Annotated in this window: 46 protein-coding genes and 6 pseudogenes (1 of these 52 cut by a window edge); 21 read left to right on the top strand and 31 right to left on the bottom strand. The window is 71.0% G+C overall.

Features of this window, described 5'->3' with window-relative positions; translation table 11 throughout:
- On the bottom strand, window positions 1–1,085 hold the 5' portion of the coding sequence (locus ADL12_RS41065; protein WP_062713033.1) for an MFS transporter. 214 nt of this gene lie to the left of the window's left edge; the window shows 1,085 of its 1,299 coding nt (coding positions 1–1,085); it begins with the start codon at window positions 1,083–1,085; its stop codon lies off the left edge, out of view.
- Between the two features lie 161 nt (window positions 1,086–1,246).
- Between ADL12_RS41065 and ADL12_RS41060 the strand changes: the two genes are divergently transcribed.
- On the top strand, window positions 1,247–3,298 hold the full coding sequence (locus ADL12_RS41060) for a phosphocholine-specific phospholipase C (protein ID WP_062713031.1): 2,052 nt from the start codon (window positions 1,247–1,249) through the stop codon (window positions 3,296–3,298).
- Window positions 3,299–3,356: 58 nt separating this feature from the next.
- On the opposite strand, the gene ADL12_RS41055 is transcribed toward ADL12_RS41060, so the two are convergent.
- Together ADL12_RS41055 and ADL12_RS41050 are read right to left on the bottom strand one after the other, a co-directional pair.
- Entirely contained in the window at window positions 3,357–4,325 is a 969-nt protein-coding gene (locus tag ADL12_RS41055; RefSeq protein ID WP_062713029.1) for a DMT family transporter, read from the bottom strand.
- On the bottom strand, window positions 4,322–5,167 hold the full coding sequence (locus tag ADL12_RS41050) for a phosphatase PAP2 family protein (RefSeq protein ID WP_062713027.1): 846 nt from the start codon (window positions 5,165–5,167) through the stop codon (window positions 4,322–4,324). The genes ADL12_RS41055 and ADL12_RS41050 overlap by 4 nt, the downstream gene beginning before the upstream one ends.
- A gap of 246 nt (window positions 5,168–5,413) precedes the next feature.
- On the opposite strand from ADL12_RS41050, the gene ADL12_RS41045 reads away from it, so the two are divergent.
- Window positions 5,414–6,028, top strand: coding sequence for a TetR/AcrR family transcriptional regulator (locus ADL12_RS41045; protein WP_062713026.1), 615 nt, complete (start codon window positions 5,414–5,416; stop codon window positions 6,026–6,028).
- Between the two features lie 166 nt (window positions 6,029–6,194).
- Here the strand turns inward: ADL12_RS41045 and ADL12_RS41040 are convergent, their stop codons facing one another.
- The 4 genes and pseudogenes from ADL12_RS41040 to ADL12_RS51835 form a co-directional block, all read right to left on the bottom strand.
- Window positions 6,195–7,178 carry a DUF2510 domain-containing protein gene (locus tag ADL12_RS41040; RefSeq protein WP_062713024.1) on the bottom strand — a complete coding sequence of 328 codons (984 nt, stop codon included), beginning with the start codon at window positions 7,176–7,178 and terminating at the stop codon, window positions 6,195–6,197.
- Window positions 7,179–7,231: 53 nt separating this feature from the next.
- Window positions 7,232–7,638 (bottom strand): annotated as a pseudogene (locus tag ADL12_RS58740) (anhydro-N-acetylmuramic acid kinase); the annotation flags it as partial.
- A 166-nt stretch (window positions 7,639–7,804) separates the two neighbouring features.
- Window positions 7,805–8,439 (bottom strand): annotated as a pseudogene (locus ADL12_RS58735) (anhydro-N-acetylmuramic acid kinase); the annotation flags it as partial.
- 36 nt (window positions 8,440–8,475) lie between these two features.
- Window positions 8,476–8,927, bottom strand: a pseudogene (locus tag ADL12_RS51835) (MFS transporter); the annotation flags it as partial.
- Window positions 8,928–9,222: 295 nt separating this feature from the next.
- Between ADL12_RS51835 and ADL12_RS41030 the strand changes: the two are divergent.
- On the top strand, window positions 9,223–11,898 hold the full coding sequence (locus ADL12_RS41030) for an ATP-binding protein (RefSeq protein ID WP_062713022.1): 2,676 nt from the start codon (window positions 9,223–9,225) through the stop codon (window positions 11,896–11,898).
- A gap of 6 nt (window positions 11,899–11,904) precedes the next feature.
- Here the strand turns inward: ADL12_RS41030 and ADL12_RS41025 are convergent, their stop codons facing one another.
- From ADL12_RS41025 to ADL12_RS40990, 8 genes are all read right to left on the bottom strand, one after another.
- Window positions 11,905–12,696: an SDR family NAD(P)-dependent oxidoreductase gene (locus ADL12_RS41025; protein WP_062713020.1), complete on the bottom strand. Its 792-nt coding sequence runs from the start codon at window positions 12,694–12,696 to the stop codon at window positions 11,905–11,907.
- A gap of 63 nt (window positions 12,697–12,759) precedes the next feature.
- Window positions 12,760–13,878: a bifunctional 3-oxoadipate enol-lactonase/4-carboxymuconolactone decarboxylase PcaDC gene (gene pcaDC / locus ADL12_RS41020; RefSeq protein WP_062713018.1), complete on the bottom strand. Its 1,119-nt coding sequence runs from the start codon at window positions 13,876–13,878 to the stop codon at window positions 12,760–12,762.
- Window positions 13,875–15,173, bottom strand: coding sequence for a 3-carboxy-cis,cis-muconate cycloisomerase (pcaB, locus tag ADL12_RS41015; RefSeq protein ID WP_062713016.1), 1,299 nt, complete (start codon window positions 15,171–15,173; stop codon window positions 13,875–13,877). Before pcaB ends, pcaDC begins: the two co-directional genes overlap by 4 nt.
- Window positions 15,170–15,775, bottom strand: a complete 606-nt coding sequence (pcaG, locus tag ADL12_RS41010; protein WP_062713014.1) for a protocatechuate 3,4-dioxygenase subunit alpha — start codon at window positions 15,773–15,775, stop codon at window positions 15,170–15,172. Before pcaG ends, pcaB begins: the two co-directional genes overlap by 4 nt.
- 6 nt (window positions 15,776–15,781) lie before the next feature.
- On the bottom strand, window positions 15,782–16,555 hold the full coding sequence (gene pcaH, locus ADL12_RS41005) for a protocatechuate 3,4-dioxygenase subunit beta (protein ID WP_062713011.1): 774 nt from the start codon (window positions 16,553–16,555) through the stop codon (window positions 15,782–15,784).
- Between the two features lie 28 nt (window positions 16,556–16,583).
- Window positions 16,584–17,786, bottom strand: coding sequence for a thiolase family protein (locus tag ADL12_RS41000; protein WP_062713009.1), 1,203 nt, complete (start codon window positions 17,784–17,786; stop codon window positions 16,584–16,586).
- Complete coding sequence (locus ADL12_RS40995; protein WP_062713007.1) at window positions 17,783–18,427, bottom strand: CoA transferase subunit B; 645 nt, start codon at window positions 18,425–18,427, stop codon at window positions 17,783–17,785. The genes ADL12_RS41000 and ADL12_RS40995 overlap by 4 nt, the downstream gene beginning before the upstream one ends.
- Before the next feature lie 2 nt (window positions 18,428–18,429).
- The gene (locus tag ADL12_RS40990; protein ID WP_062713005.1) at window positions 18,430–19,209 is read right to left on the bottom strand and encodes a CoA transferase subunit A; all 780 of its coding nucleotides are present in this window, start codon (window positions 19,207–19,209) and stop codon (window positions 18,430–18,432) included.
- Between the two features lie 192 nt (window positions 19,210–19,401).
- On the opposite strand from ADL12_RS40990, the gene ADL12_RS40985 reads away from it, so the two are divergent.
- Window positions 19,402–19,866 carry a MarR family winged helix-turn-helix transcriptional regulator gene (locus tag ADL12_RS40985; RefSeq protein WP_062713003.1) on the top strand — a complete coding sequence of 155 codons (465 nt, stop codon included), beginning with the start codon at window positions 19,402–19,404 and terminating at the stop codon, window positions 19,864–19,866.
- A 76-nt stretch (window positions 19,867–19,942) separates the two neighbouring features.
- Here ADL12_RS40985 and ADL12_RS40980 read toward each other — a convergent pair whose 3' ends face one another.
- The gene (locus ADL12_RS40980; RefSeq protein WP_062713002.1) at window positions 19,943–20,890 is read right to left on the bottom strand and encodes a DUF3048 domain-containing protein; all 948 of its coding nucleotides are present in this window, start codon (window positions 20,888–20,890) and stop codon (window positions 19,943–19,945) included.
- Between the two features lie 309 nt (window positions 20,891–21,199).
- Between ADL12_RS40980 and ADL12_RS40975 the strand changes: the two genes are divergently transcribed.
- A complete protein-coding gene (locus tag ADL12_RS40975; protein ID WP_062713000.1) occupies window positions 21,200–22,390 on the top strand; it encodes a zinc-dependent alcohol dehydrogenase in 1,191 nt (396 codons plus the stop codon).
- A 20-nt stretch (window positions 22,391–22,410) separates the two neighbouring features.
- Here the strand turns inward: ADL12_RS40975 and ADL12_RS40970 are convergent, their stop codons facing one another.
- Window positions 22,411–23,481, bottom strand: a complete 1,071-nt coding sequence (locus ADL12_RS40970) for an ATP-dependent DNA ligase (RefSeq protein WP_062712998.1) — start codon at window positions 23,479–23,481, stop codon at window positions 22,411–22,413.
- A gap of 74 nt (window positions 23,482–23,555) precedes the next feature.
- On the opposite strand from ADL12_RS40970, the gene ligD reads away from it, so the two are divergent.
- Entirely contained in the window at window positions 23,556–24,599 is a 1,044-nt protein-coding gene (gene ligD, locus ADL12_RS40965; protein WP_062712996.1) for a non-homologous end-joining DNA ligase, read from the top strand.
- Between the two features lie 145 nt (window positions 24,600–24,744).
- The gene (locus tag ADL12_RS40960) at window positions 24,745–25,140 is read left to right on the top strand and encodes a hypothetical protein (protein WP_062712994.1); all 396 of its coding nucleotides are present in this window, start codon (window positions 24,745–24,747) and stop codon (window positions 25,138–25,140) included.
- 58 nt (window positions 25,141–25,198) lie between these two features.
- On the opposite strand, the gene ADL12_RS40955 is transcribed toward ADL12_RS40960, so the two are convergent.
- Both ADL12_RS40955 and ADL12_RS40950 read right to left on the bottom strand, forming a co-directional pair.
- On the bottom strand, window positions 25,199–27,385 hold the full coding sequence (locus tag ADL12_RS40955) for an OmpL47-type beta-barrel domain-containing protein (RefSeq protein ID WP_062712992.1): 2,187 nt from the start codon (window positions 27,383–27,385) through the stop codon (window positions 25,199–25,201).
- A gap of 14 nt (window positions 27,386–27,399) precedes the next feature.
- Window positions 27,400–29,877: a ThuA domain-containing protein gene (locus tag ADL12_RS40950; protein WP_208614721.1), complete on the bottom strand. Its 2,478-nt coding sequence runs from the start codon at window positions 29,875–29,877 to the stop codon at window positions 27,400–27,402.
- Between the two features lie 178 nt (window positions 29,878–30,055).
- Here ADL12_RS40950 and ADL12_RS40945 point away from each other — a divergent pair, with 178 nt between their 5' ends.
- Together ADL12_RS40945 and ADL12_RS40940 are read left to right on the top strand one after the other, a co-directional pair.
- On the top strand, window positions 30,056–31,033 hold the full coding sequence (locus ADL12_RS40945) for a multicopper oxidase domain-containing protein (RefSeq protein ID WP_062712991.1): 978 nt from the start codon (window positions 30,056–30,058) through the stop codon (window positions 31,031–31,033).
- Between the two features lie 14 nt (window positions 31,034–31,047).
- On the top strand, window positions 31,048–31,983 hold the full coding sequence (locus tag ADL12_RS40940; protein WP_062712990.1) for an ornithine cyclodeaminase family protein: 936 nt from the start codon (window positions 31,048–31,050) through the stop codon (window positions 31,981–31,983).
- A gap of 227 nt (window positions 31,984–32,210) precedes the next feature.
- On the opposite strand, the gene ADL12_RS54580 is transcribed toward ADL12_RS40940, so the two are convergent.
- Complete coding sequence (locus ADL12_RS54580) at window positions 32,211–32,438, bottom strand: hypothetical protein (RefSeq protein WP_159053454.1); 228 nt, start codon at window positions 32,436–32,438, stop codon at window positions 32,211–32,213.
- 236 nt (window positions 32,439–32,674) lie between these two features.
- On the opposite strand from ADL12_RS54580, the gene ADL12_RS40935 reads away from it, so the two are divergent.
- Window positions 32,675–33,715 carry a LacI family DNA-binding transcriptional regulator gene (locus ADL12_RS40935; protein ID WP_062712988.1) on the top strand — a complete coding sequence of 347 codons (1,041 nt, stop codon included), beginning with the start codon at window positions 32,675–32,677 and terminating at the stop codon, window positions 33,713–33,715.
- Window positions 33,716–33,766: 51 nt separating this feature from the next.
- Here the strand turns inward: ADL12_RS40935 and ADL12_RS40930 are convergent, their stop codons facing one another.
- A complete protein-coding gene (locus ADL12_RS40930) occupies window positions 33,767–34,558 on the bottom strand; it encodes a VOC family protein (protein ID WP_062713058.1) in 792 nt (263 codons plus the stop codon).
- 313 nt (window positions 34,559–34,871) lie between these two features.
- Here ADL12_RS40930 and ADL12_RS40925 point away from each other — a divergent pair, with 313 nt between their 5' ends.
- Entirely contained in the window at window positions 34,872–35,126 is a 255-nt protein-coding gene (locus ADL12_RS40925) for a WhiB family transcriptional regulator (protein ID WP_208614720.1), read from the top strand.
- Here ADL12_RS40925 and ADL12_RS57910 read toward each other — a convergent pair.
- The 5 genes from ADL12_RS57910 to ssgD all read right to left on the bottom strand — a co-directional run bounded on the left by ADL12_RS57910 (window position 35,107) and on the right by ssgD (window position 40,798).
- A complete protein-coding gene (locus ADL12_RS57910) occupies window positions 35,107–35,241 on the bottom strand; it encodes a hypothetical protein (protein WP_279617195.1) in 135 nt (44 codons plus the stop codon). The genes ADL12_RS40925 and ADL12_RS57910 overlap by 20 nt on opposite strands.
- An 820-nt stretch (window positions 35,242–36,061) precedes the next feature.
- Entirely contained in the window at window positions 36,062–37,036 is a 975-nt protein-coding gene (locus tag ADL12_RS40920; protein WP_062712985.1) for an acyl-ACP desaturase, read from the bottom strand.
- Between the two features lie 220 nt (window positions 37,037–37,256).
- Complete coding sequence (gene ddaH / locus ADL12_RS40915; protein ID WP_062712983.1) at window positions 37,257–38,033, bottom strand: dimethylargininase; 777 nt, start codon at window positions 38,031–38,033, stop codon at window positions 37,257–37,259.
- 266 nt (window positions 38,034–38,299) lie between these two features.
- Window positions 38,300–39,925: an ABC-F family ATP-binding cassette domain-containing protein gene (locus tag ADL12_RS40910; RefSeq protein ID WP_062712981.1), complete on the bottom strand. Its 1,626-nt coding sequence runs from the start codon at window positions 39,923–39,925 to the stop codon at window positions 38,300–38,302.
- 456 nt (window positions 39,926–40,381) lie between these two features.
- Complete coding sequence (gene ssgD, locus ADL12_RS40905; protein WP_062713056.1) at window positions 40,382–40,798, bottom strand: spore wall synthesis regulator SsgD; 417 nt, start codon at window positions 40,796–40,798, stop codon at window positions 40,382–40,384.
- 271 nt (window positions 40,799–41,069) lie between these two features.
- Between ssgD and ADL12_RS40900 the strand changes: the two genes are divergently transcribed.
- A complete protein-coding gene (locus ADL12_RS40900; protein ID WP_062712979.1) occupies window positions 41,070–42,131 on the top strand; it encodes a WD40/YVTN/BNR-like repeat-containing protein in 1,062 nt (353 codons plus the stop codon).
- Between the two features lie 49 nt (window positions 42,132–42,180).
- A complete protein-coding gene (locus tag ADL12_RS40895) occupies window positions 42,181–42,534 on the top strand; it encodes a hypothetical protein (RefSeq protein ID WP_062712977.1) in 354 nt (117 codons plus the stop codon).
- 3 nt (window positions 42,535–42,537) lie between these two features.
- Here the strand turns inward: ADL12_RS40895 and ADL12_RS40890 are convergent, their stop codons facing one another.
- Window positions 42,538–42,834: a YciI family protein gene (locus ADL12_RS40890; RefSeq protein WP_062712975.1), complete on the bottom strand. Its 297-nt coding sequence runs from the start codon at window positions 42,832–42,834 to the stop codon at window positions 42,538–42,540.
- Between the two features lie 63 nt (window positions 42,835–42,897).
- Between ADL12_RS40890 and ADL12_RS40885 the strand changes: the two are divergent.
- Window positions 42,898–43,581: pseudogene (locus ADL12_RS40885) on the top strand (endonuclease V); the annotation flags it as partial.
- A 551-nt stretch (window positions 43,582–44,132) separates the two neighbouring features.
- Window positions 44,133–44,279, top strand: coding sequence for a morphogenic membrane protein MmpA (mmpA, locus tag ADL12_RS55255; RefSeq protein ID WP_167364468.1), 147 nt, complete (start codon window positions 44,133–44,135; stop codon window positions 44,277–44,279).
- A gap of 304 nt (window positions 44,280–44,583) precedes the next feature.
- Here the strand turns inward: mmpA and ADL12_RS40880 are convergent.
- Window positions 44,584–46,424 (bottom strand): annotated as a pseudogene (locus tag ADL12_RS40880) (glycoside hydrolase family 15 protein).
- 79 nt (window positions 46,425–46,503) lie between these two features.
- Window positions 46,504–46,957: pseudogene (locus ADL12_RS51830) on the bottom strand (DUF389 domain-containing protein); the annotation flags it as partial.
- Between the two features lie 583 nt (window positions 46,958–47,540).
- Here ADL12_RS51830 and ADL12_RS40870 point away from each other — a divergent pair.
- Window positions 47,541–48,338: a YhjD/YihY/BrkB family envelope integrity protein gene (locus tag ADL12_RS40870; protein ID WP_244188241.1), complete on the top strand. Its 798-nt coding sequence runs from the start codon at window positions 47,541–47,543 to the stop codon at window positions 48,336–48,338.
- A 14-nt stretch (window positions 48,339–48,352) separates the two neighbouring features.
- Here ADL12_RS40870 and ADL12_RS57905 read toward each other — a convergent pair whose 3' ends face one another.
- Together ADL12_RS57905 and ADL12_RS40865 are read right to left on the bottom strand one after the other, a co-directional pair.
- On the bottom strand, window positions 48,353–48,487 hold the full coding sequence (locus ADL12_RS57905) for a hypothetical protein (protein ID WP_279617194.1): 135 nt from the start codon (window positions 48,485–48,487) through the stop codon (window positions 48,353–48,355).
- 743 nt (window positions 48,488–49,230) lie between these two features.
- Window positions 49,231–50,409 carry a saccharopine dehydrogenase family protein gene (locus ADL12_RS40865; RefSeq protein WP_062712972.1) on the bottom strand — a complete coding sequence of 393 codons (1,179 nt, stop codon included), beginning with the start codon at window positions 50,407–50,409 and terminating at the stop codon, window positions 49,231–49,233.
- A 98-nt stretch (window positions 50,410–50,507) separates the two neighbouring features.
- Here ADL12_RS40865 and ADL12_RS55250 point away from each other — a divergent pair, with 98 nt between their 5' ends.
- The 5 genes from ADL12_RS55250 to ADL12_RS40840 all read left to right on the top strand — a co-directional run bounded on the left by ADL12_RS55250 (window position 50,508) and on the right by ADL12_RS40840 (window position 56,589).
- The gene (locus ADL12_RS55250) at window positions 50,508–50,657 is read left to right on the top strand and encodes a hypothetical protein (RefSeq protein WP_167364467.1); all 150 of its coding nucleotides are present in this window, start codon (window positions 50,508–50,510) and stop codon (window positions 50,655–50,657) included.
- Between the two features lie 169 nt (window positions 50,658–50,826).
- On the top strand, window positions 50,827–51,987 hold the full coding sequence (locus ADL12_RS40855; RefSeq protein ID WP_062712967.1) for a CaiB/BaiF CoA transferase family protein: 1,161 nt from the start codon (window positions 50,827–50,829) through the stop codon (window positions 51,985–51,987).
- Window positions 51,984–53,126: an acyl-CoA dehydrogenase family protein gene (locus ADL12_RS40850; protein WP_062712965.1), complete on the top strand. Its 1,143-nt coding sequence runs from the start codon at window positions 51,984–51,986 to the stop codon at window positions 53,124–53,126. The genes ADL12_RS40855 and ADL12_RS40850 overlap by 4 nt, the downstream gene beginning before the upstream one ends.
- Before the next feature lie 23 nt (window positions 53,127–53,149).
- Window positions 53,150–54,364 carry an acetyl-CoA C-acetyltransferase gene (locus ADL12_RS40845; protein WP_062712963.1) on the top strand — a complete coding sequence of 405 codons (1,215 nt, stop codon included), beginning with the start codon at window positions 53,150–53,152 and terminating at the stop codon, window positions 54,362–54,364.
- 50 nt (window positions 54,365–54,414) lie between these two features.
- The gene (locus tag ADL12_RS40840) at window positions 54,415–56,589 is read left to right on the top strand and encodes a 3-hydroxyacyl-CoA dehydrogenase NAD-binding domain-containing protein (protein ID WP_062712962.1); all 2,175 of its coding nucleotides are present in this window, start codon (window positions 54,415–54,417) and stop codon (window positions 56,587–56,589) included.
- The last annotated feature ends 121 nt before the right edge of the window (window positions 56,590–56,710 follow it).

Genomic DNA, 56,710 nt, shown 5'->3' with positions numbered 1-56,710 from the left:
TCGGCGTTCACGGCCGCGCTGATCGAGGTGAACCCGGTCAGCAGCACCATGCCGGCGCACTGCACGAGCAGCAGTACCGCGAACGAATCGCGCAGGGCATGCAGCAGGGGCACGGTGAGGAGGGTGAAGCCCAGGCCGAAGAAGAGGAGCAGGGGGCGGCGGCCGAAGCGGTCGGAGAGCAGGCCGCCGAGGGGCTGGAGCAGGGCGAAGAAGGCCAGCGAGATCGTTCCCGCCAGCAGCGCGTCCGACTTCTCTATGCCCGCGTTGAGTTCGGCGTACGTCGGCAGGTACGACGTCCATGTGTAGTACGCGATCGTGCCGCCCGCCGTGATCCCGCAGATCAGCAGGGACTGGCGCGGGTGGCGGCGCAGGGCCTCCAACAGGCCGGGGCGCGGCGCGTGTTGCTGCTCGGCGCTCCTCGTCTCCTGTGCGCCCTGCCGGATCCAGAAGCCGACCAGGCTGAGGACGGCACCGAGGACGAAGGGCAGCCGCCAGCCCCAGCCGTTCATCTGCCCGTCGCTCAACGTGTCCACCAGCAGTGTCGCGATGCCCGACGCCACCAGCTGACCGGCGGTCGTCGACACGTACTGGAAGCTGGAGAACAGCCCGCGCCGACCCGGTCCCGCCGACTCCACCAGGAAGGTCGTCGACGCGGCGAACTCGCCGCCCACCGACAGGCCTTGGAGCAGGCGGGCCAGGACCAGGACCACCGGAGCGAGGACGCCGACCGTCTCGTACGTCGGGGTCAGGCCGACCAGCAGGCTGCTGCCGCCCATCAGGAGGATGGTGACCGTGAGCGCGGCGCGCCGCCCCCGCCGGTCCGCGATCGCGCCCATGAGCAGTCCGCCCACCGGACGCATGAAGAAGCCCACCGCGAACACCGCGAACGTCGACAGCAGCGGCACCAGGGAGTTGTCCGCGCTCTTGGGGAAGACCTCGGCCGCGATGTAGGTGGCGAGGAACGTGTAGGCGTACCAGTCGTACCACTCCACGGCATTGCCGACCGAGGCGGCGAGGAGCTGGCGTACGGGCCGATTCGTCGGCGGGGAAACCGTGCGCGTCGTCTCTGTCATGATCGCGACCATCCCCGCACCCCGGCCCCGGCACACCTCCCGTACCGACGACTTTCACACGAGCGCCACCAGACCCTTCCCTGACGTTTGGTGCTCCTGGAACACTCCTTCCGCGCGCATTCCGTCATCACCGGCCGGTCAAATCCCCCTCCATGGGAAGAGGTCCCTCACTCATGCCCGAAGTCAACCGGCGCCGATTTCTTCAACTCGCGGGCGCGACAACGGCGTTCAGTGCTCTGTCGAGCAGCATCCAGCGGGCCGCCGCGCTCCCGGCGAACCACCGCACGGGGTCGATCGAAGACGTCGAGCACATCGTCGTCCTGATGCAGGAGAACCGTTCCTTCGACCACTACTTCGGCAAGCTGCGCGGCGTCCGCGGCTTCGGCGACCCGTGCCCGGTGAAGCTGGACAACGGCAAGTCGAACTGGCACCAGTCGGACGGCACCAAGGAGATCCTGCCGTTCCACCCGGACGCCGACGACCTCGGCATGCAGTTCCTGGAGGGTCTGCCGCACAGCTGGCCGGACGGTCAGCAGGCGTACAACGGGGGCAAGTACGACAAGTGGCTGCCCGCCAAGGGCACCACGACCATGGCGTACCTGACCCGCGAGGACATCCCCTTCCACTACGCCCTCGCCGACGCCTTCACCGTCTGCGACGCCTACCATTGCTCCTTCATAGGCGGCACCGACCCGAACCGCTACTACATGTGGACGGGTTACACCGGCAACGACGGCACGGGCGGCGGCCCGGTCCTCGGCAACGACGAGCTCGGCTACGGCTGGACGACCTACCCCGAGCGCCTGGAGCAGGCGGGCATCTCCTGGAAGATCTACCAGGACATCGGCGACGGCCTGGACGCGGCCGGCTCCTGGGGCTGGATCGAGGACGCCTACCGCGGCAACTACGGCGACAACTCGCTGCTGTACTTCAACAAGTACCGCGAGGCGGGGCCCGGCGACCCCTGGTACGACAAGGCCCGCACCGGCACCGACGTCAAGAACGGCGACGGCTACTTCGACCGGCTGAAGGCCGACGTCAAGGCCGGCAAGCTGCCGCAGATCTCCTGGATCACCGCCCCCGAGGCCTTCTCCGAGCACTCCAACTGGCCCTCCAACTACGGCGCCTGGTACATCGCCCAGGTCCTGGACGCCCTCACCGCCAACCCCGAGGTCTGGTCCAAGACCGCCCTGTTCATCACGTACGACGAGAACGACGGCTTCTTCGACCACATGGTGCCGCCGCTCCCGCCGAAGGACGCCTCCCAGGGCAAGTCCACGGTCGACGTCTCGCTCGACCTCTACCCCGGCGACAGCAAGCGCCCGGCCGGCCCCTACGGCCTCGGTCCGCGCGTGCCGATGCTGGTCGTCTCGCCGTGGAGCAAGGGCGGTTACGTCTGCTCCGAGACCCTCGACCACACCTCGATCCTCCAGTTCATGGAGCGCCGGTTCGGCGTCAAGGAGACGAACGTCTCCCCCTGGCGCCGTGCCATCTGCGGCGACCTGACCTCGGCCTTCGACTTCTCCCGCAAGGACAGCCGCCCGGCCGCGCTGCCGGAGACCGACGAGTACGAGCCGCAGGACCGCGAGCGTCACCCCGACTACAAGCCGACGCCGCCGGCCGACCCGGACATGCCGCGGCAGGAGCGCGGCCTGCGCCCCTCCCGGCCGCTCAAGTACGCCCCGTACGTGGACGGTTCGGTGGACGCGGCGGCCGGCAAGTTCACGCTGGCTTTCGCCTCCGGTGCCAAGGCCGGTGCCGCCTTCCACGTGACGTCCGGCAATCGCACCGACGGCCCCTGGACGTACACCACCGAGGCCGGCAAGAGCATCGCGGACACCTGGAACTCGGTGTACTCGAACGGCTCGTACGACCTGACCGTGCACGGCCCGGCCGGCTTCGTGCGCTGCTTCAAGGGCTCCAACAAGGCGGCCGGCCCCGAGGTCACCGCCCGGCACACCGGCGACGACATCGAGCTGACCTTCACCAACAAGGGCACCGCCACCGCTCGGTTGAAGATCGCCAACGGGTACGGCGGCCGCCCCACGACGGTGACCGTGCGGCCCGGCGCCACGGTGCGGCGCACCGTCGACCTCGCGGTGAGCCGGCGCTGGTACGACCTGACCGTCACCTCCGACGGCGACCCGGCGTTCCTGCGGCGGTTCGCCGGGCACGTCGAGAACGGGCGGCCGGGTGTGAGCGACCCGGCGATCATCACCGAGTAAGCGGCCGCGACGGACGGATCGCTCGGATCAGAACGGATCGCTCGGATCAGAGCGGAGCTCAGAGCGGTGTGAGGTGCCCCGGCCGCGGTTGCCGGGGCACCAACGCCGGTTCCGGCGCCGCCGACTCGGGCTCCAGAGCCAGTACGGCGGCCACGGGGTGCTCGTCGTCGGCCTCGTGGGAGTGCGCGACGTCCGGGTCGGGCGTGAGCGCGGGCGTCGCCCGGGTGAGCAGCACCACACCCCAGGACGCCAGCCCCGCCCCGGCCAGCGCCAGCAGGATGCCTGCCGCGCCGCCCTGCAGTTGCTCGCCGAGCAGGACGAGGCCGATCACCGCGGCCGCCATCGGGTTCGCCAGCGTCACCACCGCGAGGGGGGCACCCAGGCCGCCCCGGTAGGCGGTCTGCGACAGCAGCAGGCCGCTCGCCGCGAGCGCCGCGATCAGCAGCGCCACCCCGGCCACCTGGAGGCTGAGCAGCGGGGCCGAGTCGTCCGTCAGGGCCACCGTCACGGTCTGCGTGAGCGCCGAGGCGACCCCGGAGGCGAAGCCGGACGCGGCCGCGTGCCGCAGCCCCGGCCGGGCGCCAGGCCGGGACAGCATGCCGATGAGCGCCACCGTCACCGCCGCGACCGCCAGCGCCTCGGACGTGCTCAGCACCTCGTCGGGTGCGTGCCCGGACGCTGTGACGAGGATCGCGGCCAGGCCGGCGAGCGTCAGCGCCGTACCGCGCCACTCCACCGCGCTGACCCGCCGCCCCGCGATGCGCGCGCCCAGCGGCACCGCGGCCACGAGGGTGAGAGCACCGAGGGGCTGCACCACGGTCAGCGGACCGTACTTCAGGGCCACCACATGCAGCAGCGCGCCGGAGCCGTTGAGCAGGACCGACCCCCACCAGGCGCCGGAGCCCAGCAGCCGCAGCGTTCCCGACCCCTGGGCGCGGGAGGCCAGCCGCTCCTGGGCGACGGCCGCGGAGGCGTAGGCGACGGCGGAGAACAGGGACAGGGCGACGGCGAGAAGAGTGGCGTTCATCGGCCCGCTCCCACGACCACGGCGTCCTCGTCCCGGGCTGCCGGGACGAGCTTCTCGGCGCCGCGGCCAGCCGTGGTCACTGTGCGCTGCGGCGAGCGAAGCGAGATGGGGGTCCCCCCGGACGAAGTCTGGGGGCGGATCACTGCGAGCGCGAGGCCGAGCATGGCCGTCGCCACGATCGCGTCGAGCCAGTAGTGGTTGGCGGTGCCCACGATCACGAGCAGGGTCAGCAACGGGTGCAGCAGCCACAGCAGGCGCCACCGCGACCGGGTCGCCACGATCAGGCCGATCGCCACCATCAGCGCCCAGCCGAAGTGCAGCGACGGCATCGCCGCGAACTGGTTGGACAGGTGGTCGGTCTCGGGGGAGCCGTACACGGAGGGCCCGTAGACCTGCCCGGTGTCGATCAGACCGGTCGCGGCCGGCATGCGCGGCGGGGCGAGCGGGAACGTCAGATGCACCACCAGGGCGGCGGCGGTGACCGCGGCGAGGACGCGGCGGGCCCAGACGTAGTGTGCGGGGCGCCGCAGGTAGAGCCAGATCAGGAAGGCCGCGGTGGCCGGGAAGTGGACGGTCGCGTAGTAGGTGTTCGCGAGGTGGATGAGCGTGTCGCCGTGCAGGAGCAGGTTCTGCACCGAGCCCTCGCCGGGCAGGTGGACGGCTCGTTCCAGGTCCCACACCCGGTCCGCGTTGCGGAAGGCCTCGGCGGTGTGGCCCGTGGCGAGCTGCCGGCCGAACTTGTAGACGAGGAAGAGTCCTACGACGAGCAGGAGCTCCCGGACGAGCGGAGGCCGCGCTATCGCGTCGGTCTCCGCCTGAGCAGGCTCGGTGCGGCCATTCATCCCCCGGCCCTTTCGCTGACGGTGGGTGGTGCTGGGCGGTGCTGGGCGAGCTCGTCGAGCTGTGGACTGCCTGGACTCGACGAACTCATCGATACGTCGACGTACCGAAACGCCTCTGTACCGATACGTCACTGTACCGATACGGGAGCGTTCCGGTACAGTGGCGTTTCGATAGACGTACGACACACTGGAAGCGCGGCCCCCTTCACATGGCGGGCCGCCGCACACGAGCGAGGAGAAGAGTCGATGACGTCGCAGGCCGCGGACGGACCGGAGACGGTCGCCGCCTCGCGCCGCTCCAAGATCACGCCCGAGCGTGAGCAGGAGTTCTACGACGCTGTGCTCGAACAGATCCGCGCGTGCGGTTACGACTCCGTCACCATGGAGGGCGTCGCCGCCAGCGCGCGCTGCAGCAAGTCCACGCTCTACCGGCAGTGGAAGACGAAGCCGCAGTTCGTGGCCGCCGCCCTGCGCGCCAGCCGGCGGACCCGCTTCGAGGGCATCGACACCGGCACGCTCGCCGGCGACCTGTGCGAGGCCGCCCGGGCCGCCGGAGCGTGGTCGGGCAAGGACACGCGGCTCTTCCAGGCACTCGGCCATGCCGTCATGCAGGACCCGGAACTCCAGCGAGCCCTGCGCGAGGCGCTCATCGACCCCGAGCTCGACGCCCTGCGGGAGATCCTCCGGCGCGGGGTCGAGCGGGGGGAGGTCGCCGCCGACCATCCGGCGCTGGAGTACATCCCGGCGCAGATCTTCGGCGTGCTGCGGGCACGTCCCGTCCTGGAGGGCGAGGACGCCGACCCCGAGTACATCGTCCGGTTCGTGCGGGCCGCCGTGTTGCCGGCGCTCGGCCTGACCTGAGACTCAGGCCGCCGTCCACGGGATGACTGGATGGTGACCTGTTCCGCGCCGCACCGTGGGGACGGGGGCGGCGCGCACCCCCCGGCCGGGTGGGGTTCCTCTTGAGCGGAGGGGCGCCCCACCCGGCCGTTTCATGTCCGGGAACGTGTCCGAGAACAAGAGCGGCTCAGATGTCCTGACCGTTGCCGCCGCCGGTGGACACCTTGATGCCCTTGGTGATCTCGTCGATGACCGACTGCTCCCCGGCGTCGACGCCGATGCGGACCACGACGATCTGCTGCTCACTGACGGGCGAGGGGAAGGCGAGCGACTCGACATAGCCGTCGGCGCCCTTGCTCGTGACCGCCTTCCAGCGGACCAGATAGCCCTTCTGCCCGGCCACGGTCACCGCCTTGGAGGCCAGCACCTCGTGCGAGGTGATCTCCCCGTACCCCTTGCCGTACGACTCCTCGGTGTTCGCCGCGATGTCCGCCTTGGCGACCTCCTCGGCCGTGTCGCCCTTGGTGCCGAGCGCGAACGCGGGCGCCGAGTAGGCGCCGCCCTTCATGCAGGTCTGGGAGGTGTCGGAGGGGCACTTGTACGTCTCGTTCGACGCCACATGCGCGCCCCAGTTGATCTGCTGGCCGTACCAGCCGTCCGGGATGGCGATGCTGATCCCGCTGACGGGGTCGGTCACCGAACCGCTCTCCACCCTCGGCGCCTCGGACCCGTCGGGGGAGGGGGACTGCCCGCCGGAACCGCCGCCGCTGCCGCCGCCGGAGTCCCCGAAGGGCCCTCCCTGGCCTCCCTGTCCGCCGGGGCCCTGCTGCGGGGAGTTGGCGGTGCCGCCGCCCGAGCCGTCGTCCGCGGTCAGCGCGTACACGCCGACGCCTATGCTCGCGAGGACCACCGCGGCCACTCCCACGGCTATGCCGGTGCGCAGGCCGCGCCGCCCGCCCGACTGCGGTTGGCCGGGATAACCGGGATGTACCGGATAGGTCGGATGGTCCCCCGCGGCCGACAACTGCTCCGGAGGACCCCATACGTCGGCCGACCCCACGGGCCGGACCTGGTCCGTCCATGCCTTGCCGTCCCACCAGCGCTCGGTGGGCGGACCGTCACTTTTCTGGCCCGGATCGGGATACCAGCCGGGAGGAGTCACCTGCGTCATGGGTCCACCGTATGAGGCCTCGGTGAAAGTCGGATGAGAGGATCCGCCCCGAGTCACTCGAGGACGAGCCGAACGGGCCGTTCCCGAGCGGCCGGCGGCAGTCGAAGTCCGTTCCGGCTGGGGGTGATGGAACCGAGCACGCGAAGGCGTATGCCTCCTTCGCGGCCGACGGCAGCCCCAACTCGTCGGAGGTGCGCAGGGCCACCTCCGGCAGCCGCTGACCGAGCATGCGCATGAGTACGGGGTTGCGCGTTCCGCCGCCGGAGGCGATCACCTCCGTCGCGCCCGCCGCGCGCACGGCGTCGGCGACCGCACGGGCCGTGAGCATGGTCAGGGTGGCGACGACGTCTTCGGCGGGCAGCGTCCCGAACCCGGCCGGCGCGTCACGCAGATGGCCGAGGTGGAACAGCTCCTTGCCGGTCGTCTTGGGCGCGGGCAGCGCGTAGTACGGCTCCTCCAGCGGCCGCGAACTTTTTTCGGTGGCCCGCGCGGCCTGTTGTGGCCGGCGCCCGCGCGAGCGTTCCGGACTCCCGCGGGACACCAGGATCCGCGCTGGCCCCGAGCCGTGCTCGAGCTCGCCTGAGTCCTCGCACCCGCGCGCTGCAACCGGAAACGGGACGTGGTGGCAGCCGTCGCAGCAACGGCTCGTGGACGCTGCCGCGACCGGCCGGCGCCCCGTCCACGTCGTACGCAAGGCGTCCACCGCTGAACCCCGTCGCCGCCGCGTCGGTGTCGAAGGCGGTCCCGTCGGGCGCGGTGAGGTTGGCGATGCCGCCGAGGTCGAGTGCGACGGGCGTGCCCGGCCGGCCGCGCAGCCACAGCAGGTCGACCAGGCTGACCAGAGGCGCGCCTGGCCGCCGGCGGCGATGTCGCGCGGCCGGAAGTCGGCGACCACCGGCAGCCCGGTCGCCTCGGCGATCCACGCGGGCTGCCCGAGCTGCAGCGTGCCGTACACCTGCCCGTCCTCGGCCCAGTGGTACACCGTCTGTCCGTGCGAGGCGACCAACTCGGCCCGTCTGTCGCACAGTTCACGGTCCGCACGGACGGCGGCCGCCGCGAAGGCCTGCCCGATCCGTGTGTCGAGCCGGCACACCTCGGCCATCGAGGTCGTCGCGAGCACCTCCCGCAGTCCGCCGTCGTACGCCTGACTCACCAGCCCCAGTGGCTTGAGGACGAGGCTGTCGCCGACGAGACCCAGCTCGGCCGCCGCCGCGTCGATGGCGTCGTACGACGTGCCCGACATCAGGCCGATGACCCGCATCCGATCAACTCGCCTTTCTCCGCAGTGGCTTGGCTGACCTGGCCAGTGCGAGAACACCGCATTGGACAGGGCGTAGGCGAGTCCCAGCCCCGTGCAGCGCACGTTCGTCGGGAACAGCTCGGCGAGCATCGCGGGGCCGGGCCCTGCCATCAGCCCCACCACGGCACCCGCGCCGCACACCGCCGCACCCGACCAGTGCCTGCTGGAAGGTCGCGTCCAGCGTGGACTGCAGATACGAGGGCAGCACGAAGAGGAAGGTGTACCCGGCCGCCGCCCACCCGCCGGCGTCTCGTCGAGCCTGAGCCGCAGCCACAGGGCGCCCAGAGCCAGCGGCAGCGTCAGCAGGAACGGCAACCTCCAGCCCCAGTCACCCAGTTGCTGCTCGGTCAGCACGGTGGCCGGCAGCGCCGCCGCTCCCGCATCGCCGAGCAGCCCCCGTACAGCCCACGCCGCCCGGGTGGCGCGAACTCGGTCATCACCGACACCGCGGATCAACACTGGAAGCTGACGTTCCGTGACAGGTTGTCGACACTCCGTCAAAGAGTGTCGTGGCAGGGCCTGCCTGAGGGACGACACCGCGCCAGCGGTCGAGCGTCCGGTGACATTTATGGCCAGTTGACGGATCTGGCTGTCACAAGCGCAGGTCGCAAGCCCTTCGCGTCGCCCGCCCGCACCCGCTGTCACCCATCACGGCAAAGGTGCCCCGACCGGCCTCCAGTTAGGCAGCCGGACGGCTACGCTCGAGGTCTGTACGTCGTTCGGGCGACTTGGGGAGGTATCGGGATGACGGAGGTACGGCCCACACAGGCCGCCTCGGCTTCCCTGTGGGAGCGCGACGAGGAACTCGCCGCCGTCGAGCGAGCCCTCGACACTCTGTGCGCCGACAAGTCCTCCTCGGGCAGCCTTCTGGTGCTCCGGGGCGAGGCGGGACTCGGCAAGACCGCGCTGCTCGCGGAGACGCGCCGCATCGCCGAGGCCCGGGGCTGCACGGTGTGGTCCGCCCGCGGCAGCGAGACCCTGAGTTCCGTTCCCTTCAACGTGGTACGGCAGTTGCTGCAGCCCGCGCTGCTGTCGCTGATGCCGGAAGAGGCGCGCGAGTACCTCGGCGACTGGTACGACATCGCCGGCCCCGCCCTCGGCATAGCGGACCCGGGCGAGCGCCAGGCCGACCCGCAGGGCGTGTGCGACGGCCTGGTGGCCGCCGTACGCCGACTCGCCCGGCGCGACTGGCCGCTGGTGCTGCTGATCGACGACGCCCACTGGGCCGACCAGGAGACCCTGCGCTGGCTCGCCGCGTTCGCCGAGCGCCTCGGCGAACAGAACGTCCTGGTCATGGTGGCCCGCCGCCCCGGCGAGGTCGGCGGCGACAGCGCCCGCCACCTCGACGCGGTCGCCGCCGCGGGCTGCTCCGTCGCCAACCTGAGCGCCCTCACCCCGGACGCCACCGCCGGCCTCACCCGCGCCACCCTGGGCACGCACGCCGATGCCCCGTTCTGCCGAGAGGTCTGGGCCGTCACCGGCGGCAACCCGTACGAGACCGTCGAACTCCTCGCCAAGGTGCAGGACAGCGAGTTCGAGCCGACCGAGTCCGCGGCCGGCGAGCTGCGTGCCCTGAACCGCTCGGCGCGCGGCGGCGGCCTCGTCGCCCGCCTGGAGACGCTCGGCATCGAGGCCACCCGGTTCGCCTGGGCGGCCGCGATCCTCGGCACCGGCATCTCGGTCGACCTGGTGGCCGAGCTCGCCACCATGAGCCTCGACGACGCCGTGCACTGCGCCGACCTGCTGCGCACCGCCCGTATCCTCACCGAGCCCGACCCGGCCGGTGCCCAACCGGACGACGGCGAGCTGCAGTTCGTGCACCCGCTGATCGCCACCGCCGTCTACAACTCCATCCCCGACGCCCTGCGCACCGCCATGCACGGCATCGCCGCCCGCGTCGTCACCGACAACGGACGCGGCGCCGCGGTCGCCGCCCGCCACCTCCTCGAGGTCCACCCGGACAGCGACGAGGAACTCGTCGAGCAACTGCGCGAGGCCGCCCGTGAACACCTCGCCGTCGGCGCCCCCGACGCGGCCCGCCGCTGCCTGGAGCGCGCCCTGCTGGAGCCGCCCCTGCCCGAGGCCCACGCGCGCGTGCTGTACGAACTGGGCTGTGCCACCCTGCTCACCGCGCCCGCCACCACCGTCGACCACCTCCAGACCGCGCTCGCCATGCCCGGCCTGGACGGCGGCGCACGCGTCGACGCCGTCTGCCGCCTCTCCCAGGCCCTGCTCCACAACGACCAGCTGGAGGAGGCCGTCCGCACCGTCGAGGCGGAGGCCGCCCGGCACCCGGCCGGACCCGCCAAGCTGCGGCTCCAGGCGGTGCAGTTCATGTGGGAGGGCATCCACGCGGGCGAGGCGACCTCCCCGGGGCGCTCCGCGCGCCTCGCCGACCTCGCCAAGACCTGCACCGGCCGCGACAACTCCGAGCGCGCCCTGCTCATCCTGCGCGGCTTCGACGCCATGGCCCGCGGCGAGAACGCCGAGGAGGTCGTCGAGCTGTGCGACCGCGCCCTCGTCAACGGCCGCCTCGCACCCGGACTCGGCTGGACCGACCCCGAGTGGGGCCTCGAGCTGCCGATGATGCTCGCCAGCGCCTACGCCTTCACCGACCGGCTCGACCGCGCCGAGACCCTCTACAACGAGGCCCTGCGCGCCTACGAGTCCGCCGGCTGGAGCGGCGGCCACCTCTCCCTGGCCCACGCCTACGTCGGCCTCGGACACCGCAGGCGCGGCCGGCTCGACGAGGCCGAGACCTCCCTGCGCAAGTCGCTGGCGCTCGCCGAGCGCGTCGGCCGCCGACTGCCTCTGCACTGGTCCGCCACCTGCAACCTCGTCGACACGCTGCTCGCCCGCGGTCATGTCGACGAGGCCTGGGAGATCGCCGAGCAGTACGGCTTCGCACCGCCGTACCCGTCCACCATCGTCCTGCCGGACCCGCGCTCGGTCCGCGGCCGCCTGCTCCTCGCCGTCGGCCGCACCCAGGAGGGCATCAACGAACTGGAGGAGGCGGAGAAGGCGGCGGCCGTCCGCGGTCACCACAACCCGGTGCTGGTCCCCTGGGCCGTCGACCTGGCCCGCGCCCTCGCGAGCGTGGACCCGGCGCGCGCCGCCCGGCTCGCCACCGACGTCCGCCGCGACGCCGAGCGCCTCGGCACCGACACCGCCATCGGCGAGGCCCTGCGGTGCGCTGCCGCGTTGGAGACCGGGCAGCGGGCGGTGCGCCTGGCCGAGCAGGCGGTCACCTATCTGGAGGCTTCGCCCTGCCAGTACGAACATGCGGCCGCCCGCGTCGAGTACGGCATCGCGGCCCGCTCGTCCGCGGAGCTGCAGCGCGGACTGACCCTGGCGCGGTCGTGCGGTGCGGACGGGCTGGTGGCGCAGGCGGAGTCGGCGTTGCTGTCGGGCGTGGTGTGAGACGGGTCAGAGGGCCAGCAGCTGAGCGGTGACCGCGGCCAGTCGCTTGCGCACCTCCGGGTCGTACGTCCCCTCGTGCGCCCGGGACGGGCTCGTGCCGTCGAAGTAGGTGCCCGTGCCCAGGTCCTGGGTCGCCAGGGCCAGGACGCCCGCCGCCCCGTCGGCGACCGTGCTCCAGGGGGTGACCCCGCCCTCGCGCACCATCGCCGTGTCCATGAAGGTCGCCGGGTGGAGCACGTTCACGGCGACACCGGTGTCCGCCAACTCCTCGGCGAGGGCGAAGGTATGGGCCGCCAGGGCGAACTTGGCTCGTCGGTACGCCGCGAAACCGTCGTATCCGCGTCGGAACTCGACGTCGTCGAAGTCGAGGGGTTCCTGGCCGGCCGAGCCCACGTTGACGATCCGGGCGGGCGTGTTCGCGCGCAGCACCGGGAGCAGGGCGCGGGTCAGCGTCACCGGTGCCAAGTAGTTGACGGCGAGCCGTAGTTCGTGTCCGTCCATGCTCAGCTCGCGCCCGGCGCCGGGCGCGCCCGCTCCCACGCCCGCGTTGTTGATCAGCACGTCCAGGTCGGGATGCGCGTCGGCGACATGCGCGCCCAACTCACGCACCTGTGTCAGCGAGGCCAGATCGGCGACGAACCCCTCGGCGTCACCCTCGGTGCGCAGCTCCTCGACCAGCTGCTCCGTACGACCCGGGTCGCGCCCGTGCGCGAGGACGACGTGCCCCGAGCGGACCAGCTCGAAGGCTACGTACCGGCCGAGACCGGAGGTGGCGCCGGTGATGAGAATCGTGGACATGCCTCCACCGTAAACACGCGGTGGGGCATGTGCGAGGTGCTGCTGAAGCTACGACCGGCAGGGTCACCCTTCCTCTTCCGCGAGCACCCGCTGGGCCGCCGCGAACGCCGAGTTCGCCGCCGGAACCCCGCAGTACACGGCCGTCTGCAGCAGTACGGCCCCGATCTCCTCCGGCGTCAGCCCGTTGCGCCGGGCCGCCCGGACGTGCATGCCCAGCTCGTCGTAGTGGCCGTGCGCGACCAGCGCCGTCAGGGTGATCATGCTGCGTTCGCGGCGGGTGAGCGTCGGGTCGGTCCAGATCTCGCCCCAGGCGTAGCGCGAGATGAAGTCCTGGAAGCGCGCCGTGAACGCGGTCTGCCGGGCCTGCGCCCGATCGACGTGGGTGTCGCCGAGCACCTCGCGCCGCACCTCCATGCCCCGCTCGGCGCCTCCGTTCAGGTGGGCCCGCAAGGCCGTCAGCACGGCCTCCGGGCACTGCGCCGGCGCCAGGTGCGAGGCCCCCGGGATCTCGACGAGCGCGGCACCGGGCACGGCGTCCGCGATCTCCCGCAGGTGCGGAGGCGGGGTCGCCGGATCGTCACGCCCGGCGATCAGCAGGGTGGGCGCGGTGATGGACGGCAGCTCGTCCCGCAGGTCGAACGCGGCCAGCGCGTCACAGCACGCGGCGTACGCGCCCGGATCGGCGTTCCGATGGTCGGCGACCAGCTCCGGCACGGTGAAGCCGGGCGTGAACCAGCGGGCGTTCGCGTTCTCCGCGAGCTCCGCCAGCCCCTCGCGCCGCACCAGCGCGGCCCGCTCCTCCCACGGCTTCGCACCGTTGAAGTGCGCCGACGAACAGATCACGGCCAGCGAGGAGACCCGCTCCGGATGGTGCACGGTCAGGTGCAGCCCCACCGCGCCACCCAGCGACACGCCCGCGTACGCGAACCGCTCGATGCCGAGCGAGTCGGCGAGCGACAGCACCAGACGGGCGAGGTCGCCGACCGTCGCGCCCTCCTCGATGAGATCGGCCGCCGAGCCGCCGTGCCCCGGCAGATCCCAGCGGACCACGCGATGGGTGATCGACAGCTCGGGCGCGACCTTGTCCCACAGGGCGTACGAGGTGCCGAGCGAGGGTCCGAGCAGCAGCGGGGGCGCGGTAGCGGGCCCTTCGGCACGGTGGTTGAGGAGTCTGGTGGTCAACGTCGCTCCAGAGCACGGTCGGTGAGGGCTCCGGCGGAGCCGGTGTAGTGGGTGGGATCGAGGTCGACGTCCGCCAACTCCGGTGCCGAGTCGAGCGGGCGCCCCTCGGACGCCAGCCGGGTGAGCAGTTCCTTGGCGCGGGCACGGCCCAGCACGGAGGCGAGCTCGGCGGAGAGCCGCTCGGAGACGATCAACCCGTGGGTGAGATCGAGGTGTTCGCGCATGGCGTCCGCGTTCACCCGCAGTCCCTCTGCCAGTTCGGCGGCGTCCCGGGCGGCCCCGCCCACCAGTCGCAGCAGGTCCCGCAGTGGCTCCCACTCGGCGTGCCAGGCTCCGGCCGGCCGCTCGTCCTCCGCCGCCATCGAACCGTACAGCGTGGCCGCGAGCTGCGGCGCGCGCCGGGCGGCGGCCGCGATCAGCGTGGACCGTACGGGGTTCGCCTTGTGCGGCATGGCCGACGAACCGCCGCCGCTGCCCTCGGCGACCTCGGCGATCTCGGTACGGCCGAGCACGAGCACATCCGTCGCGATCTTGCCCAGCGCCCCGGCGGTAAAGGCCAGGCACGCGGCGAGATCGGCGATCGGCGTGCGCAGGGTGTGCCAGGGCAGGAGCGGCGCGTCGAGGCCGAGTTCACGGGCGAAGGCCGCTGTGAGCATCTCCGTGTTTTGGGCGCCGTACGCCGTGAAGGCCGCGAGTGTCCCGGCGGCACCGCCGAGTTGGGCGGGGAGATCGTCCCGCACTTCGGTGACTCGGTCCCGCGCGTCCAGGACCAGTGACCGCCACCCGGCCGCCTTCAGCCCGAACGTCGTCGGTACGGCGTGTTGGGTGAGCGTCCGGCCGGGCATCGCGGTGTCGCGGTGCTCGGCGGCGAGCCGGGCCAGGGCCCGCTGGGTGCGTTGGAGGTCGGCCAGCACCGGATCGAGCGTGCGGGTCGCGACCAGCATCGTCGCCGTGTCCAGGATGTCCTGGCTGGTGGCACCGCGGTGCACGTACGGGCCGTACTCCTTGCCGACCGCCTCGGTGAGGTCGGCGACCAGGGGGATGACGGGGTTGCCGCCGCCGCGTGTCCGCTCGGCGAGGGACCGCACGTCGAACCGGCGCGCGTCGGCAGCCTCGGTCACCGCGTCCGCCGCCCCCTCCGGGGCGAGCCCCAGGCGGGCCTGCACCCGGGTCAGCGCGGCCTCCGCGTCCAGCAGCGCCTGGAGGTAGGCGCCGTCAGAGGTCGTGGAGGCGGCGGGGGAGCCTGCCCATCCGGGGGCGAGCAGGCCGGTGTCCGCGTCGGGTGGGGGAGTCACTGGAACTCCAGGAAGACCGTCTCGCCTTCGCCCTGAAGGCGGATGTCGAAACGGTAGGTGTCCGCGCGCTCCTCCCGCGCGATCAGCGTGCCGCGCCGCTCCGGCGCCACCCGGGAGAGCAGCGGATCGGCCGCGAGCGCCGCCTCGTCGCCCGGCAGGTAGATCCGGGTGAACAGGTGCACGAGCAGCCCGCGCGCGAAGACGCACACGCTGATGTACGGCGCGCTCTGCCCGCGCGCCCCGGGCCGCAGCGTCCGCGCCGTCCAGTGGCCGCCTGCGTCCGTCTGGATCCGGCCCCAGCCGGTGAACTCCACGCCGTTGCGGCCCAGGAAGCCACCGCTCGCCGGGTCCCGCCGCATCGAGCCGTCGACCTGCGACAGGTTGCCGCCCGGGTCGGGACCCCACAGCTCCACGAACGCGTCCGGCAGCGGGTTGCCCTCGCCGTCGTGGACGTATCCCTGCAGCGCGATCGTGTCGGGGTGGCCGATCGGGGCGATGTCGCCGCCGCCGGGGAAGGGCAGGGCGTGGCCGTAGAAGGGGCCCACCGTGTGCGACGGGGTCGGGAGCACGGTCTCGGGACGGCTCGTGTCGATCTTCGTCATGGCAGGTCAGCGCCCTTCTTCGATCCAGGTGGCGTTCGGCCCGTCGAGCACGATGTCCCAGTGGTAGCCCATCGAGAACTCCGGCACGGACAGGCTGTGGTCGTAGGTGGCGACCAGCCGCTGGCGGGCCGCGTCGTCCGTCACCGACTGGATGATCGGGTCGTACGGGAACAGCGGGTCGCTGGGGAAGTACATCTGCGTCACGAGCCGCTGGGTGAACGCCGTGCCGAAGAGCGAGAAGTGGATGTGCGCCGGCCGCCAGGCGTTGACGTGCTGGCGCCACGGGTACGGGCCCGGCTGGATGGTGGTGAACTCGTAGAAGCCGCTGTCGTCCGTCAGCGTGCGGCCGACGCCCGTGAAGTTCGGGTCCAGCGGGGCGTCGTGCTGCTCGCGCTGGTGGGCGTAGCGGCCGGCCGAGTTCGCCTGCCAGATCTCGATGAGCTGGCCGCGGATCGGACGGCCGTCGCGGTCGAGGAGGCGGCCGGAGACGGTGATGCGCTCACCGATCGGCTCGCCGTTGTGCTGCTTGGTGAGGTCGTTGTCGATCTCGGTGATGTCGCGCTCACCGAAGGCGGGGGAGGAAAGCTCCACCAGCTCCGGGTCCTTGGTGACGTCGATCGCGATGGGCGGCTGCTTGGGGTGGCGCAGCACGGAGGAGCGGTACGGCGCGTAGTCGCGCCGCGGCTGGTGCTCGACGGGGGCTCCGTCGGCGACCCGCTTCTCGTAGGCGGCGTGCTCGGCCGCGATCTCCTGGTCGATGTCGTGCTGGGTGAGAGTCATGGGGGTCCCTGCGGGTTCCTGGGTGTTCTTAGCGTTCGAGGACGAGGGCGAGGCCCTGGCCCACGCCGATGCAGAGGGTGGCGACGCCGACTCCGTTGCCCCTGCGGGCCAGTTGGTGGGCGACGGTGCCGGCGAGGCGGGCGCCGGAGGCGCCGAGTGGGTGGCCGAGGGCGATGGCACCGCCCTGCGGGTTGAGGACGGCCGGGTCGAACTCGGGCCATTCGGCGACACAGCCCAGGACCTGGGCGGCGAAGGCCTCGTTGAGCTCCAGCACCGACAGATCGCCGAATTCCTTGCCCGCCTTGGCGAGGGCCCGGTTGACGGCCTCCACGGGGGCGAGGCCGAAGTAGTGCGGGTCGAGGGCGTTGACGCCGGTGGCGGAGATACGGGCGAGGGGTTCGCGGCCGGTGGCCTTCAGGCCCTCCTCGTCGACCAGCAGCAGCGCGGCGGCGCCGTCGTTGAGCGGCGACGCATTGCCCGCCGTGACGGTGCCGTCCTCTTTGCGGAACGACGGCTTGAGCTTGGCCATCGCCGGCAGGGAGGCGTCCGCGCGGACGCATTCGTCGGCGGCGAAGAGGACCGGGTCGCCCTTGCGCTGCGGGATCGGCACGGGTGCGAGTTCGGCGTCGAACAGGCCCGCCTGCTGGGCCTCGGCGGCCTTCCGATGCGAGGCCAGCGCGAACTCGTCCTGCTGCTCCCGGCTGATCTTGTGCTTGTCCGCGATGAGCTCGGCCGACTCACCGAGCGGGATGGTCCACTGCGGTTCCATCCTCGGGTTGACCATGCGCCAGCCCAGGGTGGTGGAGTACAGCTCGGTGTGCCCGGCGGGAAACGGCCTGTCCGACTTGGGCAGTACATACGGCGCCCTGGTCATCGACTCGACCCCGCCGGCCACGGCGATGGAGGCGTCCCCGACCGCGATGGCGCGGGCCGCCTGGATGACGGCCTCCAGGCCGGAGGCGCACAGCCGGTTGACGGTGACGCCCGGCACGGACGTGGGGAGCCCGGCGAGGAGGGCGGCCATGCGGCCGACGTTGCGGTTCTCCTCGCCCGCGCCGTTGGCGTTGCCGAAGTACACGTCCTCGATGCGGGACGGGTCCAACTCCGGGGTCCGGGCGAGGAGTTCGCGGATGGCGTGGGCGCCGAGGTCGTCCGGGCGGACGGAGGCGAGGGCGCCGTTGTAGCGGCCGATCGGGGTGCGGACCGCGTCGACGATGTACACCGGGTTCACAGCAGGTCCTCCGCGACGGTCAGCTTGGCGTCGGTCTTCGCGATGACGTCGTCGACGGCGACTGCGGGGGCGACCTCGGTCAACACCAGCCCCTCCGGTGTCACGTCGATCACGCCGAGGTCGGTGATGACCCGGTTCACGCACGCCTTGCCGGTGAGCGGCAGCGCGCACTCGGTGAGGATCTTCGGGCTGCCGTCCTTGGCGGTATGGGTCATCACCACGATGACCGTGCGGGCCCCGTGGACCAGGTCCATCGCCCCGCCGATCCCGGTGATCATCTTGCCGGGGATGGCCCAGTTCGCCAGGTCACCGGTGGCGGAGACCTGCATCGCGCCCAGCACGGCGACGTCGATGTGGCCGCCGCGGATCATGGAGAACGACAGCGCCGAGTCGAAGAAGGACGCCCCCGGCAGCACGGTGACAGTCTCCTTGCCCGCGTTGATCAGATCCGCATCCACCTGATCCTCGGTGGGGTAGGGGCCGGTGCCCAGGATGCCGTTCTCGGACTCGAGGATCACCTCGACGCCCTCGGGCAGGTAGTTCGGGATCAGGGTCGGCAGCCCGATGCCGAGGTTGACGTACTGCCCGTCCTCCAGCTCGCGTGCGGCCCGCGCGGCCATCTCTTCCCGCGTCCACGCCATGACTAGCCCACCGTCCCTTGTGCCGCAGGCGCGGAAACCGTGCGCCGTTCGATCTGCTTGTCCGCCGCCTGCTCCGGGGTCAGCGCGACGACCCGCTGCACGAAGATCCCCGGCAGATGCACCGCGTCCGGGTCGAGCTCGCCGGGCTCCACCAGCTCCTCCACCTCGGCGACGGTGATCCGGCCCGCCATGGCCGCCAGCGGGTTGAAGTTCCGGGTGGACCTGTTGAAGACCAGGTTGCCGTGCCGGTCGCCCTTCGCCGCCCGGACGAGCGCGAAGTCGGTACGGATGCCCCGCTCCAGCACATACTCGACGCCGTCGAACTCCCGCACCTCCTTCGGCGGCGAGGCCAGCGCGATGCCGCCCTGTCCGTCGTAGCGCCAGGGGAGCCCGCCGTCGGCGACCTGTGTACCCACGCCGGCCGGCGTGAAGAACGCGGGGATCCCTGCTCCGCCCGCCCGGAGCCGCTCGGCGAGCGTGCCCTGCGGGATCATCTCCACCTCCAGCTCACCGGCCAGGTACTGGCGGGCGAACTCCTTGTTGGCACCGATGTAGGAGCCGGTCACGCGGGAGATCCGCCCGGCAGCGAGCAGGATCGCGAGGCCGGAGTCCATCGCCCCGCAGTTGTTGGAGACCACCGACAGTCCGCCGGTGCCCTGGTCGTACAGGGCCTGGATGAGCACGTTCGGCACACCACTCAGCCCGAAACCGCCCACCGCGAGCGAAGCGCCCTCGGGCACATCGGCCACTGCCTCAGCGGCTGTGGCGACCACCTTGTCCATCCGTAAGCCCCATCTCTCCAATTACTCAGGGCACTGAGTATTTCAGCGAGGTTGCCATCACGCTGCCACTGGGGCGGTCGCGCGTCAAGACCTAGGAATCGATGCAGGCCAGGAGGGAGTGGGTGATGGAGACAGGAATGGGCGCCTGCGGCTATCGTCAGTACACCAACGAATTCGACCTCGGGAGCGCACATGGCCGCGGTGGACCTCACGACCCACCCCGGGCACCTCGCCCGGCGGCTCCAGCAGGCGCACTACCTGCTGTGGAACACGATGGTCTCCGAGGAGATCACCTCGCCGCAGTTCGCCGTCCTCAACACGCTCGTCGCCGAGCCGGGACTGGACCAGCGGACGGTGGGGGAGCGGGTGGGGCTCGACCGGTCCACCATCGCTGAGGTGATCAGCCGGCTCGGCCGCCGCGGGCTGCTCGACAAGGTCCGCGACCCCCAGGACGGCCGTCGCTCCCTGCTGCGCCTGACGGACGACGGGCTGCGCACGCACAAGAAGCTGACCGTCCGCACGGCTCGGATGAACCAGGTCTTCCTGGCCCCGCTCTCCGCCGAGGAGCAGACCCTGTTCTTCGACCTGATCCGGCGGGTCGCGGACGCGGCCGAAGGGCTCCGCAACCCGGCCGAACCCCTCGTCGCACAAGGCTGATGCGCGGCCCCGAAGACGGTTTCCCCACGAGCTCATCGCCTTCCCCGCAAGCTCGCCGTCCGGACGCTCGCCATGCTCAGGACGCCTTCGCAAACACCACCCACACCTGGCCGTGCTGGAAGTTCACCGGCTTGCCGTCGTCGGTCGTGAACCTGGTGCCGTCCGTGGCCTTCGGACGCTTCCAGTTGACGTCGTAGGCGCGCCCGTCGCGCAGTACCTTCGCCCGCCCGGAGCCCACGGTCTCGGTGTACGGCGTGTAGTTGCCGGCGGAGTCGTGGAAGTCGGACTTGCGTACCTTCACGTACTGCACGACGACCGTGCCGGCCGCCAACCGCCCCCCGTCCGTCGTCGTGGCGGACGTGCCGTCCATGGCGACCAGCCAGCGGCCCTGGCTCTCGGACCAGGTGAAGGTGAACCGGGCCGCCGGGAAGCGCACCGTCCGCGAGGTCTCGGGCTTGCCGCCCTCGGGGGCCGCGCCGAAGCGGAAGTCGGTCGTCAGGGCGGAGGTGCCCGGGGCGGAGGGCATCAGCCGGCCGGGTCGCAGATAGAGGTTGTGCGGCGAAGGCCTGACCTTGCCGCGGAAGTACGCGCCGGTCGCCTTTTCGGGCGGCTCGGCCCGCAGCGGTGCCCTGTCGATCAGCGGCAGGAGCTTGCCCTGTGCACCGGAGAAGGCGAGCGTCGGCCGGTCGAACTGGCCCAGGAGCTCCAGGTCGCTCTCGCGTGCGCTGCGCACCGGCCCGATGACCGGCGGCAGCTTCTGTGCGTACACCGCCATCAGGCGGCTCAGTCCGGCCTCGACCTGCTCGACGTACACGATGTCCGCGGCGTTCAGGCCCGTCTGGGGTCGGGCGGCGCGGACGTTGTCGATCTTCACGGCGAGCACCGAGGCGCCGTTCGCGCGGCTCTCGCTCTCACCCGGCGACGGCGGACGCCCCAGGCTGCGGCCGTCGTCGCGCAGGCCGTCGGACGTCGCGCAGCCGGCCGCCAGAGAAGCCGTCAGTGCGGCGGCCAGCAGCCCCGCCATGGTTGTGGCGCGTCTCGTGCGCGCCCCTCGTTGCCTGCCCACTATTGTCACCCGCAGTCACCCCGCCCTGTCTGTGTCGTTAATTGTGTGCTTATCAGTTCATAGGAGGCCATACCCGATCGGTACCGACTGTGTGCTCGCCATACGCCGATCGGCCCTGGCGCGGACAGCCGGTCGGCGGGCGGGTGCGGACGGCCGGCCTGCGGGGCCCGTCGTGGGCCCGTCCGAGCGGTTCGGCGGGAGAGCGCCGGGGTACCCGGCGGCCACCGCACGAGCGGACGCGTACACGTGACGGAGGGAGCGCGGGCGATGAGGGCAGTGACGTGGCAGGGCAAGCGGGACGTGCGCGTGGAGGACGTGCCGGACCCGACGATCCAGGAGCCGACCGACGCGGTCATCCGCATCACCTCCACCGGGCTGTGCGGCTCCGACCTGCATCTGTACGAGGTGCTCACCCCGTTCATGACGCCGGGCGACATCCTCGGCCACGAGCCGATCGGCATCGTCGAGGAGGTCGGCGCCGGGGTGCCTGACCTGCAGGCGGGGGACCGGGTCGTGGTGCCTTTCCAGATCGCCTGCGGCAACTGCTGGATGTGCCTGACCGGGCTGCCTACCCAGTGCGAGACCACCCAGGTCACCGGCGAGCACATGGGCGCCGCCCTGTTCGGCTACACCCGTTTGTACGGCGCGGTGCCGGGCGCCCAGGCCGAGTATCTGCGGGTCCCGCAGGCGCAGTTCGGCCCGATCAAGATCCCGGAAGGCCCGCCCGACGACCGGTTCATCTACCTCTCCGACGTCCTGCCCACCGCTTGGCAGGCGGTCCGCTACGCCGAGATCCCGGAGGGCGGCAGCATCGCCGTGCTCGGCCTCGGCCCCATCGGCGACATGGCCTGCCGGGTCGCCCAGGTACGCGGTGCGGGGCGGGTGTTCGGCGTGGATCTGGTCCCCGAGCGGCTGCAGCGGGCACGCGAGCGGGGCGTGGAGACGTACGACCTGAGGAGTTTCCACACCGAGAAGGAACTCGTGGCGGCCATCCGCGACGAGACCGACGGCCGCGGCCCCGACGCCGTGATCGACGCGGTCGGTACCGAGGCCCACGGCAGCGCGGCCGCCCGGCTGGCCCAGCAGGCCTCGGCGATGCTGCCCCGCAAGCTGAGCGGCCCGCTCGCCGAACGTTTCAGCATCGACCGGCTCGCCGCCCTCCACACCGCCATCGACCTGGTGCGGCGCGGCGGCACGATCTCCCTGTCCGGCGTGTACGGCGGCACCGCTGACCCGATACCTCTGCTCACCCTGTTCGACAAGCAGATCCAGCTCCGCATGGGGCAGGCCAACGTACGCCGCTGGAGCGACGACATCCTGCCGTACCTGACGGACGAGGACCCCCTGGGCGTCGACGACTTCGCCACGCACCGCGTGCCGCTGAGCGACGCCCCGCACGCGTACGAGATGTTCCAGCGCAAGCAGGAGGGCGCGGTGAAGGTGCTGATGCAGCCCTGACTCCTGTTCCAGCCCGCCCATCAGGCCTGCGGAGCGAAGATCTCCGCGAGGTCGTAGCGCACCGGCTCCTCCAACTGCGAGTAGGTGCAGCTCTCGGGGGTGCGGTCCGGGCGCCAGCGGCGGAAGCGGGCCGTGTGCCGGAAACGCACGCCGTTCTCCATGTGGTCGTACGCCACCTCGGCGACCCGCTCCGGCCGGAGTGGCACCCAGGACAGGTCCTTCTTGCCCGACCAGCGGCTCGGCGCGCCCGGCAGCCGGGCCGACTCGTGGGCCGCCTCGTCGGACCAGGCCGCCCAGGGGTGCCCCGTGACGTCCGCCATGCGCAGCGGCTCCAGTTCCTCGACCAGTTCGGCGCGCCGCTTCATGGAGAACGCGGCCGACACGCCCACGTGCTGCAGGGCGCACCGGTCGTCGTAGAGACCGAGCAGCAGGGACCCCACCACCGGTCCGCTCTTGTGGAGGCGGTAGCCCGCGACGACGACGTCCGCCGTCCGCTCGTGCTTGATCTTGAACATGGCGCGCTCGTCCTGGAGATAGCGCAGGGTGAGCGGCTTGGCGATGACACCGTCCAGTCCGGCCCCCTCGTACTGCTCGAACCACCCCTGGGCCGTCGCGAGGTCGGTCGTCGCCGGCGCCACGTGGACCGGCGCCGTCACCCCGGACAGTGCCATGGTGAGCAGCGCCCGCCGGTCCGCCAGCGGGGTCTCCAGCAGCGACTCGTCCGCCAGCGCCAGCAGGTCGAAGGCCACGAACGACGCCGGCGTCTTCTCGGCCAGCATCCGCACCCGGGAGTCGGCCGGGTGGATGCGCTCGGTCAGCGCGTCGAAGTCCAGCCGCCCCTCCCGCGCGATGACGATCTCCCCGTCCAGCACGCACCGCTCGGGCAGCCGCTCCTTCAGCCCCGCAGCCAGTTCGGGAAAATACCTGGTCAACGGCTTGCCGGTACGACTCCCCAGCTCGACCTCGTCCCCGTCACGGAACACGATCGCCCGGAACCCGTCCCACTTCGCCTCGTACTGCATGCCCGGCGGGATCTTCGCCACCGACTTGGCGAGCATCGGCTTCACGGGCGGCATCACCGGAAGGTCCATGCTCCGATTCTGCGCGCACACGGGCGGTGCCGCCCGGTGTGCGAGGTGTGCCCGGTCGGCCTACCGTGGCTCGCATGGGCGAAGCGGTGGAACTTCAAGCGGGCGGCCGGACCGTTCGCCTGTCCAACCCGGGCAAGATCTTCTTCCCCGAGCGCGGCTTCACCAAGCTGGACCTCGCCCGCTACTACGTCGCCGTCGGACCCGGCATCCTGCGCGCCCTGCGCAACCGCCCCACCACCCTGGAGCGCTACCCGGACGGCGTGACCGGCGAGTGGTTCTTCCAGAAGCGGGCGCCCAAGAACATGCCCGACTGGATCCCCACCGCCCACATCACCTTCCCCAGCGGCCGCAGCGCCGACGAGATGTGCCCCACCGAGGAGGCCGCCGTCCTGTGGGCCGCCCAGTACGGCACGCTCACCTTCCACCCCTGGCCGGTCCGCCGCGACGACGTCGACCGCCCCGACGAACTCCGCATCGACCTCGACCCGCAGCCCGGCACCGACTTCGACGACGCCGTCCGCGCCGCCCACGAACTGCGCGCCGTCCTGGACGAGTTCGGCGGCCTGCGCGGTTGGCCCAAGACGTCCGGCGGGCGCGGCCTGCATGTCTTCGTGCCCATCGAGCCGCGCTGGACGTTCACCCAGGTCCGGCGCGCCGCCATCGCGGTCGGCCGCGAGATGGAACGCCGGATGCCCGAGCAGGTGACGATCAAGTGGTGGAAGGAGGAGCGGGGCGAACGCATCTTCATCGACTACAACCAGACGGCCCGCGACCGCACGATCGCCTCCGCCTATTCCGTACGCCCACGCCCGCACGCCCCGGTCTCAGCTCCCCTGCGCTGGGAGGAGGTCGGCGAGGCGCACCCGCACGACTTCGACATCGCGACCATGCCGGCGCGCTTCGCCGAACTCGGCGACGTGCACGCCGACATGGACGACCACCGCTACTCGCTGGACGCCCTGCTGGAGCTGGCCAACAAGGACGAACGCGACCACGGCCTCGGCGACCTGCCGTACCCGCCCGAGTATCCGAAGATGCCGGGGGAGCCCAAGCGGGTCCAGCCGAGCCGGGCCCGCCGGGCGGACCCGGGGCCGCCGGACGAGGCGGCCGGGTCGTGACGGGCCGGGGTGTCACCGGTGGCCCAGCATCCGCACGGTGACCAGGCGATTCAAGGTTTCCGTCAGCTTTCCCCGAACCCGGCCTTGCACGGTGGTGGCCGAGCCCGCGAAGGGCGGGACTCGACCACCGATCCGTGGGGGAAACATGACACGTCATGGCAAGCGCGCCGCCGTCCTCGTCTCCGGGCTGGCCGCAACGCTCGGTCTGCCGGCACAGGGCACGGCGCACGCGACCAGCTGGACGGTTTACACCAGCCCCAGCACCTACGGCTACGCGACCTTCAACACCTCGACCGGCGGGCTGTACGTGAACGACACGTACGCGGACGGCCGCCGGATCGTGGCCGACGTCTGGAACGAGTCCTTGGGCGGAGCCCTCGTGGTCCATGGCCAGGACACCAACGGCAGCAACAACGGCGGCGTGACCTCGTACGGTTCCTGGTTCGAATCCGGGGACGTGCTCACGATCCAGATCTGTCGGCGCAACGGCACTGCCCCGTCGACCGACGACAGGTGCAACGAGCGGACCGTCATTGTCTGACGGCGGTCCGGGTCCGTCAGCGAGCCGCAGGGCCCGGCGCACCGCGCCGGGCCCTCTCTCACAACTCCTTGATCCGGATGTCCCGGTACGAGATCACATCCGTCGTGCCGTGCACCTGGAGCCCGATGTAGCCGGAGGCGAACCGTCGCCCGTCCGTGCCCGGATCGTCCGAGCGGGGCGGGGAGAAGTCCTGGCCGCCGGTGTTGTCGAACTCGTTGATCAGCACGCCGTTGCGGTAGACCGAGTAGTGCTGGTCGACGACGCGGATCTCGTAGTCGTTCCAGGTCCCCTTCTGCGTGACGCCGGCACCGGCGAGCCCCACGCGGTCGAAGCCGTAGACCGAGCCCGTCTTGTACATGTCGCCGTCAGGACGGTCGAGTACTTGCACCTCATGCCCGTACTTGATGGCGACCCACTCGGGACGCGGCTCCTCGGGGTGGTCGTGGACCCACGGGAAGCGGACGAACACGCCCGAGTTGGCGTTGCCCGTGCCCGGAGCGTCGTCCCGCCACTGGAGCCGGAGCGAGAAGTCGCCGTACTTGCGCTCCGGGAACCACAGCATGCCAAGGCCGGGCTTGGTGGTCCCGCTGGTGATCGTCCCGTCACCGTTCGGCGCGAACGAACCGCCGCCCACGTGCTGCCACTTGGCGAAGGACTCCGCGCTGCCGTCGAGGATCGTGCGGTAGCCCTCGGTCTGGCCGGGCTTGCCGATCCCCGACTCGCGGGCGGCCTTGCGGATGGCGTTGTACTCGCGCTGGTCGACGACCCCTTCCTTCAGGAGCTTGTCCAGGACCGTTGTCACGTGCTTGAGGAACAGTGCGTGGGACGTCCACTCCTTCTCGTCCTCGATCAACTCGTTGATCCGGCACCGGCTGTTGGTGAGCCGGTTCGGGACACCCGAGTCGACCGTGCCGACGATCACCGTCAACCGATCGTCGAACTCGGGGCAGTTGGGGGCCGGAACCTGGCTCGACACCACCGTGAAGGTCACCGTGCGGGCCGCGGAGGTGTTGCCCGCCTTGTCCGTCGCCCGGTAGGCGAGGGTGTGCGTGCCGGCGCGGTCGACGACCACCGGGGCGCCGTACGCGAGATACGGACCGCCGTCGAGCGAGTACTCGATCCGCTCGACGCCCGAGCCGTGCTCGTCGGTCGCCGTGACCGTCACCTTGGCACTGCCGATGTACGCCCCGTCGGAGTTCTTCGCGCCCTCGACGGTCACGCCGGTCACCGGCGGCGTCGTGTCCGGATCGGGCGTCGCCACGACCGTGAACTGCACGCTCTTCTCGGCGGCCACGTTGCCCGCCTTGTCGGTGGCCCGGTAGCGCACCGTATGCGTGCCGGCCTCGTGCACCATCACCGGCGCGGTGTACGGCTGCCAGGCGCCGGAGCCGATCGCGTACTCGATGGCGTTGACGCCGGAACCGGTGTCGGAGGCGGAGACGGTGACGGTCGCCATGTCGATGTACGTGCCGTCGGGGTTCTGCTCGCCGCTGACCGTCGCCGACGTCTGTGGCGGGGCCGTGTCGTCCGTAGGCGGTGGCACCACCGTGAACGCGACGCTCTGCTCCGCCGAGACGTTCCCCGCCTTGTCGAAGGCGCGGTAGCGGATCTTGTGGTCGCCGACCTGATCGACGACGACCGGGGTGGTGTACGGCTGCCAGGCGCCCGCGTCGCCGACCGCGTACTCGACCCGGTCGACTCCGGAGCCGCCCGCCTCGTCGGTGGCGTGGATCGCCACGCTCGCCGAACCGACGTACTGACCCTGCGCGTTCTGCACCCCGCTGACGTGGGCCGACGCCTCGGGCGCCGTCGTGTCCTCACCGCTGCCCTCGGTCACCACGAGGATGCCCTGCATCTGCCCGTGGCCGGGGATCGTGCAGTAGTAGCGGTAGCGGCCGGGGGTGAGCGTGACCTCGGCGGTGTGCCGGCCGCCCTGGTCGTCGTTCGGGTTGGCGAGGATGTTCAGCTGGACGTCGTTGTTGAACTCCGGGTCGGAGGTGTCGAACGTCAACGTGTGCGGCATCCCGGTGGTGTTGCCGGTCGCCGTGCTGTTCTCGAAGACGATCGTCGCCTGACCGGCGACCGCCGTGGCGGGTGCCGTCGTGTACTTGGTGATGTCGTCACCGGCGGTCCAGGTGAGGACCTGTGCGGCGGCTGCTTGTGCCGGTGGCTGTGGCTGTCCGGTCGCGGGCAACGCCTGCAGTCCGAGCACCACGAGCAGTGCGGCCAACAGGGCCGCCCACATTCTTCGTTGTCGTGTCACTGCGTCCCCCTCGCCAGCTGGTCGGCGGCCGGGGTCGGACCGCCGCCCGTGTAAGTGACCCGCCACAGCGCCGACTTGGCGTCCGAGGTGAAGAACCCGCGGCCGTAGTCGAGGACGTACAGCGAGCCGTCCGGGCCGAACTTCCAGTCCATGAGGTTCTTGATGCCGTCATTGCCGATCGGCACGATCTTCTTCAACGACTCCGAGTGGACCGGCAGACCGCCGTCACCGTGGGTCTTCGGGTCGGTGATCACGGCGTTGCGCGGCTGGTCGGCGTCGTAGAAGTCGCCGACGAACCACTTGCCGTCCCAGTACGACGGCCACTTCACGTCGCTCGCGCTCGTGGCGTCGTAGCGGTAGACCGGACCGTTCATCGCTGCCTGGCCGCCGCCCTTGAGCCACGGCAGCAGATACGTGGACTCCTCCTGCTTGTACGACGGGATGCCGTTCGCGTCGCGCGGGAAGTCCGGGGCGCCTCCCTGCGGCGAGTACCAGATGTTGTTGCCGGTGACCGGAGGGAGGTTGACCAGGCCGTTGTTGTTCGGCGACTCGTTCTTGGGGTGGTCGCAGTCGTACCAGCCCAGCGGCTTCGTCGGGTCGGGCAGATTGCGGTCGCGGTAGGGCTGCTTGTTGCCCATGCAGTACGGCCAACCCCGGTTGCTCGCCTTGGTGATGACGGCGAAGGTGTCGTACTTCGCCGGGCCCCAGGTCGTGGAGGGCGCCGAGGCGTCGGGGCCGACCCAGCCCGCGTACAGGATGTCCGTCTGCTGGTCGACGAAGATGCGTGCCGGGTTCCTGACTCCCATCACATAGATCTCGCCGCGCGTCTTGCCGCCGCCCTCGTCGGTCTCCCGGCCCGTGAAGAGGTTGCCCTCGGGGAGGGTGTACGTGCCGTCGGGCTCCGGGTGGATGCGCAGGATCTTGCCGTTGAGGTTGTTGGTGTTGCCGGCGGTGCGGCGCGCGTCGGCGAAGGAGACGCCCTTGTAGTCGGGCTCGGGGTTGTTGCCCGAGTAACCGTCGCTGAAGCGGCTGGAGTTGTTGTCGCCGGTCGCGATGTACAGGTTGCCCTGGGAGTCCCAGGTCATCCCACCGCCCGAGTGGCAGCAACTGTGGATCTGCACCGGCCACTTGAGCAGCACCTTCTCACTGCTCAGGTCCAGCTTGTTCGTGGCCGGGTCGAGCGTGAAGCGGGAGACGCGCCGCTCGGCCATTCGCGTGTCGCGGTTGATCTGCGAGTGCGGGGTGTAATGCAGATACACCCAGCCGTTCTCCTCGAAGCGCGGATCGAGTTCGATGCCGAGGAGCCCCTCCTCGACCTTGATCAGCTCGTCGCCGCCGCCCTTGTTGCCGAATACCGTCAGGGCCCCGGCCAGAGTGACCTTCTTGGTCGTCGGGTCGTAGACATGGATCTCGCCCTTGCCCTTGCCGATGTCCGGGTTGTTCCAGTCGGTGATCACCGGCTGGGAGGAGTCGGCGCCGCCCCGGCCGATGTAGAGGACGCGGCCGTCGGGGGCGGTGACCAGGCCGTGCGGCTCGCCGATCTGGTCGTTCCGGCCGGGCTGGTTGGGCTGGGTGAGGCGCTCGGCTTTGTAGTTTCCGGTGATGGTCGCCTTGCAGTCGGCCTGCACCAGCCGTGTCGTCCACAGCAGGGCGCCGCGCAGATGCGTACGGAAGTCGGTCTCGTCGTACGACGACACCGTGCCGCCCATACCCGTGTAGAAGGAGCGGCCGCCGTCGTAGTCGCGGCACCAACTCACCGGGTGGTCCCAGCCGTTGGCGCTCGTGCCCGGCTGGTAGCTCGACTCCCGTACCCGGGCGACGGTGTGCACCGCACCCGACGGGTTCTTCGCCCAGTTCAGCCACTTGTCCGGCCGCTTCCACTGCACCGGAAGCTCCTTGGTCGCCGGATGCCGCCGGTCGCCGACCTCGACGACGGCCCGCTGGACGTTCGTCGGGCCGCCGGCTGCCGGGCGGGCGCCGACCAGGCCGGTGAACCAGTCCGAGTACGGCTCGGCGCGGGCCGCGTCATGGATGCCGACGAAACCGCCGCCCGCCTCCATGTAGGCCTCCAGACCCGCCTCCTGCTCGGGGTCGAGGACATCGCCGCCACCGGTGAGGAACACGATCGCGTTGAAGCGGCCCAGCTTCGTCTCATCGGTGAAGACCGAGGCGTCCTTCGTGGCCTCGACCTTGAAGCGCTGGTCGGCCGGGCCCGACAGGCCGATCCGCTCGATCGCCTCGATGCCGGCGTTCACCAGAGGCGACTCGTCGCCTGCGGCCGCGGAGCCGTAGAAGATGAGCACCCGTACATTCGCGCCGCCCGGTGGCGACTTGACGGACATCGTTGTCAGGGGTGGTTCCGGGACCGGGCGTGCGTCGGCCGCCGGAGCCGACATCAGACCGGCGGCGACGATCCCGGCGGTCACAGTGGCCACCCAGGTCTGTCTTCTCGTGCTCAACCCTCGTAAGTGCATGGGCACCTCCACGGTCACAGCAACAGCGACAAGGAAGCTAGACCCCTTTGAACGACTCGCCAATACCTATGACCGCACTGGGACGAACTTTGTCCTGAGTGTGGATAAACGGGAGCCCGGCCGGTACCGTCTCACCGGTTCATCCCCGTAATTTCCGTACCGCCGTGGGGAGTTCGGCATGAACAGACGCAGCTTCAACAGACGTGTACTGCTGGGCGGCGCGACCGTCGCGACATCGTTGTCCCTGGCGTCGGTGCCCGAGGCCGTGAGTGCCGACACGCCGCCGAGGACCGCCCCGGCCGGCGGCGAGGTCAGGCATCTCAAGCTGTACGCCGAGAAACTCGCCGACGGGCAGATGGGCTACGGCCTCGAAAAGGGCAAGGCGACCATCCCCGGCCCGCTCATCGAGCTCAACGAGGGCGACACCCTGCACGTCGAGTTCGAGAACACGATGGACGTGCCGGTGAGCCTGCATGTCCACGGCCTCGACTACGAAATCACCAGCGACGGCACGAAGTTGAACAAGAGCGACGTCGAGCCCGGCGGCACCCGCACCTACACCTGGCGCACCCACGCCCCCGGCCGCCGCAAGGACGGCACCTGGCGGGCGGGCAGTGCGGGCTACTGGCACTACCACGACCACGTCGTCGGTACCGAGCACGGCACGGGCGGCATCCGCAAGGGCCTCTACGGGCCGGTGATCGTCCGGCGCAAGGGCGACATCCTCCCGGACGCGACCCACACCATCGTCTTCAACGACATGCTGATCAACAACAGGCCCGCGCACAGCGGCCCGGACTTCGAAGCGACGGTGGGCGATCGCGTCGAGTTCGTGATGATCACGCACGGCGAGTACTACCACACCTTCCACCTGCACGGTCATCGCTGGGCCGACAACCGCACGGGCATGCTCACCGGCCCGGACGACCCCAGCCAGGTCATCGACAACAAGATCTGCGGTCCGGCGGACTCGTTCGGTTTCCAGGTGATCGCGGGGGAGGGGGTCGGGGCGGGGGCATGGATGTACCACTGCCATGTGCAGAGCCACTCCGACATGGGGATGGTGGGGCTGTTCCTGGTGAAGAAGGCGGACGGGGCGATTCCCGGGTACGAGCCGCACGAGCACGCACATCCGTCGGCCGAGCACGAGCACTGACCGATCATGGGCGCGTGACCCTTCTTCTGACGCGCGGTGACCTGGAAGCCGTACTACAGCCGGAGGCCTGCGCCGATGCTCTGCGGGACGGCTTCCGGAACGCGGAGGGCGTACCGATCGCGGGACAACGCGTGCGTACGGACCTCCCCTTCCCCGGCACGGCGACCGCCCTGATCCCGGGCCTCCTGCCCGGCATCCCGGCCTATACGGTCAAGGTCAACGCCAAGTTCCCGGACGCCCGGCCCGCCCTGCGCGGGGTGATCTGCCTGCACAGCGGCGAGGACGGCGAGTTGCTCGCCCTGCTGGACTCGGCGACGGTCACCGCATGGCGCACGGGGCTGGCGGCGGCGTTGGGAACTCACCTCCTCGCCGGGCCCGGCGACGTGCTGGGGGTGATCGGCGCGGGGGCGCAGGCGGAGCTCATGCTGCGGGGGCTGCGTGCTCTGCGGCCGTGCGGCGACCTGGCCGTCCACGACACGGACGGCGACCGCGCCGCCGACTTCGCCGCACGCCACGGTGGTCGGGTTCTGGGCTCGGCGCGGGAGGTCGCCGTGGCCGCCGACACCGTACTGCTGGCGACCTGGTCACGATCGCCGCTGCTGTCCCTGGCCGACACCCGGGAAGGGCAGCACTTCACGAGCCTGGGAGCCGACGAGCCCGGCAAGCAGGAGCTGGCGGCCGACCTGCTTCGGGCGGCGCTGCTCGTTGTCGACGACCGCGAACTCGCCGCCACCATGGGCGCGTTGGCGGCCACCGGCCTGCCCGCGGAGGCCACCGACACCACCCTCGGTGCCGTACTGCGCGGCGAACACCCGGGCCGTACGAGTGCCGCGGCCCGTTCCGTCTACGCTCCCGTCGGGCTGCCCTGGCAGGACCTGGCCCTGTCATGGGTGGCGTATCGGGCGGCGGAGCGGGAGGGCGTCGGGCAGCGGGTCGACCTGTTGAGCTGAGCCGGGTTCAGAAGTCTCGGGGAGCTTGGCCGCGCGCAGTGACGGCCGGGTGTGCCACCCTGCGGGCGGGTGGCGTATGCCGAACACCGGCGGGCCGGGCAGGTTGCAGCCGTGGGCCGGCACCGCGGCCCGGTGGGGAACGTCGGCGCGCTTGCCGTGCGCTTACACCGGACGGGCCCGGTGGACATGGATCCTCGCCGGGCGCCGGTCGCACTGCCGGTCCGGCATCAGCCCGGGCGGCACGGTGAAGCCAGGAAGTAGTCCTGGGCGGCGACGCCGGTCGGTGCCGGGTCGCAGCGACGGGGCGCGGGCGCGCCACCTTCGGCGGCCCCCGCACTGCTGGAACCGAGGAGGCCCAGGGCCACGCCGACGGAGAACAGCAGCCACCACCTGCGGGACGCGCCTGCGCGCCGCAGCCCTCGCGCAACTGCTTCTCTCCTGGGAGTGGTCCGCATGGCATCTCCTGTCGGGGCCGTGCCGCCCACTGTCCTCGGCGGCCGTCAGCAGTAGCCTCTGCCGCCGCCGAGGAGCCTGCCAGGCAAGATCGGCCGAATGCAGCACCCGGTCGAACGGCGGTCCGCACCGTTCTCGGCATTCCTGGCGCACGCGGTCCCGATGATCGGAGAGCGCTCTCACCTCCGTTTCCTGCCAGGGCTATCCTGATCCGCAACCTCGGACAAGGAGCCCCGAAGTGACCGACACAGCCCCGCGCCCCACCCTGGAGGCCGTGGCCGCCCGGGCCGGGGTCTCGCGGGCCACCGTGTCCCGGGTGGTCAACGGCGGGGACGGGGTCAGGGAGCCCCTCGTGGAGCGGGTCCGCAAGGCGGTGGAGGAGCTCGGGTACGTGCCCAACCAGGCCGCCCGCAGCCTGGTGACCCGGCGGCACGACGCCGTCGCCGTCGTCGTCGCCGAACCCGAGACCCGCGTCTTCGCCGACCCCTTCTTCGCGCTGCAACTCCGTGGGATCAGCAAGGAGCTGACGGCCTACGACAACCAACTGGTGCTGCTCCTGACGGAGGGCCGGGACGACCACGCCCGCGTCGGCCGCTACCTCGCCGGCGGGCACGTCGACGGAGCGCTCGTCTTCTCACTGCACCTCGACGACCCGCTGCCCGGCCTGATCCAGCACGCCGGAGTCCCCACCGTGTTCGGCGGACGGCCCGACTGGAGCGGCGGCGACCGGCGTGGCGTGGTGTACGTCGACAGCGACAACCGTGGCGGCGCCCGCGACGCCGTACGCCACCTCGTCGGCCTGGGCCGCACCCGCATCGCGCACATCACCGGCGCCCTCGACCAGACGTCGGCGGTGGACCGGCTCGACGGCTACCGGGATGTCATGGTCGACGCCGATCCGCGGCTCATCGTCGAGGGCGACTTCACGCCGGCCGGCGGTGAGCGGGCGATGCGCGAGCTTCTCGAACGCTGCCCGGACCTGGATGCCGTGTTCGCCGCCAACGATCTCACCGCGGCGGGGGCGCTGCGGGTGTTGCGCGAGTCGGGCCGACGGGTGCCGCAGGATGTCGCGGTGGTCGGGTTCGACGACATGCTTCCGGTCGCGGAACAGACCGAGCCGTCGCTCACGACGGTCCGTCAGGACATAGAGGAGATGGGCCGGTTGATGGCCCGGCTGCTGCTCCGGGGGCTCGACCGGCGCGCCGCCGAGCAGGGCGTCGGCGCCGCACCGTCCAGCGTGGTGCTGCCGACCACACTGGTGCGGCGGGCGTCCGCGTAGGTCGTCCGACGGGAGCCTCTGTCTCGTCCGACGGGTGCCTGTCCCGTTCCCTCAGCTCTGCGGCGGCGCGCTCTTGATCACCGCGAAGCGTGCCCCGTACGGGTCGGTGAGCTTGGCGATACGGCCGACGTCCGGCAGGTCCGTGGCCGGTATACGGACCGTGCCGCCCAGCTCCTGCGCCTTGGCGACCGTGGCGTCCGTGTCCGTGACCTCGAAGTACGGCAGCCAGTACGCCGGGCCCTGGGCCTCCGCCGGATCGTCGGCCTTGTCGACGACACCGCCGAACATGGCGTCCTCTTCTTCTCCGGCAGGGCCGAACGTCGTGTACGTCCCGCCGTAGAAGTCGAGGGCGAAGGTCTCCAGGCCGAGCGTCGCGTGGTAGAAACCCGCCGCGGCCGGCACGTCGGTGGTGTACAGCTCCAGCCAGCACAGCGAGCCGGGCTCCTGGACGACGTCGAGACCCTTGTTGGTGCCGGGCTGCCACAGACCGAAGGACACGCCCGCCTTGTCGGCGAGGATGGCCATGCGGCCCAGGTCCATCACGTCCATGGGCCGCATCAGCACCGAGCCGTGCGCCTGTTCGGCCGCCTTCGCCGTGGCGTCCACGTCCGGAGTCTGGAAGTACACCGTCCAGGAGGGCGGACCCTGCTCCTCGGTCGTCTGCATACCGCCGGCCGCCGTCCTCCCGTCGAGCTGGAAGAGGCCGTAACCTCCGGTCTCGGGTCCGCCCGGCTGGAACCGCCAGCCGAACAGGCCGCCGTAGAAGGAAGCGGCGCCCTCGATGTCGGGTGTGCCGAGGTCGATCCAGTTCGGCGCGCCGGTGACGTAACGGGTGGTGAGCATCATCGCCCTCCTCGGAAGGGTCCCGTTGTCCGTGTCCTTGTCCGTTGTGCTGTCTGCTCTGCCGAGTCTTGCACCGCCCACTGACAAGCGCTGCCGGAGCGCTGCCGCCGACTGCGGCGACGGCCGCGGTCACCATGGGTGCCCAGCGAGGAATGGGTGCCCAACGAGGACCTCCATGTTTTTCACCCGTTTCCGCGCGCCGCCGTGCGCCGCCGCGCGGGGAGGGAGACCATCGAGTCGACCGGAGGCCCTGCGGCGCGGCGTTGATCCCGCGTTGATCGAACGTTTTTCGCCGACCGGCACCATCCTGCGTATGCACCTCGAAACGATCGCAACGATCACCTCGCCCGACCTGGACTGGCAGCAGGAGGCGTTGTGCGCGCAGACCGGGGCGGACTTCTTCTTCCCCGAGCCGGGCAGCTCCGTACGGGAGGCGAAGCGGATCTGCGGCCTGTGCCCGATCCGCTCCGCCTGCCTCGAGTACGCGCTCGACAACGACGAACGCTTCGGCGTCTGGGGCGGCCTGTCGGAGAAGGAACGCCTGGAGCTCAGGCGTACGTCACGCTGAACCGACGGACGCCCTCGGGCGCCTGCGTGATGTCCACGGTCACCGTCCGCTCGGCCCGGTCATGGGCGAGCCGGTAGCCGATGGGGGAGTCGCACAGGGTGGGCGCGGCATCCATGTGACCCGTTCGCCCCGCGTCGCCCAGTGCGGCCGTACCCCTGGCGCGACGTACAGACGCGGGTCGCGGTCCTCGTCGCGGGCACTGTTGGTCCGAGCCGCCGACCGCGTGGGCGCCGGCACGTGAACCGCCGACCCAGCCGTCAGCCTGCCCCGAGCCATTCGCACGCCGCCGACCGTCGGCGCGCCATCAGCCCCAACAGCCCGTCTTCCCTCCGCCCCAGCAGCCACGGCCCGAGCCCTGCGCGCCGGAGCCCCCGGGCCGGGAGACTCGCGCCCACAGCCCGCGCCGTATGCCTCCGGCCGGCGGCCAGGGGGTCGCGCCGTAAATCCCCGGCCCGCGCGCTGGATCCTTGTGCCCCTGGCCCTCGGCCCTCGGCCGTCACCTCTCGGCCCTCGGCCGTCAGCCCGCGGTCCTCGGGTCTCAGCCCTGGGCACGGCCCGTCTCGCCTGAGTCCTCGGCTGTCGGTCCGCAGTCCTTGGCGTTCAGTCCGGGGTTGCGGCTGTCGGTCCATGGCCTTGGCTCCGGTCTCCATGGCCTTGGCTCCGGTCCTCGGCCGTCGTCTCTGGGCCTTCGGCTGTCAGTGCACGGTCCTCGGGTCTCAGCCTTGGACATGGCCTGTCTCGCCTTGAGTCCTCGGCTGTCGGCTCGCAGTCCTTGGTGCTCAGTCCGGGGTTGCGGCTGTCAGCCGACCGCACCTCCGGCCTCTTCACATGAGCGCGTGCCTGGGCCGGTGGGCCTGGCTCTCGGTTCCGGCGCACGGCCGTCACCCCTCAGCCCACGCCCCTCGGCCCGTAGCGCTGCCCCTCAACCCCGACCCTCAGCCCCCGGCCCGAGCCGCCATCCGGGCCTTCCGGGCCGCCAGCTTCTCGTCGAACTTCAGGGCCTCCGCGTCCAGGCCGCCCATGAACAGGCCCAGTTCCTCCTGGGCCTTCTGGCCCTCGGGGCCGAGGCCGTCGATTTCCATGATCTTCAGGAAGCGGAGGACGGGCTGGAGGACGTCGTCGTGGTGGATGCGCAGGTTGTAGACCTCGCCGATGGCCATCTGGGCGGCGGCACGCTCGAAGCCGGGGATGCCGTGGCCGGGCATGCGGAAGTTGACGACGACGTCCCGGACCGCCTGCATCGTCAGGTCGGGGGCGAGTTCGAACGCGGCCTTCAGCAGGTTCCGGTAGAAGACCATGTGCAGGTTCTCGTCGGTCGCGATGCGCGCCAGCATCCGGTCGCAGATCGGGTCGCCCGACTGGTGCCCGGTGTTGCGGTGCGAGATGCGCGTCGCGAGCTCCTGGAAGGCGACGTAGGCGACCGAGTGCAGCATCGAGTGCCGGTTGTCCGACTCGAAGCCCTCGCTCATGTGGGACATGCGGAACTGCTCCAGCTTGTCCGGGTCCACCGCGCGCGAGGTGAGCAGATAGTCGCGCATCACGATGCCGTGCCGCCCCTCCTCGGCGGTCCAGCGGTGCACCCACGTGCCCCAGGCGCCGTCACGGCCGAAGAGCGAGGCGATCTCGTGGTGGTAGCTGGGGAGGTTGTCCTCGGTCAGGAGGTTCACGACGAGCGCGATACGGCCGATCTCGGTGACCTTGGACTGCTCCTTGTCCCAGCCCTCACCGTCCTCGAAGAGGCCGGGGAAGTTGCGGCCGTCCGTCCACGGCACGTACTCGTGCGGCATCCAGTCCTTGGCGACCTGCAGATGGCGGTTGAGTTCGGTCTCGACCACTTCCTCCAACGCGTACAGCAGGCGGGCGTCGGTCCAGACGGCAGGGCTGCCGAGGTGAGGGGAAGTGATCGTCACGGGAACTCCAGGGGGACGCACAGCACAGGGCATGTCACCGGCGAAGCGGTTGCCGGGAACCTACGGGATCGTAGGCTACGAAACCGTAGGTTACGAAGCCGTAGGTTAAGGGCAGTGTAAAGACTGCTGATCAGCCGCCGTGACGCCGTGATTTCACGGGTATGCGCAAAGCCCCAGGACCCGCAGGTCCCGGGGCTGAGAACGCGATCCGTTCAGTCGGTCACGCATACAGTTCCCGCATCCGCACCGAGAGACATGTCACACATCCTTCGAGCTTCTCGAACTCGCTGATGTCGACCGGAACGGGCTCATGGCCGAGGTCGGCGAGCAGCTCCGCGGTCTTCGGCGCGCTCGCGGCCATGAGCAGTTTGCCGCCGCCCAGCAGCACCACATGCGCCCCGGACTCCTCCGGCACGGGCAGGAAGCGCGGGAACAGCGACGGCACGTCCAGCTGCGGGATACGTCCGAGGATCGTTCCGTCGGGCAGCGCCGTGATCGCCGACTTCAGGTGCAGCACCTTGCTCACCGGCACGGTGACGACCCGCGCCCCCAGCGGCTCGAAAGCGGCCCGCAACTGCTGGACACCCGCCGCGTTGGTACGGCCCCCACGACCGACGTAGATCGTGTCGCCGACCTTCAGCACGTCGCCGCCGTCCAGCGTGCCCGGCTCCCAGATCCAGTTCACGGAGCAGCCGAGCGAGGCCACGGCCTCCTCGACGCCGATGGTCTCGTCGCGCCGGGCCTCGGCACCGGGCCGGGTGATCAGTGCGACGTTCTTGTACATGACGACCGTGTCCTCGACGAACACCGAGTCGGGGCAGTCGTCGGCCGGATCGACCTCGATCGTCTCCCAGCCGTGCGTGCGCAGGGCCTCCGCGTACGCCTCCCACTGCTCGACCGCGAGATCGACGTCGACCTTCTCCCGCTCGATGTGCGTCACCAGCCCTTCGGCGAGGCGCGGGCTCGGGCGGCGGATGAGGGCCTTCTTGCTGGGCACGGGAGGATCTCCGGGTCGGTGGCAGGTTTCGGCACCCATCATGCACAGGACACCGGTCCGCCATCATGCAGGGCGAGCCTGTGCGGGCAAAACCCATGTGATCAGGCTGTGGCCCTCCTGAGATGCTCGGCGGTGAAGGAGCCGTGCGCTTCGAGGAGCTGGCGTGGCGTTCCCTCGAAGATCACCCGACCGCCGTCCGGCCCCCGTCCGGCCCCAGGTCGATGATCCAGTCGGCCTGCGCGACCACGTCCAGGTCGTGCTCGAAGCTAGGCGGGATACCCGACAGCTTCTGGCGTGGTTTCCTTCAGTTCTCCCTCCTCCAACATCAGCCAGCGGGTGATGCCGATCGACTCCAGGAACGGCAGGTCGTGGCTGGCCACGATCAGCGCCCCCTCGTACGACTCCAGGGCCGTGGTGAGCTGCCGTACGCTCGCCATGTCCAGGTTGTTCGTCGGCTCGTCCAGCATCAGCAACTGCGGTGCCGGCTCGGCCAGCATCAGCGCGGCCAGGGCCGCCCGGAAGCGTTCGCCGCCGGACAGCGTGGCCGCCTTCTGGTCGGCGCGGGCGCCCCGGAACAGGAATCGGGCAAGGCGTGCCCGGACCCGGTTGTTGGTGGCGCCCGGCGCGAAGCGGGCCACGTTCTCGGCGACCGACAACTCGCCGTCGAGCACGTCCAGCCGCTGCGGCAGGAAGCGGAGCGGGACATGCGCCGTCGCCGCGCCCGACACCGGCTCCAGCTCCCCGGCGATCGTCCGCAGCAGCGTCGTCTTGCCCGAGCCGTTGCGCCCGATGAGGGCGATCCGCTCCGGCCCGCGCAGATCGAAGCCGCCGGTCACGCGCGCGCCGTACGCCAACTCCAGGTCCATGAGCGTGAGGACGTTACGGCCCGGCGGTACGGCCGTGTACGGCAGGTCGACGCGGATCTCGTCGTCGTCCCGTACGGCGTCCACCGCCTCGTCGAGCCGCTCCTTGGCCTCGGTGAGCTTCTCCTCGTGCATGATGCGGTGCTTGCCGGCGGAGACCTGGGCCGCGCGGCTCTTCAGCTTCATGACGGCCCGGGGTTCGCGCTTGGTGTCGTACATCTTCTGGGCGTACCGCTTGCGCAGCGCCAACTTGACCTGGGCATCGGTCAGTTCCCGCTTCTGCTTGCGGAAGTCCGCCTCGGCGACGCGCACCATGCGCTCGGCCGCCTCCTGCTCGGTGGCGAGCGCCTCCTCGTACGCGGAGTAGTTGCCGCCGTACCAGGTGACCTCCCCGGAGCGCAGATCGGCGATCTGGTCGACGAGGTCCAGGAGTTCGCGGTCGTGGCTGACCACCACCATCACCCCCGGCCAGGCCGCGACGGCCGCGTTCAGCCGCCTGCGTGCGTACAGGTCGAGGTTGTTGGTGGGCTCGTCGAGCAGCAGGACGTCCGGGCGGCGCAGCAACAGCGCGGCCAGCCGCAGCAGCACCGACTCGCCGCCCGACACCTCGCCGATCGTCCGATCCAACTCGACGTGGCCGAGCCCGAGTTCACCGAGTGTGGCGAGAGCCCGTTCTTCGACGTCCCAGTCGTCGCCGACGGTCTCGAAGTGCTCCTCGGCCACGTCGCCCGCCTCGATGGCGTGCAGCGCGGCTCGCTGCGTGGCGATGCCGAGGGTCTCGTCGACCTTGAGGCCGGTGTCGAGGGTGACGTTCTGCGGGAGGTAGCCGACCTCCCCCGCGACGCGCACGGCGCCGTCGGCCGGGGCGAGTTCACCGGCGATGAGCTTCAACAGGGTCGACTTCCCGGACCCGTTGACGCCGACGAGCCCGGTCCTGCCCGGGCCGAACGAGACGTCGAGGCCCTCGAAGACGGAGGTGCCGTCGGGCCAGGTGAAGGAGAGGGATGTACAGGTGATGGAAGTAGACATACGGGCCTCCGCGGATGCTCGAAGCGATCAAGGGCAAACGCGTATCGAGACACCGGCGACCAACGGGGAGGCCTCGGAGGGCTCAGGGGCATGAGAAAAGCCCTGCTCCGGAGGACGGCTCGAACGCCGAGGTCGCACGCGGCGCACACACACTTCAGGTGTGACGCGGTGTCTCAGGACCTCAGACGAGCAACGTCCTTCTCCAATCGACGGCAACAGGACCGTGGTAAACGGTAGAAGGGGGCCCCGGGGCTGTCAACGGAATTAAAACGAGCGCAGGGTTAGGCTCGCCATCTCGACGCCGGTCCGTGCATCCCAGCCCGTCCGGCGTTTGAGGACGAGGCCCGTTCAGGGCCGAAGCGGGGGTCCAGGGGGCGGCAGCCCCCTGGCGGGGTGGAAGGGGTGGAGCCCCTTCAGGATGGGACGGGTAGGGGCGGCGGAGGCGAGAACCCCCCGTCAGCAAGCGTCCCGCATCAGTTCCGCCAGATCGCGGTCCAGATCGAGCTGAAGGTGCTCCAGACCGAGCGGCACCAACTCGCTGGTCGCCTGGAGGAACCGCCGAACCTCGCCCGAGCGGATGTGCACGACGGCCGTGCCCTCGGGGGCATGGAACTCCAGGACCGTACGGTCGAAGCCGTACGGCCGCACCCGCACGTCGCCGTCCCCCTCGGGCCCCTCCAGGCCGGCCACGAGAAGCTCGCGGCTGAAGGCCCAGCAGACCTCCACGCCCTCCAGGGTGGCCGGGGCCGGGAAGGTCATGCGGACGGCGAACGGGTCGCGCCGGTCGTAGTGAAGGGTCGCGGGAATGCTCGGCATCCGCGGCGCGGCGGCGACGAGACGGGCCTCAACGGGCTGCTCGATTACGGTGGACAACGCCATGCTCCCTTGTGACAGCTGGACGAACTTCCGGGCGGACGAGACCGGGCACTGGTAGAGACGACGGAATCAGCCAATCCGTGCACCCCGGATGCGAGTGACCTCTGTCACCGCCGTCATGCAGGGGAGTGGCTTGTTCGTCCGGCAGTGCCGGGAAAGTCACATGTGGTCATCGGGGCCATCTGGACGACACCGGGGTGGTGGGCTAGCTTCGCCCGCCATGAGGCGTTCGGGGAGCATGCGACGGTCGGGGCGTACGTTTCGGACAATGGCCGCGGGGGTGGCGTGCGGGGCGGCGCTGGCAGCGCTGACCGCCGTACCCGCGCAGGCGCAGGCGCACGAGCCGAAGGGCCGGGAGCCGCACTGGGAGCTCAAGGACAGCGGCACGCCCGAGGTGCGCTTCCGCGGGCTGTCCGCGGTCAGCCGGCACACCGCCTGGCTGGCCGGAACCGAGGGCACCGTGCTGCGTACCACCGACGGCGGCGCGACCTGGCGGAACGTCTCGCCGCCCGGCGCCGCCGAGCTGCAGTTCCGGGACATCGAGGCGTTCGACGCGCGCCGGGCCGTGGTGCTGGCCATCGGGGAGGGCGAGGCGTCCCGCGTGTACCGCACGGACGACGGCGGCGCGACCTGGACCGAATCCTTCCGCAACACTGACGCACGGGCCTTCTACGACTGCCTCACCTTCTTCGACCGCCGCCACGGCCTGGCGATGAGCGACCCGGTGGACGGCCGGTTCCGCATCCTGTCGACCAGCGACGGCGGCCGCTCCTGGCAGGTGCTGCCCAGCGACGGGATGCCCGCCGCGCAGGTGGGCGAGGCCGGCTTCGCGGCGAGCGGGCAGTGCCTGGTCAGCTCCGGGCCGAAGGACGTCTGGCTGGCCACCGGCGGCGCCGCACGCGCGCGTGTGCTGCACTCCGCCGACCGGGGGCTGACCTGGACGGCCGCCGACGCGCCGATCCCGGCGGGCGACCCGGCCCGCGGCGTCTTCGCGCTCGCCTTCCGCGACCGTACGCACGGCCTCGCGGTCGGTGGCGACTACCGCCCCGAGCAAGCCTCCCCGCAGGCCGCCGCACGCACCTCCGACGGCGGCCACAGCTGGCCGCCCGCCGCCACGCCCCCGCCCGCCTACCGCTCCGGCGTCGCCTGGCTCCCGCACAGCCGTACCGCCGCCCTCGCGGTCGGCCCCACCGGCACCGACGTGACGACGGACGGTGGCCGCACCTGGCGGACCGTCGACACCGGCTCGTACGACACCGTGGACTGCACGCCGGACCTGGGCTGCTGGGCCGCGGGGGAGAAGGGCCGGGTCGCGCGGCTGGAGAGCTGACGCCGGAATGTGGGTACTCGGTCGCCGACTGCGAGAGGAGTGACCCGACATGCCACGCGGTTCGAGCCCCAAGCGGGAACGCCAGTACGAGCACATCAAGGAGAGTGCCCAGGACCGGGGCGAGAGCGCCTCGCGTGCGAAGGAGATCGCGGCGCGGACGGTGGCTGTGTCTTCTGGGGGACACCCCCAGACCCCCGTGGAACGCGCACGGTCCGGCGAGTCCAAGTCCGCCAGCCGCACGTCCACCCAGGACATGTCCTCGGGCAAGCGGGGCGGCCAGCGGTCGGGCAAGGGCTCCCAGGGCCCCACCTACGACCAGCTGTACGAGGAGGCCAAGAAGCGCAACATCCACGGGCGTTCGGACATGAACAAGAGCCAGCTCAAGCAGGCGCTGGGCAAGTGAGGTTCAGCCGAGCGTCTCGCGGTACCGTGCCAGCTCCGGCGCCGTCTTCGTGGCGGCGAACTCGGTGATGCGGTACGCGCAGACCCCGGCGCCGACGAACGGATCCGTCGCGGCGATCTCCTCGATCCGGGCCCGGTCCTCCGCGACGGCGAGGATCACCCCGCCGTCGCGGGGGTTCTTGCGCCCGGAGGCGAGAAAGAACCCCTTCTCGTACTGCTCGTCGAGCCACGCCACATGCGCCTCCAGCACGGCGTCGACGGCATCGAGCGGGGCGGTGTAGGTCAGCTCCAGCACGAACATGATCGCGAGCCTACCCCCGGGGCCCGCGCCGGCCGGCCCCGGCACCGTACGCTCGTGCCCACCATGACGACCGTACGCATTCCCGCGGGCTGGCCCGCGACCGAGGAAGAAGCCCGCGCCGTCCAGGACGAGTTGCGGGAGCGGGTGGTGCTCGACGAGCCGGGCCCGCCGCCCGGAGCCGGGCACGTGACCGGTGTCGACGTGGCCTACGACGACGAGCGGGACGTGGTCGCCGCAGCAGCGGTCGTGTTGGACGCGGCGACCCTCGACGTCGTCGCCGAGACCACGGCCGTCGGGCGGATCTCCTTCCCCTACGTCCCCGGCCTGCTCGCCTTCCGCGAGATCCCCACGGTCCTGGCCGCCCTCGACGCCCTGCCCTGCCCGCCCGGCCTCGTCGTCTGCGACGGCTACGGCCTCGCCCACCCCCGCCGCTTCGGCCTCGCCAGCCACCTCGGCGTCCTGACCGGCCTGCCCACGATCGGCGTCGCGAAGAACCCGTTCACCTTCACGTACGACGATCCCGCCGCCGCGCGCGGGTCGTCCGCGCCGCTCATGGCGGGCGACGAGGAGGTCGGCCGCGCCCTGCGCACCCGTGATGCCGTCAAGCCCGTCTTCGTCTCGGTCGGCCACCGGGTGAGCCTCGACAACGCCTGCGCGCACACGCTCGCGCTGACCCCCGAGTACCGCCTTCCGGAGACGACGCGCCGCGCGGACTCCTTGTGCCGCCGGGCGCTGAAGGAGGCGACCGGTCCGAGGCCGGAGCTCGCCGCCCGAGCAGCGGCCGACCCCACCCGGACGTGGGGGCGTTCCCTGTTCGAGCGCCAGCCCCTGCCCGTGACCTGGGCGGGGCGGGTGCTCGCGGCAGCGGCGGAGGGCGTGGGCCGGACCCCGGAGATCGACGCCGCGGTGGAACTGGCGGGCGACCGCGATCGGTGGAGCCGGGGCAGCGAGGTGTTCGGACTGGTCCGCGGGCGAGGGCTCGATGCCTGGGAGCACCCGACGGACCAGCAGCGGCTGCTGGTCCGGCTCGCGGAGCTGGTCGGCAAGGTCGCCCACAACGAGGCAGGGCCCCCTCCCTTCTTCGACCATCATGCGGGCTGGCAGATCGGCCCCATCGCCGTCCGGATCGCCACCTCCGCGCCCGATCGGGACGTGCGGGAGCGGATCGCGGAAGCGTTGGGGGACTGGCCGACAAGTGATGACGTCGGTTGAGTCCCCGGCTCATTCCCCTTACTGAGTACGTCGTCTGAGTACCTGTACGGATGTCGCGGCCGACGTTGATCGGCAGGCTCTGACGCATGACGACGCACCGTGCCCCGAAGCCCCTCGCCGACCCCGACCGCCCCGTCGAGCGTGCCGTGACGGCCGCGCTGGTCCTGGCCACGCTGGCCGGGCTGGGCTGGATCGTCGGGATGATCTACACGATCGCGGGGTGGCCGCTCTAGGTGTGCTGACCGGACAGGTGGGTGACGCGGCCGGCACGTCCCGGGACCAGGGCCGTACGCGGCTGCCACGCCCCGGGACCGCGACCGTACGCGGCTGATACGACAGGAACCCGCGGCCCGCACCGTCGCGCACCCCGCCGCACGGAGCCCACCCCACTCGGCACCCACCGTTCCCACCGCCGGAGCCGCTTCACGGCCGACATCGTGGGCGTGGCCTGCGGCCCGGTTCCAGAAGACGCTCGCGCTGCACGACTGGTACCTGGGCGCCGACGATTGGGAGTATCCGCTGGTCCCGGTCGGAGCACTAGCCGCGGTCGAGAGCGGCGTTGAGGGTGATGGCCGCGTCGATGAGGGCGAGATGGGTGAACGCCTGGGGGAAGTTGCCCAGTTGGCGGCCCGTCAGGTCGATCTCCTCCGAGTACAGGCCGAGATGGTTGGCGTAGCCCATCATCTTCTCGAGCACCAGCCGTGCCTTGTCGGTCCGTCCCGCGCGCGCCAGGGCGTCGACGTACATGAAGGTGCACAGCGAGAAGGTGCCTTCCGAGCCGCGCAGGCCGTCGGGCGATGCCTCGGGGTTGTAGCGGTAGACCAGGCTGTCGCTGACCAGTTCCTGTTCCATGGCGCTGAGGGTCGTTGTCCACATCCGGTCCTGGGGGGTGAGGAACCCGACCGTCGACATGCGCAGCAGCGAGGAGTCGAGGACATCGGTGGCGTAGTGCTGGACGAAGGCCTGACGTTCCTCGCTCCAGCCCTTGGCCATGACCTGCTCGTAGCAGTCGTCCCGGGCCCTGCGCCAGCGTTCGGCGGCGGCCGGGCGGCCGTTGGACTCCGCGAGCCGCAGGGCGCGGTCGAAGGCCACCCAGGACATGACGCGACCGTAGGTGAAGTCCTGCCGGCCGCCGCGGGTCTCCCACAGGCCCTCCTCCGCCTGGTCCCAGTGGTCGACCAGCCAGTCGAGGTTCGTCAGCAGCGCGTTCCAGCCGCGGTGCCCCATCTGCAGCCCGTGCCGGTGCGCGAAGTGGATCCTGTCCAGCGCCTCGCCGTAGATGTCCAGCTGGAGTTGCGAGGCGGCGCCGTTGCCGATCCGTACCGGCGCTGAACCCGCGTAGCCCTCCCAGTGGTCGAAAACCTGTTCGTCCAGGTCGGAGGACCCGTCCACCTTGTACATGATGTTCAGCGGACCGGTGTCACCGTCCCTTCCGGCCCGCTCCTCGACCCGGTCGGCGAGCCACAGGATGAACGCCCGGGCCTCGTCGGTGAAGCCCAGACCCAGCAGGGCGTACACCGAGAAGGACGCGTCACGGATCCAGGTGAACCGGTAGTCCCAGTTTGCGCTCGCCGCCCAGTTGCTCGGGAAGCGCCGCCGTCGGGGCGGCCACCACGGCGCCGGTGGGCGCGAAGGTCATCAGCTTCAGCGTGATCGCGGAACGCTCCACGGTCTCGCGCCAGGCGCCCGGTGTAGCGCGACTGACGCAGCCAGGTATGCCAGAACTGCACCGTCTCGTCGAACAGTTGCTGGTACTCGGCCAGTCGCATCTCCCTGGGCGGCCCCTCGGCGGCCCACTCCAGGGCCAGCCCCCGCTCCTGGCCGGCCTCCAGGGTCAGCGTGAAGTGCAGAGCGTCCCGCCGGTCGGCGAGCACGTCCAGCAACCGCTCGTCGTCCGGTTCCCGGATGGGGTGCACGGTGAGCTCCGAGCCGTCCTCCGCGGCGAACACCGCCCCGTGCGTGCTGATGTGCAGACGGTGCGCCTGCCGCCCGTAGTCGAACCTCGGCGCTATCTCCAACTCGAACGTCATCCTGCCGCGCACGCAGCGGACCATCCTCACGAGGCGGTGACTTTCCGTGACCGTCGTTCCGGTCACCGGCATGAAGTCGATCACCTCTCCGGCGCCCGCCTCCGTCATGAACCGGGTGACCAGGATCGCCGTATCGGGCAGGTACAGCTGCTTGGTCGCGTACGAGTGATGCATCGGGCGGACCGTGCAGTGCCCGCCCTTGTCCTTGTCCAGCAGTGCGCCGAACACACTGGGCGAGTCGAATCTCGGGGCGCAGAACCAGTCGACGCTCCCGTCGGTCGTCACCAGCGCCGCGGTCTGCAGATCACCGAGGAGGCCATGGTTCTCGATCAGTGGGTAGTCGCCCATCGGGGCTGCCCTTCCGATGTGCAATTCATCCCAATTCCCCTAGATCAGGCTAAGCCTGCGGTCCGGATCCTCGCGCGGGGACGAGGACGGCCACATTGAGCAGCAGCTGGACCAGTGAGCCCCATGCGTGGTGCCAGTCGGCGAACGCCAAGGAGACCGCCATGCCCGAGGCGGCGGGGATGGTGGTGACGGAGAGGAACACGCCCAGCAGGGCACTGCCGCGCGCCTCGGTCAGCGAGACGATGCCGACGATGCCGGCGAGGAAGGCCACGGCGACGGAGAAGAAATTCGGCGTGTCGATGAGAGGTGACCACGATGGCCAGGGAGAACCCGACCGCCGACGCACGCAGCCCCTCGCGGACCCTGCGCCGGTTGCGGCGGTCCAGGCCGAGCGCGACGCCGGCGATCGCGTTGTACTCGGGGCCGACCACCATGGCCGCCACGATGAGGATCTGAGAGTTCGTCATGATGCCGACCGAGCCGATGATCCCGGCGACGGTCAGGAACAGGTAGAAGGACTGCAGGTAGGTGCCCTCGCCGACCGGGTGAGAGCGGATGGCATCCCGGCCACGTCCACGGTGACGCCTGGCTCGTGGGGCTGCAGCGGCTCGAAGTCCGCGTACTGCGAATCCAGCGGTTCCGGCGGCTCCGGCGGCAGAAGTGCCTCTTCCTTGCGGCGATCCGCTGCGCGGCGAGCTGATGATCAAGAGCCAGAGGGGCGAAGCACACGATCCGCTGGGCGAGCGCTGTCAGCCAGGGCCGACGGTGGAACTCAGGTACGCACCCACTATCGCCCGATGCGCGGTGAGCCGCCGGGGGAGGTGCTCCCTCCGCGTGCCCGAGCCGGCGCGTCAACCGGCCGGATCGCGTCACGCTCCATCCGCGAGGTGAGGAAGGAGGAGGACTTGCCGTGCGTCGGCGAGGCGGCGGCGTGCCGTGGGCCGCGTCGTCGCGCACCCTGGAGATGGGAAGGAGCGGCTCGATGAAGACTTCCGCAGCGATGCCGTCGGCAAGGTGGGCAAGCCGCCGAGTCGACCAGGCCGGGTGAGACGCGAAGCCTGGTGGCGCGGCCGTATCAGGGAACCGACTGTCTGGCTGAGAGCGTTCCACGCGCGCGTGGAGACCCGCTTCCCGGTGGTCACAGCACTCGTGGACCGCTTGGTGTCGGTGAACATCTTCGACTCCGCCACCCGTATCGCGGCGCAGTGCTTCCTGACCGCCGTGCCGCTGCTGTTCGTGGTGGGTGCGTACGCGCCGGAGGCGGTGCAGCACCAGGTCACTGCATCGGTCAGCGCCGTCTTCGGGCTGACCGGGCAGGCGAAAGCCCAGGTGGAGCAGGCGTTCGAGCCCCCGACCGACGACCTGCGCCAGGCGACCGGTCTGGTGGGTGGACTGATGGTGCTGCTGTCGGCGACCGCGGTGAGCCGCGCGGTGCAGCGGCTGTGCAGACGTGCCTGGCAGCTGCCCCGGACCGAGGCGAAGGTCGCTCCGTGGAGGTGGGTGGCGTGGATCGCCCTGTGGCTCGGCGCACTGGTCGTGCAAGGGCTGCTGCACAACGGGTTCGGCCTGGGGGCGGGGCTGGGGTTCCCGGTCGTCCTGGTCATACAGGCGGTCATGTGGTGGTGGACCCAACATCTGCTGCTCGGCGGCATCGTCCGGTGGAAGCCCCTCCTGCCAGGGGCCGTCATCACGGCCGTCGCGGTCAGCGGCCTGTCCGTGACCGCGCACTTCTACATGCCACGGGCCCTCAACCGGGCATTGGCCGACTACGGTTCAGCGGGTTCGGTCTTCGTCCTGCTGTCCTGGCTGATCGTCGTGTGTGTGGCCGTCGCGATCGGCCTCAGCGTGGGCGCGGTGCTGTCCCAGGAGTCCTTCCTGCGGCGCCGTCTGGGAACCCTGACGTCGCCACCCTGACGGCCGCGCCGGAATCAGGTACGTGCCGCCGGTTCCGAGGCGGAGGGGCGGCGGGCGGGAAGGGAGGTCGACGTGCCGTCGCCCGTCACCTGCATGTACGCCCGCAGGGTGACGAGCCGGTTCTCGCCGTCCACCAGGACCGGCAGCACCGGACCGTCGGCGAGGACTCGATCGCGTGCGGAATGTGCACCGGTGGCACCCGGATGCCGCCCGGCGGGAAGCCGGCCGGCCGTGGTGCCGTCGACTCGGCCGCCTCACGTGGCCGGCCCGCCGTGGCGTCGGGTACCTCGCCGTCGAGGTCGCGCGCCGCGGTCTGGGGCGGCCGTTCGGTCCCCCGGCAGCGCGCGTGCAAGCAGTGAGGAACGGCTCGACCATCTAATCCAGTGCCTCCAGTGCCTCCAGTGCCTCCAGTGCCTCCAGTGCCTGCGATACGGGACGCCGGTGGCGCAGGTGTTCTGCCCGTGCGCGTCGGCGCGCGATCAACGCGCTCCACGCCAGTCGGTAATACGGCGGGCGGCAGCCGCGCCAGGCGCAGGGCCTGGCCGCGGTGCCGACGTCGCTGGCCCACCCGCGTCCGCGGCGCCGGGCTCGTCTCGGTCGGCGCGGCGCCCGCGCGGCTGCGCTGCAGCGCAGCGGAACGGCGCCGCGGCGCTGCGCCGCACTCCCGAGTCGGGGCTGCGGCCGCCGCAGCGCGCAGCGCCGACACGCGCCGACCGCAGCTCCCGGACGCAACCGGGCCCGTCCGCGCCCCCTTGCGGTGCACGGGGAAGGGCAGGTCGCCCTGCTGCCGCCCCTGTTCGCGCGCGCCGTCGCGTTCAGCGACGCACTTGCGACAGGCCTTCAGCGCACGGCAGCTCTGGCCGTGGCCCGGTCCGACAAGCTGCGGGCTGGTTCACTTGGCGGCGGCGACCCGGAACGTGATCCCCGCTCCACGCAGCCGCTCGATCAGCGCGTCCCCCATCGCGACGGCCGTCGTGACCTGCCCGGCCGTCGGCGGCAGGTCGTCGAAGGCCAGGGACAGGGCCGACTCGGCGAACATCTTCGCCGTCTCGCCGTATCCGGGGTCGCCGCCCGAGACCTCGGTGAAGACCCGTCGGCCACCGCCCTCGCCGACGAAGCGGACCGAGAACCAGCTCTTCGCGCGCTTCTCGGCGCTCGGCCCCTCACCGGGCTTCAGCCGGTCGGACAACCAACGCCGGGCGGGCGGCAGTTGGGCGGCCGTGACAAGCGCGCCCATCGCAGCGACTCCGCCGAGGGCGATGGGCAGATGCCGTACGGCGGCGTAGTGGCGGTAGCGGAAGTCGGGGCCGTAGCGCTCGAGGGCCCGCGCGGATCGCTTGACGATCTGCGGGTCGATCGTCGGCAGCGGCACCGCCCAGGCGCCGACCTCCTTGGCGAACCGGGGCGCACCCGTCGGCGCCAGTGCCCGGCGCCCCATCAGCCGCGGCTCGTGGTGGGCGCGGTCGCGGGCGGCGGTCAGCATCTGGCGTCCGCGCGAGAACTGATTGAGCGCCGACGCGAACGTGCCGCCCGAGAAGGTGGCGTCGGCCGTCACGAACCCGTCCACGGTCAGCGGCACGCCCTCCGGCAGCTGCTGGACGGTGAAGTACGCGCCCAGGTCGTGCGGGATCGAGTCGAAGCCACAGGCATGCACCAGCCTCGCACCCGTCTCACGCGCGCGTGCGTCGTGCCGGACGTAGGTCCGGTCCACGAACTCCGGCTCACCCGACAGGTCGAGGTAGTCGGCGCCGGTGTCGGCGCAGGCGGCGACGAGGTCCTCGCCGTACGTCACATAGGGACCCACCGTCGTGGCCACCACGCGCGCGTGCTCGGCGAGACGGCGCATCGAGGCCGCATCGGAGACGTCCGCCTCAAGCACCTCGATCCCCGCGCCGCCGGGCAGCGACTCGCGCAGCCGCTCCAGCTTCTCCTTGCTGCGGCCCGCGACGGCCCAGCGCAGCCCTTCGGGCGCGTGCGCGGCGAGGTACTCCGCCGTGAGTGTCCCGACGAAGCCCGTGGCCCCGAAGAGCACGATGTCGTACGGACGATCCGCCCGGTCCAGCCTGGTCATGACACCCCTCGGTCTCGCAGCACGCGCCGTTGTCGGTGGCCGAGGCTAGCGTGAGGAGTGCGGAGCCCGACGACGAGGCTGGGAGGTATGCGGTGGCCGTGCCCGGGAATGCCCTGAAGAAGTGGGAGAAAGCGCGCGAGTTCGCCCTCGGGATGCCGGGCGCCGTCGAGCCACGCGGCGACTGGGTGGAGGAGAGCTACCGCACGATCGCGCCGAAGCGGCTGATAGCCGAGCTGGACGGGCGCTGATTTCTCCGGCAGCGGTTCGCAGTCGGCCTTCCCGCGGGTAACTTCCTAAGCGCTTGCTCTTGTGCCTGGTGGAACGAGTTCTTAGCATCACTGGTGTTACAGCAGTTGTGTCATATCTCCGTGATCGATCCTCCGGGGTCGCTCTCTTCGTGTCTCCCTGGGGGCTTGGATGGCAACGACGCCAGGACAGGGCCCGCTCACCGGCGTGCGCGTGGTGGAGCTGGCCGGAATCGGGCCCGGCCCGTTCGCCGCGATGCTCCTCGCCGACCTGGGCGCCGACGTGGTCCGCGTGGACCGGCCCGGCGGCACGGGACTCGCCATCGACACCGAGTGCGACGTCACCAACCGCAACAAGCGCTCGGTGATCGTCGACCTGAAGTCCCCCGACGGCCCCGCCCGCGTCCTCGACCTCGCCGCCCGCGCCGACATCCTTATCGAGGGCTACCGCCCCGGCGTCGCAGAGCGCCTCGGCGTCGGCCCGGATGCCTGCCACGCCCGCAACCCGGCGCTCGTCTACGGCCGCATGACCGGCTGGGGCCAACAGGGGCCGCTCGCCCACCGCGCCGGCCACGACATCGCGTACATCGCGCTGACCGGCACCCTCGGCATGATCGGCAGCCCCGACGAACCCCCGGCCGTCCCCGCCAACCTGGTCGGCGACTACGCGGGCGGCTCCCTCTACCTCGTCATCGGCGTCCTCGCCGCCCTTCACCACGCGCGCGCGACCGGCACCGGCCAGGTCGTCGACGCCGCCATCGTCGACGGCGCCTCCCACCTCGCCGCGATGATCCACGGCATGCTCGCCGCCGGCGGCTGGCAGGACCGGCGCGGCGCCAACCTCCTGGACGGCGGCTGCCCCTACTACGGCACCTATGAGACGGCCGACGGCAGGTACATGGCGGTCGGCGCCCTGGAACCCCAGTTCTACGACGAGTTCCTGGAACTGCTCGACCTCACGGACTTCGCCTCCGCCCGCAAGGACTGGGCCCGCTGGGGCGAGCTCCGCGAGGCGGTCGCGGCCCGCTTCAAGTCCCGTACGAGGGACGAATGGACGGCCGTCTTCGAGGGCTCCGACGCCTGCGTGGCCCCCATCCTGTCCCTGCGCGAGGCCCCGCACCACCCGCACCTCGCCGCCCGCGGCACCTTCACCGACCACGGCGGCATCACCCAGCCCGCGCCCGCACCCCGCTTCTCGGCGACCCCGACGGCCGTACGGACCGGCCCCGCGCAACCGGGCGCCGACACGGCTCAGGTGGCGCGCGACTGGGGCGTACCCGATCTGACGAAGGGCCTCGACATGGACAGCGCCGACATGAATGGCCTCGAATGAAGCGGCAGATCTTCGCTCCCGAGCACGACGCGTTCCGCGAGACCGTGCGTGCCTTCCTGGCCAGGGAGGTGCTGCCGCACTACGAGCAGTGGGAGAAGGACGGCATCGTCTCGCGCGACGCGTGGCGGGCCGCCGGCAAGCAGGGCCTGCTCGGACTCGCCGTACCCGAGGAGTTCGGGGGCGGCGGCACCTCCGACTTCCGCTACAGCGCCGTACTCGCGGAGGAGTTCACGCGCGCGGGCGCGCCCGGTATCGCCCTCGGCCTGCACAACGACATCATCGGCCCGTACCTCACCTCGCTCGCCACCGAGGAGCAGAAGCGGCGCTGGCTGCCGGGCTTCTGCGACGGCTCGCTGATCACGGCCATCGCCATGACCGAGCCCGGCGCCGGCTCCGACCTCCAGGGCATCCGCACCCACGCCGAGGACCGCGGCGACCACTGGGTGCTGAACGGCTCCAAGACCTTCATCTCCAACGGCATCCTCGCCGACCTGGTGATCGTCGTCGCGAAGACGACCCCCGAGGGCGGGGCGCACGGGCTGTCGCTGCTCGTCGTCGAGCGCGGGATGGACGGCTTCGAGCGCGGCCGCAACCTCGACAAGATCGGCCAGAAGGCGCAGGACACCGCCGAGCTGTTCTTCCACGACGTGCGCGTGCCCAGGGAGAACCTCCTCGGCGAACTCAACGGCGCCTTCGTCCACCTGATGACCAACCTCGCCCAGGAACGCCTGAGCATCGCGGTCTCCGCGATCGCCGCCGCCGAGCACCTGCTGGAGATCACCACCGACTACGTCAAGGAACGCGAGGCCTTCGGCCGGCCGCTCGCCACCAAGCAGCACATCCGATTCGAGATAGCCGAGATGGCCACCGAGTGCGCCGTCACGCGCGCGTTCCTCGACCGCTGCATCGAGGACCACGCGAACGGCACGCTCGACGCCGTGCACGCCTCCATGGCCAAGTGGTGGGCGACCGAGCTGCAGAAGCGGGTCACCGACCGCTGCCTCCAACTGCACGGCGGCTACGGCTACATGACCGAGTACCCCGTCGCCCGGGCCTTCACGGACGGCCGCATCCAGACCATCTACGGCGGGACGACCGAGATCATGAAGGAGATCATCGGCCGTTCCCTGCTGGGCTGACCCTCACCCCGAAAGGCTTACCAGTGAGCACCGAAGCGTACGTGTACGACGCGATCCGCACCCCGCGCGGCCGCGGCAAGGCGAACGGCGCCCTGCACGGCACCAAGCCCATCGACCTGGTCGTCGGCCTGATCCACGAGCTCCGCGACCGCTTCCCCGGCCTGGACCCGGCCGCGATCGACGACATCGTGCTGGGCGTCGTCGGCCCGGTCGGCGACCAGGGCTCCGACATCGCCCGCATCGCCGCGATCGCCGCCGGGCTGCCGGACACCGTCGCGGGCGTACAGGAGAATCGCTTCTGTGCGTCGGGCCTGGAGGCCGTGAACATGGCCGCCGCCAAGGTCCGTTCGGGCTTCGAGGACCTCGTCCTCGCGGGCGGTGTGGAGTCCATGTCCCGGGTGCCGATGGCCTCGGACGGCGGCGCGTGGTTCAACGACCCGATGACCAACCTCGCCGTCAATTTCGTCCCGCAGGGCATCGGGGCCGACCTGATCGCCACCATCGAGGGCTTCTCGCGCCGTGACGTCGACGAGTACGCGGCCCTGTCCCAGGAGCGGGCGGCGACGGCCTGGAAGGAGGGCCGCTTCGACCGCTCGGTCGTTCCGGTCAAGGACCGCAGCGGCCTCGTCGTCCTCGACCACGACGAGCACCTGCGCCCGGGCACGACCGCCGACTCCCTCGCCAAGCTGAAGCCGTCCTTCGCGGACATCGGCGACCTCGGCGGCTTCGACACCGTGGCGCTGCAGAAGTACCACTGGGTCGAGAAGATCGACCACGTCCACCACGCGGGCAACTCCTCCGGCATCGTCGACGGCGCCTCGCTGGTCGCCATCGGCACCAAGGAGGTCGGCGAGCGCTACGGACTCACGCCCCGCGCGCGGATCGTCTCCGCCGCCGTCTCCGGATCCGAGCCCACCATCATGCTCACCGGCCCCGCGCCCGCCACCCGCAAGGCGCTCGCCAAGGCCGGGCTGACCATCGACGACATCGACCTCGTCGAGATCAACGAGGCCTTCGCCGCCGTCGTGCTGCGCTTTGTGAAGGACATGGGCCTGTCCCTGGACAAGGTCAACGTCAACGGCGGCGCCATCGCCCTCGGCCACCCGCTCGGCGCGACCGGCGCGATGATCCTCGGCTCGCTCGTCGACGAACTGGAGCGCCAGGACAAGCGGTACGGCCTGGCGACCCTGTGCGTCGGCGGCGGCATGGGCATCGCCACGATCGTCGAGCGCATCTGATTCCCAGCGGAATCAGCGGCACACCCACAGACTGCTACGGAGACCCTGTCATGACACAGAGCACCACCATCCGCTGGGAACAGGACCGCACCGGCGTCGTCACCCTCGTCCTCGACGACCCGAACCAGTCCGCGAACACCATGAACCAGGCGTTCCGCGCCTCCCTCGCCGTGATCACCGACCGGCTGGAGGCCGAGAAGGACACCATTCGCGGTGTCATCATCACCTCCGCCAAGAAGACCTTCTTCGCCGGCGGAGACCTGCGCGACCTGATCCGGGTCACTCCCGAGACCGCGCAGGAACTGTTCGACGGCGGCATGGAGATCAAGCGCAACCTGCGGCGCATCGAGACCCTGGGCAAGCCGGTCGTCGCCGCGATGAACGGTGCGGCCCTGGGCGGCGGTTACGAGATCGCGCTCGCCTGCCACCACCGCATCGCCCTCGACGCCCCCGGCTCCAAGATCGGTTGCCCCGAGGTCACCCTCGGCCTGCTGCCGGGCGGTGGCGGCGTCGTCCGCACCGTCCGCCTCCTCGGCATCGCCGACGCGCTGCTGAAGGTCCTCCTCCAGGGCACCCAGTACAACCCGCAGCGCGCCCTGCAGAACGGCCTGATCGACGACGTGGCCGCCACCCACGAGGAACTGCTCACCAAGGCCCGCGCCTTCATCGAGGCCAACCCCGAATCGCAGCAGCCCTGGGACAAGCCGGGCTACAGGATCCCCGGCGGCACCCCCGCCAACCCCAAGTTCGCGGCGAACCTGCCCGCCTTCCCGGCCAACCTGCGCAAGCAGACGAACGGCGCCCCCTACCCGGCTCCGCGCAACATCCTCGCGGCCGCCGTCGAGGGCTCGCAGGTCGACTTCGAGACGGCGCAGGTCATCGAAGGCCGCTACTTCGTGGAGCTGGCCGCGAGCCAGACGTCCAAGAACATGATCCAGGCGTTCTTCTTCGACCTCCAGGCCGTCAACTCCGGCGCCAACCGCCCCAAGGGCATCGAGGCGCGGGGGGTCCGCAAGGTCGCCGTCCTGGGCGCCGGGATGATGGGCGCGGGCATCGCCTACTCGTGCGCCCGCGCGGGCATCGAGGTGGTCCTGAAGGACGTGTCCCTCGAAGCCGCGGTCAAGGGCAAGGCCTACTCGGAGAAACTGTGCGCGAAAGCGGTCTCCAGGGGCCGTACGACGCAGGAGAAGGCCGACGCCCTGCTGGCGCGCATCACGCCGACGGCCGACCCTCAGGGCGTGGCCGGCTGTGACGCGGTCATCGAGGCCGTGTTCGAGAACCCGGAGCTCAAGCACAAGGTGTTCCAGGAGATCCAGGACATCGTCGCACCGGACGCGCTGCTGTGCTCCAACACCTCCACGCTGCCGATCACCGCGCTGGCCGAGGGCGTCGAGCGCCAGGCCGACTTCATCGGACTGCACTTCTTCTCGCCCGTCGACAAGATGCCGCTGGTCGAGATCATCAAGGGTGAGCGCACGGGGGAGGAGGCGCTGGCCCGCGCCTTCGACCTGGTCCGGCAGATCAACAAGACGCCGATCGTCGTCAACGACTCCCGCGGCTTCTTCACCTCCCGCGTCATCGGCCACTTCATCAACGAGGGCGTGGCGATGGTCGGCGAGGGCATCGAGCCCGCGTCGGTCGAACAGGCTGCGGCGCAGGCGGGCTACCCCGCCAAGGTCCTCTCCCTGATGGACGAACTGACGCTCACGCTGCCGCGCAAGATCCGCACCGAGTCCAAGCGGGCCGTGGAGGAGGCGGGCGGCACCTGGACGTCCCACCCCGCCGAGGCCGTCATCGACCGCATGGTCGACGAGTTCGACCGCACGGGTCGCAGCGGGGGAGCCGGCTTCTACGACTACGACGCCGACGGCAAGCGGACGGCCCTGTGGCCGGGCCTGCGCGAGCACTTCACGCGCGAGGGCGCCGAGATCCCCTTCCGGGACATGCAGGAACGCATGCTGTTCTCCGAGGCGCTCGACACGGTCAGACTCCTGGAGGAAGGCGTCCTGACGTCCGTCGCCGACGCCAACATCGGCTCGATCTTCGGCATCGGCTTCCCCGGCTGGACGGGCGGCGTCCTGCAGTACATCAACGGCTACGAGGGAGGCTTCCCCGGCTTCGTGGCACGCGCGCGTGAGCTGGCGGAGCGCTACGGGGACCGCTTCACGCCGCCGGTGCTGCTGGTGGAGAAGGCGGAGAAGGGGGAGCGGTTCGGGGACGCGTGAAGCCGAGGGTTGGGGGGTGGGTTCTGCCCCCTGGACCCCCGCTCCTCAAACGCCGGAGGGGCTGACTTACCCAGCCCGTCCGGCGTTTGAGGACGAGGCCCGTTCAGGGCCGAAGCGGGGG

The sequence above is a fragment of the Streptomyces regalis genome, from assembly GCF_001509475.1.
In the GTDB taxonomy this organism is placed as follows: domain Bacteria; phylum Actinomycetota; class Actinomycetes; order Streptomycetales; family Streptomycetaceae; genus Streptomyces; species Streptomyces regalis.
This window is presented reverse-complemented; position numbering and strand designations above follow the sequence as displayed.

Coding starts and splice junctions, on each gene's coding strand:
- ADL12_RS41060 (WP_062713031.1), top strand. CDS start 1,247: ATGCCCGAAGTCAACCGGCGCCGATTTCTTCAACTCGCGGGCGCGACA.
- ADL12_RS41055 (WP_062713029.1), bottom strand. CDS start 4,325: ATGAACGCCACTCTTCTCGCCGTCGCCCTGTCCCTGTTCTCCGCCGTC.
- ADL12_RS41050 (WP_062713027.1), bottom strand. CDS start 5,167: ATGAATGGCCGCACCGAGCCTGCTCAGGCGGAGACCGACGCGATAGCG.
- ADL12_RS41045 (WP_062713026.1), top strand. CDS start 5,414: ATGACGTCGCAGGCCGCGGACGGACCGGAGACGGTCGCCGCCTCGCGC.
- ADL12_RS41040 (WP_062713024.1), bottom strand. CDS start 7,178: ATGACGCAGGTGACTCCTCCCGGCTGGTATCCCGATCCGGGCCAGAAA.
- ADL12_RS41030 (WP_062713022.1), top strand. CDS start 9,223: ATGACGGAGGTACGGCCCACACAGGCCGCCTCGGCTTCCCTGTGGGAG.
- ADL12_RS41025 (WP_062713020.1), bottom strand. CDS start 12,696: ATGTCCACGATTCTCATCACCGGCGCCACCTCCGGTCTCGGCCGGTAC.
- pcaG (WP_062713014.1), bottom strand. CDS start 15,775: ATGACGAAGATCGACACGAGCCGTCCCGAGACCGTGCTCCCGACCCCG.
- pcaH (WP_062713011.1), bottom strand. CDS start 16,555: ATGACTCTCACCCAGCACGACATCGACCAGGAGATCGCGGCCGAGCAC.
- ADL12_RS40995 (WP_062713007.1), bottom strand. CDS start 18,427: ATGGCGTGGACGCGGGAAGAGATGGCCGCGCGGGCCGCACGCGAGCTG.
- ADL12_RS40990 (WP_062713005.1), bottom strand. CDS start 19,209: ATGGACAAGGTGGTCGCCACAGCCGCTGAGGCAGTGGCCGATGTGCCC.
- ADL12_RS40985 (WP_062713003.1), top strand. CDS start 19,402: ATGGCCGCGGTGGACCTCACGACCCACCCCGGGCACCTCGCCCGGCGG.
- ADL12_RS40980 (WP_062713002.1), bottom strand. CDS start 20,890: ATGGCGGGGCTGCTGGCCGCCGCACTGACGGCTTCTCTGGCGGCCGGC.
- ADL12_RS40975 (WP_062713000.1), top strand. CDS start 21,200: ATGAGGGCAGTGACGTGGCAGGGCAAGCGGGACGTGCGCGTGGAGGAC.
- ADL12_RS40970 (WP_062712998.1), bottom strand. CDS start 23,481: ATGGACCTTCCGGTGATGCCGCCCGTGAAGCCGATGCTCGCCAAGTCG.
- ligD (WP_062712996.1), top strand. CDS start 23,556: ATGGGCGAAGCGGTGGAACTTCAAGCGGGCGGCCGGACCGTTCGCCTG.
- ADL12_RS40960 (WP_062712994.1), top strand. CDS start 24,745: ATGACACGTCATGGCAAGCGCGCCGCCGTCCTCGTCTCCGGGCTGGCC.
- ADL12_RS40955 (WP_062712992.1), bottom strand. CDS start 27,385: ATGTGGGCGGCCCTGTTGGCCGCACTGCTCGTGGTGCTCGGACTGCAG.
- ADL12_RS40950 (WP_208614721.1), bottom strand. CDS start 29,877: ATGCACTTACGAGGGTTGAGCACGAGAAGACAGACCTGGGTGGCCACT.
- ADL12_RS40945 (WP_062712991.1), top strand. CDS start 30,056: ATGAACAGACGCAGCTTCAACAGACGTGTACTGCTGGGCGGCGCGACC.
- ADL12_RS54580 (WP_159053454.1), bottom strand. CDS start 32,438: ATGCGGACCACTCCCAGGAGAGAAGCAGTTGCGCGAGGGCTGCGGCGC.
- ADL12_RS40930 (WP_062713058.1), bottom strand. CDS start 34,558: ATGCTCACCACCCGTTACGTCACCGGCGCGCCGAACTGGATCGACCTC.
- ADL12_RS40925 (WP_208614720.1), top strand. CDS start 34,872: ATGCACCTCGAAACGATCGCAACGATCACCTCGCCCGACCTGGACTGG.
- ADL12_RS57910 (WP_279617195.1), bottom strand. CDS start 35,241: ATGGATGCCGCGCCCACCCTGTGCGACTCCCCCATCGGCTACCGGCTC.
- ADL12_RS40910 (WP_062712981.1), bottom strand. CDS start 39,925: ATGTCTACTTCCATCACCTGTACATCCCTCTCCTTCACCTGGCCCGAC.
- ADL12_RS40900 (WP_062712979.1), top strand. CDS start 41,070: ATGGCCGCGGGGGTGGCGTGCGGGGCGGCGCTGGCAGCGCTGACCGCC.
- ADL12_RS40895 (WP_062712977.1), top strand. CDS start 42,181: ATGCCACGCGGTTCGAGCCCCAAGCGGGAACGCCAGTACGAGCACATC.
- ADL12_RS40890 (WP_062712975.1), bottom strand. CDS start 42,834: ATGTTCGTGCTGGAGCTGACCTACACCGCCCCGCTCGATGCCGTCGAC.
- mmpA (WP_167364468.1), top strand. CDS start 44,133: ATGACGACGCACCGTGCCCCGAAGCCCCTCGCCGACCCCGACCGCCCC.
- ADL12_RS40865 (WP_062712972.1), bottom strand. CDS start 50,409: ATGACCAGGCTGGACCGGGCGGATCGTCCGTACGACATCGTGCTCTTC.
- ADL12_RS40855 (WP_062712967.1), top strand. CDS start 50,827: ATGGCAACGACGCCAGGACAGGGCCCGCTCACCGGCGTGCGCGTGGTG.
- ADL12_RS40850 (WP_062712965.1), top strand. CDS start 51,984: ATGAAGCGGCAGATCTTCGCTCCCGAGCACGACGCGTTCCGCGAGACC.
- ADL12_RS40840 (WP_062712962.1), top strand. CDS start 54,415: ATGACACAGAGCACCACCATCCGCTGGGAACAGGACCGCACCGGCGTC.